General features: G+C 56.6%; 53 protein-coding genes. 9 read left to right on the top strand and 44 right to left on the bottom strand.

The genetic code is table 11. The annotated features are described in order from the left end of the window. Positions 1-173: 173 nt before the first annotated feature. From A4E19_11555 to A4E19_11535, 5 genes are all read left to right on the top strand, one after another. Entirely contained in the window at positions 174-1,025 is an 852-nt protein-coding gene (locus A4E19_11555) for a methane monooxygenase/ammonia monooxygenase subunit A (GenBank protein ID OQW38018.1), read from the top strand. After that, the gene (locus tag A4E19_11550; protein OQW38017.1) at positions 1,022-2,281 is read left to right on the top strand and encodes a methane monooxygenase/ammonia monooxygenase subunit B; all 1,260 of its coding nucleotides are present in this window, start codon (positions 1,022-1,024) and stop codon (positions 2,279-2,281) included. The genes A4E19_11555 and A4E19_11550 overlap by 4 nt, the downstream gene beginning before the upstream one ends. Positions 2,282-2,688: 407 nt before the next feature. Beyond that, positions 2,689-3,462 carry a hypothetical protein gene (locus A4E19_11545; GenBank protein ID OQW38065.1) on the top strand — a complete coding sequence of 258 codons (774 nt, stop codon included), beginning with the start codon at positions 2,689-2,691 and terminating at the stop codon, positions 3,460-3,462. Then, on the top strand, positions 3,452-3,637 hold the full coding sequence (locus A4E19_11540) for a hypothetical protein (GenBank protein ID OQW38016.1): 186 nt from the start codon (positions 3,452-3,454) through the stop codon (positions 3,635-3,637). The genes A4E19_11545 and A4E19_11540 overlap by 11 nt, the downstream gene beginning before the upstream one ends. Beyond that, positions 3,634-4,389: a sulfurase gene (locus tag A4E19_11535; GenBank protein OQW38015.1), complete on the top strand. Its 756-nt coding sequence runs from the start codon at positions 3,634-3,636 to the stop codon at positions 4,387-4,389. Before A4E19_11540 ends, A4E19_11535 begins: the two co-directional genes overlap by 4 nt. Before the next feature lie 114 nt (positions 4,390-4,503). Here the strand turns inward: A4E19_11535 and A4E19_11530 are convergent, their stop codons facing one another. The 13 genes from A4E19_11530 to A4E19_11470 all read right to left on the bottom strand — a co-directional run bounded on the left by A4E19_11530 (position 4,504) and on the right by A4E19_11470 (position 15,947). Next, a complete protein-coding gene (locus A4E19_11530; GenBank protein ID OQW38014.1) occupies positions 4,504-5,097 on the bottom strand; it encodes a cytochrome C in 594 nt (197 codons plus the stop codon). Positions 5,098-5,099: 2 nt separating this feature from the next. Continuing rightward, a complete protein-coding gene (locus tag A4E19_11525; GenBank protein ID OQW38013.1) occupies positions 5,100-5,828 on the bottom strand; it encodes a cytochrome C554 in 729 nt (242 codons plus the stop codon). Between the two features lie 179 nt (positions 5,829-6,007). After that, on the bottom strand, positions 6,008-7,036 hold the full coding sequence (locus tag A4E19_11520) for a hydroxylamine oxidation protein HaoB (protein OQW38012.1): 1,029 nt from the start codon (positions 7,034-7,036) through the stop codon (positions 6,008-6,010). Positions 7,037-7,038: 2 nt separating this feature from the next. Beyond that, positions 7,039-8,739: a hydroxylamine reductase gene (locus tag A4E19_11515; protein ID OQW38011.1), complete on the bottom strand. Its 1,701-nt coding sequence runs from the start codon at positions 8,737-8,739 to the stop codon at positions 7,039-7,041. Positions 8,740-8,974: 235 nt separating this feature from the next. Next, positions 8,975-10,264: a hypothetical protein gene (locus A4E19_11510; GenBank protein OQW38010.1), complete on the bottom strand. Its 1,290-nt coding sequence runs from the start codon at positions 10,262-10,264 to the stop codon at positions 8,975-8,977. Beyond that, positions 10,261-10,722, bottom strand: coding sequence for a cytochrome C biogenesis protein (locus A4E19_11505; protein OQW38009.1), 462 nt, complete (start codon positions 10,720-10,722; stop codon positions 10,261-10,263). The genes A4E19_11510 and A4E19_11505 overlap by 4 nt, the downstream gene beginning before the upstream one ends. After that, positions 10,719-11,246, bottom strand: a complete 528-nt coding sequence (locus tag A4E19_11500) for a thiol:disulfide interchange protein (GenBank protein OQW38008.1) — start codon at positions 11,244-11,246, stop codon at positions 10,719-10,721. The genes A4E19_11505 and A4E19_11500 overlap by 4 nt, the downstream gene beginning before the upstream one ends. Further along, entirely contained in the window at positions 11,243-13,234 is a 1,992-nt protein-coding gene (locus tag A4E19_11495; protein ID OQW38007.1) for a c-type cytochrome biogenesis protein CcmF, read from the bottom strand. The genes A4E19_11500 and A4E19_11495 overlap by 4 nt, the downstream gene beginning before the upstream one ends. Then, positions 13,231-13,713 carry a cytochrome c biogenesis protein CcmE gene (locus A4E19_11490; GenBank protein OQW38006.1) on the bottom strand — a complete coding sequence of 161 codons (483 nt, stop codon included), beginning with the start codon at positions 13,711-13,713 and terminating at the stop codon, positions 13,231-13,233. The genes A4E19_11495 and A4E19_11490 overlap by 4 nt, the downstream gene beginning before the upstream one ends. Beyond that, positions 13,697-13,882 carry a hypothetical protein gene (locus tag A4E19_11485; GenBank protein ID OQW38005.1) on the bottom strand — a complete coding sequence of 62 codons (186 nt, stop codon included), beginning with the start codon at positions 13,880-13,882 and terminating at the stop codon, positions 13,697-13,699. The genes A4E19_11490 and A4E19_11485 overlap by 17 nt, the downstream gene beginning before the upstream one ends. After that, positions 13,882-14,631: a heme ABC transporter permease gene (locus A4E19_11480; GenBank protein ID OQW38004.1), complete on the bottom strand. Its 750-nt coding sequence runs from the start codon at positions 14,629-14,631 to the stop codon at positions 13,882-13,884. Before A4E19_11480 ends, A4E19_11485 begins: the two co-directional genes overlap by 1 nt. A gap of 15 nt (positions 14,632-14,646) precedes the next feature. Next, positions 14,647-15,315 (bottom strand): heme ABC transporter permease, encoded by a 669-nt coding sequence (locus A4E19_11475; GenBank protein ID OQW38003.1) that lies wholly within the window; start codon positions 15,313-15,315, stop codon positions 14,647-14,649. Positions 15,316-15,326: 11 nt separating this feature from the next. Next, positions 15,327-15,947, bottom strand: a complete 621-nt coding sequence (locus A4E19_11470; protein OQW38002.1) for a heme ABC transporter ATP-binding protein CcmA — start codon at positions 15,945-15,947, stop codon at positions 15,327-15,329. A 211-nt stretch (positions 15,948-16,158) separates the two neighbouring features. On the opposite strand from A4E19_11470, the gene A4E19_11465 reads away from it, so the two are divergent. Continuing rightward, positions 16,159-16,710, top strand: a complete 552-nt coding sequence (locus tag A4E19_11465; GenBank protein OQW38001.1) for a hypothetical protein — start codon at positions 16,159-16,161, stop codon at positions 16,708-16,710. On the opposite strand, the gene A4E19_11460 is transcribed toward A4E19_11465, so the two are convergent. The 3 genes from A4E19_11460 to A4E19_11450 all read right to left on the bottom strand — a co-directional run bounded on the left by A4E19_11460 (position 16,711) and on the right by A4E19_11450 (position 18,809). After that, positions 16,711-17,931, bottom strand: a complete 1,221-nt coding sequence (locus A4E19_11460; GenBank protein ID OQW38064.1) for a sodium:dicarboxylate symporter — start codon at positions 17,929-17,931, stop codon at positions 16,711-16,713. 210 nt (positions 17,932-18,141) lie between these two features. Continuing rightward, positions 18,142-18,564: a hypothetical protein gene (locus A4E19_11455; protein ID OQW38000.1), complete on the bottom strand. Its 423-nt coding sequence runs from the start codon at positions 18,562-18,564 to the stop codon at positions 18,142-18,144. After that, complete coding sequence (locus tag A4E19_11450; protein OQW37999.1) at positions 18,561-18,809, bottom strand: hypothetical protein; 249 nt, start codon at positions 18,807-18,809, stop codon at positions 18,561-18,563. Before A4E19_11450 ends, A4E19_11455 begins: the two co-directional genes overlap by 4 nt. 216 nt (positions 18,810-19,025) lie before the next feature. Here A4E19_11450 and A4E19_11445 point away from each other — a divergent pair, with 216 nt between their 5' ends. Next, on the top strand, positions 19,026-20,342 hold the full coding sequence (locus tag A4E19_11445) for a nucleoside permease nupX (protein ID OQW38063.1): 1,317 nt from the start codon (positions 19,026-19,028) through the stop codon (positions 20,340-20,342). 114 nt (positions 20,343-20,456) lie between these two features. Here the strand turns inward: A4E19_11445 and A4E19_11440 are convergent, their stop codons facing one another. The 15 genes from A4E19_11440 to A4E19_11370 form a co-directional block, all read right to left on the bottom strand. Beyond that, complete coding sequence (locus tag A4E19_11440; protein ID OQW37998.1) at positions 20,457-20,891, bottom strand: hypothetical protein; 435 nt, start codon at positions 20,889-20,891, stop codon at positions 20,457-20,459. After that, complete coding sequence (locus A4E19_11435) at positions 20,888-21,121, bottom strand: hypothetical protein (protein ID OQW37997.1); 234 nt, start codon at positions 21,119-21,121, stop codon at positions 20,888-20,890. Before A4E19_11435 ends, A4E19_11440 begins: the two co-directional genes overlap by 4 nt. A 446-nt stretch (positions 21,122-21,567) precedes the next feature. Next, a complete protein-coding gene (locus tag A4E19_11430; GenBank protein ID OQW37996.1) occupies positions 21,568-22,116 on the bottom strand; it encodes a hypothetical protein in 549 nt (182 codons plus the stop codon). A gap of 84 nt (positions 22,117-22,200) precedes the next feature. Further along, positions 22,201-22,401: a hypothetical protein gene (locus A4E19_11425; protein OQW37995.1), complete on the bottom strand. Its 201-nt coding sequence runs from the start codon at positions 22,399-22,401 to the stop codon at positions 22,201-22,203. A gap of 217 nt (positions 22,402-22,618) precedes the next feature. Beyond that, complete coding sequence (locus tag A4E19_11420; GenBank protein ID OQW37994.1) at positions 22,619-22,909, bottom strand: hypothetical protein; 291 nt, start codon at positions 22,907-22,909, stop codon at positions 22,619-22,621. 1,395 nt (positions 22,910-24,304) lie between these two features. Continuing rightward, positions 24,305-24,910, bottom strand: a complete 606-nt coding sequence (locus tag A4E19_11415) for a hypothetical protein (GenBank protein ID OQW37993.1) — start codon at positions 24,908-24,910, stop codon at positions 24,305-24,307. A gap of 172 nt (positions 24,911-25,082) precedes the next feature. Then, a complete protein-coding gene (locus tag A4E19_11410) occupies positions 25,083-27,422 on the bottom strand; it encodes a DNA topoisomerase I (protein OQW37992.1) in 2,340 nt (779 codons plus the stop codon). Between the two features lie 239 nt (positions 27,423-27,661). Further along, positions 27,662-28,780 (bottom strand): DNA-binding protein, encoded by a 1,119-nt coding sequence (locus A4E19_11405; protein ID OQW37991.1) that lies wholly within the window; start codon positions 28,778-28,780, stop codon positions 27,662-27,664. Between the two features lie 101 nt (positions 28,781-28,881). After that, a complete protein-coding gene (locus A4E19_11400) occupies positions 28,882-30,390 on the bottom strand; it encodes a ribonuclease G (GenBank protein OQW37990.1) in 1,509 nt (502 codons plus the stop codon). A gap of 157 nt (positions 30,391-30,547) precedes the next feature. Next, positions 30,548-31,669 (bottom strand): hypothetical protein, encoded by a 1,122-nt coding sequence (locus A4E19_11395; protein ID OQW37989.1) that lies wholly within the window; start codon positions 31,667-31,669, stop codon positions 30,548-30,550. Next, on the bottom strand, positions 31,666-33,537 hold the full coding sequence (locus A4E19_11390) for a hypothetical protein (GenBank protein OQW37988.1): 1,872 nt from the start codon (positions 33,535-33,537) through the stop codon (positions 31,666-31,668). The genes A4E19_11395 and A4E19_11390 overlap by 4 nt, the downstream gene beginning before the upstream one ends. A 9-nt stretch (positions 33,538-33,546) precedes the next feature. Further along, positions 33,547-34,047, bottom strand: coding sequence for a hypothetical protein (locus A4E19_11385; protein ID OQW37987.1), 501 nt, complete (start codon positions 34,045-34,047; stop codon positions 33,547-33,549). After that, entirely contained in the window at positions 34,044-34,916 is an 873-nt protein-coding gene (locus A4E19_11380; GenBank protein ID OQW37986.1) for a rod shape-determining protein MreC, read from the bottom strand. Before A4E19_11380 ends, A4E19_11385 begins: the two co-directional genes overlap by 4 nt. Before the next feature lie 13 nt (positions 34,917-34,929). Then, on the bottom strand, positions 34,930-35,979 hold the full coding sequence (locus A4E19_11375) for a rod shape-determining protein (GenBank protein ID OQW37985.1): 1,050 nt from the start codon (positions 35,977-35,979) through the stop codon (positions 34,930-34,932). Positions 35,980-36,046: 67 nt separating this feature from the next. Continuing rightward, complete coding sequence (locus A4E19_11370) at positions 36,047-36,505, bottom strand: hypothetical protein (protein ID OQW37984.1); 459 nt, start codon at positions 36,503-36,505, stop codon at positions 36,047-36,049. Positions 36,506-36,760: 255 nt separating this feature from the next. Here A4E19_11370 and A4E19_11365 point away from each other — a divergent pair, with 255 nt between their 5' ends. Next, positions 36,761-37,459 carry a hypothetical protein gene (locus A4E19_11365; GenBank protein OQW37983.1) on the top strand — a complete coding sequence of 233 codons (699 nt, stop codon included), beginning with the start codon at positions 36,761-36,763 and terminating at the stop codon, positions 37,457-37,459. 840 nt (positions 37,460-38,299) lie between these two features. Beyond that, the gene (locus A4E19_11360; protein OQW37982.1) at positions 38,300-38,818 is read left to right on the top strand and encodes a hypothetical protein; all 519 of its coding nucleotides are present in this window, start codon (positions 38,300-38,302) and stop codon (positions 38,816-38,818) included. A gap of 158 nt (positions 38,819-38,976) precedes the next feature. Here A4E19_11360 and A4E19_11355 read toward each other — a convergent pair whose 3' ends face one another. The 13 genes from A4E19_11355 to A4E19_11295 form a co-directional block, all read right to left on the bottom strand. After that, the gene (locus tag A4E19_11355; protein OQW37981.1) at positions 38,977-39,996 is read right to left on the bottom strand and encodes a hypothetical protein; all 1,020 of its coding nucleotides are present in this window, start codon (positions 39,994-39,996) and stop codon (positions 38,977-38,979) included. Then, on the bottom strand, positions 39,996-41,213 hold the full coding sequence (locus tag A4E19_11350; protein ID OQW37980.1) for a hypothetical protein: 1,218 nt from the start codon (positions 41,211-41,213) through the stop codon (positions 39,996-39,998). Before A4E19_11350 ends, A4E19_11355 begins: the two co-directional genes overlap by 1 nt. Beyond that, positions 41,210-41,464: a hypothetical protein gene (locus A4E19_11345; protein ID OQW37979.1), complete on the bottom strand. Its 255-nt coding sequence runs from the start codon at positions 41,462-41,464 to the stop codon at positions 41,210-41,212. The genes A4E19_11350 and A4E19_11345 overlap by 4 nt, the downstream gene beginning before the upstream one ends. A gap of 48 nt (positions 41,465-41,512) precedes the next feature. Next, on the bottom strand, positions 41,513-42,535 hold the full coding sequence (locus A4E19_11340) for an aspartate-semialdehyde dehydrogenase (GenBank protein ID OQW37978.1): 1,023 nt from the start codon (positions 42,533-42,535) through the stop codon (positions 41,513-41,515). Between the two features lie 7 nt (positions 42,536-42,542). Beyond that, entirely contained in the window at positions 42,543-43,748 is a 1,206-nt protein-coding gene (locus A4E19_11335) for a hypothetical protein (GenBank protein ID OQW37977.1), read from the bottom strand. Positions 43,749-43,764: 16 nt separating this feature from the next. Then, entirely contained in the window at positions 43,765-44,838 is a 1,074-nt protein-coding gene (locus A4E19_11330) for a 3-isopropylmalate dehydrogenase (GenBank protein ID OQW37976.1), read from the bottom strand. Between the two features lie 35 nt (positions 44,839-44,873). Next, positions 44,874-45,200: a mannose-6-phosphate isomerase gene (locus tag A4E19_11325; protein OQW38062.1), complete on the bottom strand. Its 327-nt coding sequence runs from the start codon at positions 45,198-45,200 to the stop codon at positions 44,874-44,876. 99 nt (positions 45,201-45,299) lie between these two features. Then, entirely contained in the window at positions 45,300-46,847 is a 1,548-nt protein-coding gene (locus tag A4E19_11320) for a 2-isopropylmalate synthase (protein OQW37975.1), read from the bottom strand. Between the two features lie 493 nt (positions 46,848-47,340). Further along, positions 47,341-48,147 carry a hypothetical protein gene (locus tag A4E19_11315; GenBank protein OQW37974.1) on the bottom strand — a complete coding sequence of 269 codons (807 nt, stop codon included), beginning with the start codon at positions 48,145-48,147 and terminating at the stop codon, positions 47,341-47,343. Then, positions 48,144-48,794 (bottom strand): hypothetical protein, encoded by a 651-nt coding sequence (locus A4E19_11310; GenBank protein OQW37973.1) that lies wholly within the window; start codon positions 48,792-48,794, stop codon positions 48,144-48,146. Before A4E19_11310 ends, A4E19_11315 begins: the two co-directional genes overlap by 4 nt. A 143-nt stretch (positions 48,795-48,937) precedes the next feature. Beyond that, on the bottom strand, positions 48,938-49,951 hold the full coding sequence (locus A4E19_11305; GenBank protein OQW37972.1) for a ketol-acid reductoisomerase: 1,014 nt from the start codon (positions 49,949-49,951) through the stop codon (positions 48,938-48,940). A 66-nt stretch (positions 49,952-50,017) separates the two neighbouring features. Continuing rightward, positions 50,018-50,536, bottom strand: coding sequence for an acetolactate synthase small subunit (locus A4E19_11300; GenBank protein OQW37971.1), 519 nt, complete (start codon positions 50,534-50,536; stop codon positions 50,018-50,020). Between the two features lie 69 nt (positions 50,537-50,605). Beyond that, complete coding sequence (locus A4E19_11295; GenBank protein ID OQW37970.1) at positions 50,606-52,381, bottom strand: acetolactate synthase catalytic subunit; 1,776 nt, start codon at positions 52,379-52,381, stop codon at positions 50,606-50,608. Between the last annotated feature and the right edge of the window lie 202 nt (positions 52,382-52,583).

Here is a 52,583-nt window from a genome sequence, read left to right as displayed (position 1 = left end):
CTGGATCCGTTCCCCAGCCAGGTGAACCCCAACGCGAAGGCGGGATACTGAATAAAATTGATAGCCAACTATATGACCGAAGGTAAAACAGAGGCGGGAGGTCTAAATTTAGGTCCATAAGAAGCGGCGGGCCCGGCAGCCCGGACCCGCCGTCTCGGCTGGAATGACGGAGGATGTCAGTTACGTTTAGAACCGATGAGATTATTAAGGCTTCGAAGCTGCCGCCTGAAGGCGTGGCGATGTCCAGGCACATCGACTACATTTATTTCATTCCGATTTTGTTTGTCACCATCGTCGGAACCTTCCACATGCACTTCGACCTGCTGGCGGGGGACTGGGACTTCTGGTTGGATTGGAAGGATCGTCAATGGTGGCCGATCGTGACCCCGATCACGGCGATCACGTTCTGTGCGGCGCTCCAGTACTACAATTGGGTGAACTATCGGCAGCCATTTGGAGCGACGATCTGCATCCTGGCCCTTCTGGCCGGTAAATGGGTGACGATCGTTGCCGCCTGGTGGTGGTGGTCCAACTATCCCTACAACTTCGTGATGCCGGCCACGTTGCTTCCGAGCGCGATTGTCCTGGACATTACCTTGTTGTTGACCAGGAACTGGACGTTGACGGCGGTCATTGGGGCCTGGATGTTTGCAGCCTTGTTCTATCCGACCAACTGGGCCATCTTTGCCTATAGCCATACGCCGCTCGTCGTCGATGGCACCTTGCTGTCCTGGGCGGACTATATGGGTTTCTTGTACGTTCGTACCGGTACTCCTGAGTACATCCGGATGATCGAGGTGGGCTCGCTGCGGACCTTCGGCGGTCACAGCACCATGATCTCATCCTTCTTTGCCGCGTTCGCGTCGTCGTTGATGTACATCCTGTGGTGGCAGTTCGGGAAGTTCTTCTGCACGTCCTACTTCTACCTGACGGATGACAGACAGCGGACCACGAAAGTGTACGACGTGTTTGCCTATGCAACGCTGGCGAACCAGGACAAAGCAAAAATCGGGGGGAAAGCATGAACGCCAAACACACCTTTAAACTCTGGGTAATGGGCATCTGCGGGGCGGCGACGCTGGCACTTACGCCTGTTGTCGATATCACTCCCGCATTTGCACACGGTGAGCGTTCACAGGAACCGTTCCTGCGGATGCGTACCGTGAACTGGTATGACACCGAATGGGTCGGAAAATCGACCAAAGTCAATGACGTGACGGAACTGAAAGGTAAGTTTCACTTGTCCGAGGACTGGCCTCGTGCGGTCGTGAAACCCAACCGTACCTTCATCAACGTCGGTTCTCCAAGTTCCGTCTTTGTGCGTCTGAGCTCGAAGGTCAATGGAACACCGATGTTCGTCTCGGGGCCAATGGAAATCGGGCGTGACTACGAATACGTCGTCACATTGAAAGCTCGGCTCCCCGGCCACCACCATCTTCATCCGATGTTTGCCGTCAAGGATGCGGGTCCGATCGCAGGACCTGGCGGATGGATGGATATCACGGGTCGATATGAAGACTTCACCAATCCGATTAAGACGCTGACCGGTGAAACCTTCGATTCAGAGACCATGGGCACGGCAACGGGAATCATGTGGCACCTGTTCTGGGCCGCAGTGGCCATCTTCTGGGTCGGCTTCTTCATGATTCGGCCGATGTACCTGGTTCGTGCGCGGGTGTTGGCGGCCTATGGAGATGAGATTCTCCTTGACCCAATCGACCGGAAGGTTGGTACGGCGGTGCTGATCTTCACCTTGGTCGTCGTGACGGTCGGGTATCTGGCTGCAGATGCACGGCATCCGGTGACCGTGCCACTTCAGGCCGGTGAAACCAAGGTAAAACCGCTGCCGGTCAAGCCGAACCCGTTGATGGTTGAAGTGACTCATGCTGAGTACGATGTTCCGGGTCGTGCCTTGCGCATGACTCTTCATGCGACGAATAACGGCACGGAACCGGTCACCATCGGAGAATTCACTACGGCAGGTATCCGGTTTACCAACAAGGTTGGGGCTGCTAAGCTCGATCCTAATTATCCACCAGAGCTGGTCGCACAAGCCGGCTTGACAATGGATAACGAAGCTCCGATTCAACCTGGTCAGACCGTCGACATCAAGGTCGAGTCCAAGGACGTTCTCTGGGAAGTGCAGCGGTTAGTGGACATCCTCCACGACCCGGATCAGCGCTTCGCAGGGCTGTTGATGTCCTGGACCGACAAGGGTGAACGGCTCATCAACCCGATCTGGGCGCCGGTTCTCCCAGTCTTCACACGACTGGGCGCCTAGAGAGTCACGCGCAACTGACAAGACGCCGATCCGCCCCATCGCAAGATGGCCAGGCGGGTCGGCGTTTTTGTTTTCCCCCATTTAGCACCAGTCCCATGTGTCCCCTCTCCTCTCTTTCTCTTCTCCAGTGTCATCTTCAGAAGACACGTAGCGTGTCCGAGTCATCCGTCTGAAGCCTCATTTTATAGTGGATTGGCTGGAACAACCTCGCCACGTTGTCAAACCTTGCTCTGCCGTCAATGGTTCTGTATGATAGCACTGGCTTTTGGCGAGAGAGCCACTAAAACAAACCGCTTCTTCGTGGCTCGGCCACGGGCTTCCTCATGATACACTCCACTTGATCCATGGACGCCCCTTCAAGTTCCTCCGCTCCTTCGCAGTTATTCGACACCATCGGCCGGATTGCCATCCGACATTTCCCCACCGCCGACACCATTGACGCCCATCGACTGCGGGACTATGGAATTGCCGCCTTTACCTTCTTCAGCGTGGGGGTCAGCTGTTTAATGGAAATCGGCGCAAGCGTGGAACGCCAACAAATGCTCGGTACGTTTGCATGGATTTTTCTCGGTATTTTGCTGCTCGGTGAGAGTCGAGAAACCAAGGTTCAGGTCATCATTGCCGTGCTGTTTGCGACTATTGGGGAGCATTTCGCTTCGCTTTACATGGGGGGATACACATACCGGTTCGAGAATGTGCCCGCCTATGTTCCGCCAGGTCACGGGATGGTGTACTTGACCGCTGTGGCACTCGCACGATCGGCCTTGTTTGTTCGTTACCCCGTGAAAATCGCCCTCTTTGTGATCGGGGTATGGGGAACGTGGTCCCTCTGGGGCATCAGCGGCTATCCCGATCGTGGAGATTGGGTTGGAGCCTTGTTGTTTTCCGTATTTTTGGTCTGGCTGCTGATCGGGCGATCCCCCATGGTCTATCTGGCGGCTTTTTTTATTACGACCTGGCTGGAACTGATCGGCACCGCGGTCGGCGCTTGGAAGTGGGCCGCCATTGATCCTTTACTGGGATGGCCGCAAGGCAATCCCCCAAGTGGAGTCGGTGCCTGGTACTGCCTCGTTGATGCGGTTGCGATAGGAGGAGCAGGGCCTGCACTCCATTGGCTCCGGCGTGTCTCTCAATGGTACACCTCTACGGCGCTCCACAAACGAACTCGCCGTGTCAAATGATACGAACGTCTTCACAAAGAAACCGCATGGACCGCCGCATAAAACTCGGACCATTCTTCACTCTCTTCTGGTCTCGGCCGGTCAACCATTGATTCCGACCATGGCACCTATGCATCACATGAAGCGTTATGTTGTCGAGCTTTCATCGCTTCATAAGCCCTCACGTCGTGAGTGAGCGGATCGACGCTCTATTCGGAGGTCAGCGTGGCAGGAGACAAACGGATACGAGTCATATCGCTACAGGTCGGCCTGCCTAAAACTGTCGGGATTGTCGAAGGAGCTGACCCACATGATCAGAGATGGACGACCGGCTTCTTTAAGCATCCGACGACCGCATCCCTATGGCTTGGACGTCTCAACCTCGATGGAGACGGGCAAGCGGATTTAGACAATCATGGTGGACCTGATAAAGCGGTGAATGTCTACCCAGGTGAACACTACCCTTATTGGACTCAAACCATAGGACTGACGAATCTTCAAGCAGGTGGGTTCGGAGAAAATTTTACAACCGAAGGCGCATTGGAGAGTGACATCTGTATCGGCGACGTGTTTGAAATCGGGGAATCTCGTGTGCAAGTCTCACAGCCCAGACAACCCTGTTGGAAGCTGGCACGCCGTTGGGGGGTAAAGGATTTGGCTCTTCGTGTTCAGGAAACGGGTCGTACTGGTTGGTATTTCAGAGTGCTCCGTGAAGGACATGTTCGGGCAGGGAGCGACTTGGTGTTAGTGGACCGACCGTATCCCCGGTGGACGGTGTCCGCAGCAAACCAGGTCATGCATCATCGGTTGAATGACAGGCAGGCGGCGAGAGAGCTTGCTAATTGTGTGCCTCTCTCATCACGATGGCGCACGAAGCTTGAACGACGGGCGATCACAGGAATACACGAGCAGACGGCTTCTCGACTCGACGGACCACTTCCCAAATAGACCGCCTCCCGCTTGTCACCATTCCCAATCTCCATAAAACAACATCAGGACCGCATTCTTTTCAATGAATACGGTCCTGATGCGATGACCTAGCCGCACTTATGCCTGAGCCTGCTAGTCTTTCTCGTCTTCGTCGTCGTCAGCTTTCTTTTTTACTTCCTTTATTACAGGCTTCCCTTGGGCAATGCTGGCATTGAGATCATGCTCAGGTACCTTTTTATGCACGAGATTTTGATGACAGTCAATGCACGTCGCCCCCTCGCTTTGCATCTTGGCATGTGCCGCTTTGGCTGAAGCCCCCGGCGGCTTCGTATTCTTGTGGCAGGCTCGACAGGTCAGACTATCCCATTCTTTGAGCTTCATGCGAGCACGGTAGGCCGCTTCCGGCCGGTGTTCGTTGAACTTCTCAACCGTTGAATAGTCCGTGGTGAATTCCTTGATGAGGAACGGCACCCCATCGACCACGTGCGTATAGATCGCCTTATGGAAATTTGAGAGCCCTTGAGGTACATGGCAGTCCTTACACCCTGGATCCATGCCAAGAGCCCCCCAATGTGAGGACTTCTTCAACTCCTCATAGGGGTATATTTCCGAGTGACAACTGATGCAAAATTCCGTCCTTGAAATGGCGGCTTCACCGCCGAAAACGACGGTGATCAACCCTATTCCAAGAACGGCTCCAGCAGCTAACGTTCCAAGCTTTGGCATTGTTATTCATCCCCAGCCTTGTCTGACTTCACCGGCGGCTTGGCATTCTTCTGGAATTCTTCATGGAACTTGGGCATTGGCGGCCCGGTAAATGTGCCGGCCAGCTTGAAGTGTTCATGCATCGCCTTGTCGTTCCGAACGGATTTTTCAAAGTCAAACTCGTACTTCTTGTCTACCTTCGGAGTGAATGGGGTGTATGGTTTCTTCACACCTTTCCACGGCGATCCCTCATAATTGAGATGGCACGCGTTACACTTTTCCTGGAATTCAAAATCTTGCCCCGCTTCAACCAGGTTGGCTCGCTCCATCGTCTTCTGGGACTTCTCATAAGCTTCACCGGCTTTTCTATGGATCTTTCGGTAATCACTCCCGGCACCATGGCAAGACTCGCAACCGACACCAGTTAGGAATTTCTCCGGCTCTTCGATGACGTACCCGCCTTCCTTACCGAACCCATCGACATGGCATCCAACGCAATCTTTATCTTTTGTATAGTCCTTCTTAGGGTCCAGCTTGGCCTTGACCATCGCCTCGTCCTTCTTCTTGCCTCTGCTGGGCTTGAGCGACTCCATTGCCTTACCATGGAGAGTCTTTTCCCATGACTCACCTTCACCTTTATGACAGTTGAAGCATTTCTTTCGTCCCTCGAATGTCCCTTCCGCCCAAGCCGTCCCTGCCACGGCCAGAAATACGGCAGCAGCGGCGAATGTGTAAACTATGCGGTGATTCACGGCATCTCCTTTCCGGTAAGTATATAAATAACACCTGTAATCTTTGTCATGAATATATTCTACTAGAAAATCGTACTGGTAACATGTCCTCTAATCCCAATCAGCGGAGTCAGTTTACCATGAGCGAATTCCAGACTGCCACCCTCATATTTTAGTGATTGTTCGATTCAGGACAGGTCTCAATCAGCCGGTATCTTGTAGACCCAATAGCCACCGTGCTTGTGTACCAATTGCAACGCCTGAAAGTCGATGGGTGTTGAGTTCATATTCGGCAGCATATGAGCCAATAGAGTTTTTCCGTCTTTACCTTCATTCAAAAAATAAGCACGCACGACCTTTTCCGAAATGGATTGCAACGTATAGGTATTGTATCCATTCTCCTTCATCCACGCCTTGACCTGTCCGGCAAGCCCATGGACGTTACCGGTTAATGGGAAGTCTTTAAATGCAATGTCCATTCGATCAGGCCGCATCAACCCAAGTTTGTAGAGATCCGCGGGGTGGACCACGATATAGGCGTCTCGCGAGCCTACCAGTTCGCGAAGCATGGCAACCCCTTTATTCGCATCCGAAGACAATGCATCGACAAACCGTTGGAATTTGAGATCTTCGTCCGAGGAGCGGGCTGTTCCCCAAAATTGACGTTCATACTCCTCGATAACACTCGCACGATCTTTCCAATAAGAGGGGGCAATGAGCGGCTTCCCCAGATGAGACGTAAACAAGGTATCCCGGTCTGATAAAAGACCGAGTTGTCGAGAGGTGTCCCACCAGGCTAGGATCACCGCCTCTTTCGGTACATGTTTCGTAATATCTGTCGCAATCGTGGTAAGTTCCGACAGATCATTCCCCATCGATCCCACCGGTTCTGAAACGAGATTTTCCCAGTTTAAAAGGACAGACGTACCGTCTTTTTTACCGGCTCGATAAGCAATGGCAATCGGCTTATCTACTGACTGAACTCGCACTTCGTATTTACTGATTTGTAACTCCGGCCAGTCCTGCAGTCCGAGGCTCCCAAACTTATTCACGCTACCTTCATCAACCAAGTGATAGCTGTAGGGAGCAGGGGCCGGCTTAAACCAAAGGTAGGCAAACCATCCGAGCAAAAAAAGACCTCCCGTCACCAGGAGGAATCCCAGTGACGGGAGGATCTTCAGCCCGGACGGACGTGACACCGAGTCACTCAGTGACGACGTCCCGTTCACTGCTACTTCTTGTGCCGCCGCCAACCGGCGAGAGCCAGGGTCCCGGCCAGCATCATGCCGCCGCCGATCCCGCCGAGCGACAACTTGCCGCTGTCGCTGTCCAGATCCAGCCCACTATGCTTCATCTGGCCCTCGAGCTTGGCCACCCGCGCTTGCAGATCCAACTTTTCTTTCAGCCGGGTGTCATCGTCCATGATTTCCACATAAGCCCGGTTCATCGCCGCCCAACCCACCGTATAGGTGTAGCCCCAATATTGGTGGGCCAAGCTGACATGCAATTGCACCAGGTGATCTTCGGCCATTTCAAACAATTTCAACTCATTGGCCGCCGGGTTATTCCCCTTCGACCAATAGATCTGGAAAAACTTTTCAAATCCATCGGTTTCAGGAGCCGGAGGGGCCGGGCGGTTGGTCTTCTGCCCGGTCAACAACCCGCTCTTATACTGTTCCTCGACGACATGATGGGCTTCGTCATACTTGTCCAAACCCGAGAAGGTCCCGTTATCCATGAACTCCATCCAGGCTCGGGCATAGGTTTCCGAGTGACAATTGGTACAGGTCTTCACCCAGGCATCGTTCCGCTTCTCGGCCCAGTCGGTCTTGATGTTCTCACGAATGCCGGGCACGAAGGGATAGTTGGCCCACCGCACCTTCCGCACGACGTTGTGCGCGATCTTGCCTTGATACTCCATGTGGCAGTATTGGCAGGTCGGGGCGGTTTCCGCACCCTTGGCCATGGCTTCCTTGATGGGAATGTTGAAGTTCCAGTGATCTTTGTCGCGCTGATACTTCAGCCCGTGCTTGGAGAGATTGTACGCTTCCCAGTTGTTGTGGTCCGCTCCGCTATGGCACTGGGCGCAGACTTCGGGCTTGCGGGATTCCGCCACGGAGAATTCATGCCGCGCGTGGCACGTATCGCACTTGTTCTGATTGATGTGACAGCCCGTGCAGCCGTCGGCGATCTCCCGCTGCGGCATGCCGGCATAGACTTCCACTTCGACGTTGGCGCGGTAGTCCAAGGCATGGGACGGCCGGCCCTTGGGCCACTGATCCTTCGGCCAGGTAATGGAGTCGCGCTCGGATTCCCGCTCCGCAAATTCCTGCAAGTGACAGGTGCCGCAGGTATCCGCGGTGGCGAGCTTGATGTCCTTCCGGTGATCGGCCTTGTTCTTGGTATTGATATCGAAGTGGCAATCGATACAGCCCACTTCTTTCAGCTTCTCGCCCTTGCCCAACTTGCCCATCGACCGGAGATTCTCTTCGATGGCTTCCAGTTTGGCCTTTTTGTAGAAGGTGTCGTCCTTCGGGGTCAGTTTGCGGATCTTGTCCAGGTTGGCATGGGTGCTCTTTTTCCACGCGGCCACCCAGCCCGGCGATTCATCTGTGTGACACTTCACGCACTGCTCCCGGCTGGCGACTTCCTTCACCGCCTGCGGGGGCTTATAAAAGGTGTGGGGGTCGAAATACTTGCTGAAGGAAACGGGCTGCCAATAGTCCCCGTACTTCCCCTTCCCTTGCCCATTCTGGTTGGGGTCCATGTACCGCTTGACGAGCGCTTCGTACAGTTCCTTCGGCGAGGCGGATCGATCGATCTTCAGGGCCTCGTAGGTTTCCTTCGGCACGGTGGGGAAATTCGCCTGGGCCTGGGCGGCGGCGAACACGCCACAGACCACCAGGGCATACTTCACCATGTTCTTTACCATCACAGTTTGACTCCTTCCGTTGATGGACGGTGCGCATTGGCTTTCATAAAAGGTTCGTTCGACTCACTTCTGTTTTTATACTGATTCATTTGAGCAAGTTCTCTAAAAAGAATGGCGGCGAAATATAGCTTAGCCCTATGCGAGTGTCAAGCAATTTTACATGGATCTTGACCATTGGAACCTCGCGCAATTATTCGGAGAACAAAAGAATTCCATTGCAAGAATTTCATCACATCTAGGGTCGTTCCCGATCGATGACGACAGTGATATTTTCCGTCCCTGGTTTAATCGGCTGACTCATGCCTTCCAAGTCCCCGCTTTCAGGCATCGCCTTTCCGGATTTTGACAGGCGTGCAACGATAACCACCGTGTCGATGTCCGACAATTTCCTCGACGGCATAGGGCTGGTTGAATCATCGAGTCGAAACGTGAAGGGCAAATCTTTTTTCGATGCCCGCACGATGGACACCGGCATCGGAGGACCGGCGACGTCCTTTGCAAATACGAACAAGGTATCCGGGAGCGATGCTTTGTTGGCCAGACTCGGCCCCAACACCACTTTGCCCGTGATCGCCCGAGACTGTCCGGGTCGGGCCGTCGGTTTGGCCGGCTTGGCTTCTTCCATCGGCGGATTCGCGACCAACATATTCATGCTGGGACCGCCGCCTAGGCGCCGTTTGGCTTCAGCGATACTGGCCTTGAGTTGATCGGAGGACTCCTGATCGTCGGCAGGAAGATAGGTGTGAGCTTCTTCCCATTCCTTAGCCGCGCGCGCGAAATCTTTTCGGTTGTAAGCGATCGTGCCTGACAGCATCAGCGCTTTCACATTATGCGGATCGAGCTTGAGGGCTTTTTGAATCAAGGTCTCCGGTCTTCCTTCCAGCTTGCGCCCTTGGTGCACACCCAGCGCGTCCGCATAGTCGGCCAGCAAACTCGCGTTATTCGGATCAAGCTTCGTGGCCCTCTCGAAAATCGGCACCGCATCCGCATACCGCTCCATCGCCATATAGGACCTGGCCAAGAGCCCCCACCCGACTGGATCATTGGGATTCTGCTCGAGCTTCTTGCGCAACTGCTCGATCAAGGTGTTCAAACTGTCCGCCACCTGAACATCATCGCCGGATCCACCTGGGGAAGCAGCCGATACCGCGGGATGCGTCATCGCGGCAGGATTTCCCAACGTCCAATAGAGCACGCCGCTGGAAGCCGGAATAATCAACGCCAGGGAGAGCGCCACGACTCGGAGATTCACGAATCCTTCCGGAGCAGCCGGATGGACGTCGGCTGCACCCGTCTCGTCCAACACACGACGTTCCAGCTCAGTTCGCGCCGTTTGGTACTGCTCATCCGTCAACAATCCATCGGCTCGATCTTGCTCCAGCTCGGAAAATTGTTGCCGATACACCGGCAGCGTTTTGTCTCGTTCGTTTGCCGTCTGCACGGGACGTTTCAATAACGGTCGCAGCAACAATCCAAGGATGGACAGGGTCATGGCGGACACAATCACCCAAAATGTCACGGTCATGATCGCTTGCCTCCTTCCGCCAATAATTGTTCAACTCGTCGATGTTCTTCTTCCGTCACCGGTGCGGCGACCACCTTGTTCGCTCGCCGCCGCAACGTGATCACCAGCACCGTGGCTCCGATGGTCAAGAGGACGAACGGACCGATCCACAGCAATGTGGTGGTGGCCTTGAGCGGCGGCCGATACAGCACGAAATCTCCGTAACGCGCCGTAAGGAATTCGATGATCTCGGCGTCGCTCATATCCTTCGCGATCATGTCCCGAACTTCCCGGCGCAGGTCTTCCGCCAACGGGGCGTTGGAATCGGCCAATGTTTGATTCTGGCAGACCAGACATCGCAGCTCGACGGCGAGATGCTTGAGCCGTGCCTCGACAGCCGGGTCATCGGCCAGCGGCCTGGCTTCTCCGCCCCACGCTTGTCCGGACAGCAGCAGCATGCTGAGGATCAACCAGTTCATTGTGATTCAAGTTCCTTCACAAGGGGAATAATCTTCTTGGCGACCGTGTCGGGATCCAGCGGCCCGATCTGTTTATAACGGATCAAGCCCTGCTTATCGATGACGTAGGTTTCCGGAACCCCATAGACTCCGTAGTTGATACCGACCCTGCCGGCGTCATCGACTCCGACCACCGGGTAGGGATTGCCCCACCGGCTCAACCAGTTCATCGCCTCGTCCCGTTGGTCTTTATAGTCCATCCCGTAGATCGGCACTTCCCCGGATTTGGCCAGCTCCATGAGTACCGGATGTTCCGTCTTACACCCGCTACACCACGAGGCCCAAAAATTCAGCAACCACACTTTTCCCTTGAGATCGGCCGGCGAAAACAGCTTGGTCTGATCGTAGAGCTGCGGCTGGGAAAAGTCAGGCGCGGCTTTCCCGACGAGTGGAGAGGGAATTTCCCGAGGATTGAGTCTGAGCCCGATCCCGAGAAAAACCACGACCACGATAAAAATGGACAGCGGCAGGAGGAACCGGTTCATGCCACTTTTCGCCTAGCCGCTCTGGTCGACGCAGGCACGGCCGGCTCTTGCCGACGCCATGCGATTCGATACCGGCGATCGCTGATGGCGAGCGCGCCACCCATCGCCATGATAAAGCATCCACCCCAAATCCAATCCACGAACGGCTTATGATAGAGCCGCACACTCCACGCTCCATCATCGAGCGGTTCTCCGAGCGACACATAGAGATCGCGCAACAATCCGGGATCGATTGCCGCTTCCGTCATGACCTGATTCTGAACGGCATACCGTCGCTTCTCCGGGTAGAGGACCGTCGTTTCTCGACCGTCGCGACTCACCGAGAAGGTTCCACGGGCCGCGGTATAATTGGGGCCAACGACATCCTGCGCCCCGTCGAATCGGAACGTATAGTCGCCGATCGTCGCCGTCTCGCCCACGTTCATCCGCACGTCTTTCTCGGTCTCGAATCCCTTCACCATCGTGACGCCGACGATGAAGACCGCCACCCCGACGTGCGCCACGAGCATCCCCCAGTACGACCGAGAGATCCCGGCCAGTTGAGGGCCCAGTCCGCTGCCGGCGGTATGAGCCAGCCGTTCACGCAACGTCACCACCGCCGTTGTCACGATCCAGATGGCCAACAGCAACCCGAGGCTGAGCAGCGGAGTCCACTGACCCATGATAAACGGGAGCGCAACCGCCGTGGCCACGCTCACTCCGAACGCCCACTTCAGCCGCTTGGCAAGATCGGGCAAGTCGGCTTTCTTCCATTTCGCAAGCGGTCCGATTCCCATCAGGAAGAGGGCCGGTGCCATCAAGGGAACGAAGACCGAATCAAAATACGGAGGTCCTACCGAAATTTTCCCGAGATCCAACGCATCCAGAAACAAGGGGTATAACGTACCCAGCAATACCGACCCCATCGCCGCAACCAGCAACACGTTGTTCGCCAGCAACAGGCCTTCTCGCGACACCATGGCGAAACTGCCGCCCAAGCCGACACGCGGCGCCCGCCAGGCGTACAAGGCCAGCGACCCACCGATGACGATGGCTAAGAAAGCCAGGATGAACAGACCGCGCTTAGGATCCGTGGCGAATGCATGCACGGAGGTCAAGACACCGGAGCGGACGAGGAATGTCCCTAAAAGGCTCAACGAAAAGGCCATGATGGCGAGCAGGACGGTCCATACCTTGAAGCCCCCTCGCTTGTCGGTCACGGCCAGTGAATGCACCAACGCCGTGCCGGCCAGCCAGGGCATGAATGACGCATTCTCGACCGGATCCCAGAACCACCATCCGCCCCACCCCAATTCGTAGTAAGCCCACCCGCTTCCCATGGCGATGCCGACCGTCAAAAAACACCAGGCGACGGTGGTCCATGGCCGGGACCAGCGGGCCCAGGCCGCATCGAGGTTGCCTCCCAACAGGGCGGCGATCGCGAAGGCGAAGGCCACCGAGAATCCGACATAACCCATATAGAGCATCGGAGGATGGATGACCATCCCGGGGTCTTGCAACAGGGGATTGAGGTCGCGCCCGTCAGGAGCGGCGGGAATCAGCCGCTCAAACGGATTCGAGACCGTCAACATGAACAGAAGAAAGCCGACGCTGACAAGGCCCATCACGCCGAGAATGCGGGAACGCGTGGCTTCCGGAAGATGAGCGGAAAAGAGAGTCACGGCAAACATCCAGATGGTCAGGATGAAGGTCCACAACAAGAGTGATCCTTCATGTGCCCCCCAAATCGCGGCCAAGCGATAATGCAGCGGCAGCTGGGAGTTCGACGTCGCGGCCACATACAGCACGGAGAAATCTTTGTCGGCAAAGGCATAGCCGAGGCAGCAAAACGCCGTGAGCACCAAGAAGAACTGCCCTCGCGCCGCCGGTTTCGCCACAGCCATCAACGCCGAGTTCCCGACGGCGGCACCGTAGATGGGGAGAATGCCCTGCACCACGGCGACGCACAGTGCAAGAATCAACGCGAAATGACCGATCTCTGGAATCATAGTGAATCTTTCCTACCTTCAGGAACCACGAGTGACTTACTTTGTTGCGCCCCGGATGCCTTCGCCTTCGCCAGCGCTTCGGCCGCCTCGGGCGGCATATAGTTTTCATCGTGCTTGGCCAACACTTCGCTGGCGACAAACGTGCCGTCGCCGTTGAGTTTGCCTTGCGCCACGGCGCCTTTGCCTTCCTTGAAAAGATCCGGCAGAATCCCTTTATAGGTCACCGGGACCCTCTTTGCGGTATCGGTCACGATGAACCGAACCGTCAACCCATCGTTCTCGCGAACAAGACTCCCGTCTTCCACCATCCCGCCGATCCGGAAGCTCCGCCCTTGCGGCACTTCACCGTTCACCACTTGCGTGGGCGTGAAAAAGAAGACGAGATTGCTTTGGAAGGCATTCAAGATCAACACCGTCGCCACACCTAAGACAACCAACCCCAGACCGATAAAGGCAAAACGCTTATGTCGCGGTTTCATCCATGCCTCCTAACAACGCAGCCCGCTGTTCAGCGCGTGTCGCAGCCCGTCGGCGCCACAAAGCCAACACTTCCCACACCATGCACAACGCCGTGGCCGCAAACGAGGTCCAGACATAGAGCCCATACCCTCCCATCGCAAAGAATTCGGACGCGCTTCCCCACTGCATCAGCGAGCCTCCGCCGCTTCCTGAATCGCAGTCGATTTTCCCTCCCACAGGGGCAGGGATTCCCGCTCCACCATGATACAGCGGACGCGCGCAAGGATGACGGCGATGCTGTAGAGCCAGAACGCCAGCGTCATGATGAGCATGGCGGTCAACATCGTGGCGGCCATCTTCGAGCCCGTGGCCATGCTGACCGACGCCCCTTGATGCAACGTATTCCACCACTGCACGGAAAAATAGATGATCGGCACGTTCACGACCCCGACCAACGCGAATACAGCACTTGATCGGTCCGCGCGGCGTACCTCATCCATCGACGTGCGTAACAACATGACGCCCGCATACTGAAATAGCAGAATCAGTTCAGAAGTCAGCCTGGCATCCCACACCCACCAGGCTCCCCATGTCGGCTTCCCCCACATCGCCCCGGTTAGCAACGCCAAGAAGGTAAACATGGCCCCGGTAGGAGCGATTGCCTGCGCCATCATGAAGGACAGGCGCGCGTTGAGTCCCATTCCGACGCCGGCCCACACGGCCATGACGACATAGAGGAACATCGACATCCACGCGGCCGGGACATGGACGAAGATGATGCGATACGCGTCACCCTGCTGAAAATCGGTCGGCGCGACGAAAAATCCCAGATAGAGTCCTACCCCCATCAAGAGAACCGCCACGGCCGAAAACCAGGGAATGAGTCGGCCGGCCAGAGGATAAAAGGCTTGAGGCGCTGAATATTTCGACCAATTCACGTTCTTGAAATCCTGTTATTCTAGCGCGATACGCAACGCCGCTGCCGTGGCCCAGGGCGCCAAAAAGAGCGAGAGTACGAGACAAGCCCCGAGCAGCGACAAATTAGCTTCGCCACCGATTCCAGCCATACTGCTGGTCACGGCACCGGCCCCGAAGATCAATACTGGAACGTAGAGTGGAAGCACCAGGAGGGCAACCAGTAGACCACTCCCGCGCACGCCAAGTACTAATGCGGCGCCGATCGCACCAATCATACTCAACGTTGGCGTCCCAAGCAAGAGCGACAGCACGAGAATTCCCAGCGATTCGCCGCTCAACCCGAATTGAAGGCCGAGCAGAGGCGAGAGCAGCACCACAGGGAGTCCGGAGATCACCCAATGGGCCAACACCTTCCCGACCACCAACACCGCCAAGGGCTGAGGAATCAGCACCATTTGTTCGAGGGCACCGTCCAGATAGTCCCCGGTAAAGACACGACTCAGCGACAGCAGACAGGCCAAGAGAGCGGCCACCCACAACACACCCGGTCCGATAGTCCGTAACACCGCCGGTTCCGGTCCGACACCTAACGGAAAGAGACTGACCACGATGACCAGAAAAAACACCGACATCGCCGCGTCCGAACGGCGTCGCATGGCGAGTAACAAATCCCGCCGGATGATTTCTCCGACGGCTTCCGACATACTGGAGCCGCTCATCCAGCGAGCCTCAAGCGTTGGATCATCTCCGTGGGAAGCGCGATGTCCTGGTGGGTGACCAAGACCGCCAGTCCTCCACGTTGCAAATGCGCGAGAAGCCGCTGAGTGACCACGCCCGTGGACGCCGCGTCGAGGGACGTGAACGGTTCATCCAAGAGCCACAAGGGTCGCGAGGAGAGCCAGAGCCTTGCTAAAGCGACCCGGCGCTTTTGGCCTTGCGAGAGCACCTTGGACGGCAACTGATGAATGGGGCGCTTGAGCCCGATCGCCTCCAACGCCTCACTTGCGCCATTACCGGAACAGGATTCTCCGGACAAAGCCATCGCGCTCATCAGATTTTCAAGCGGCGTGAGATCATCCTTGATTCCGTTGAGATGCCCGATATAGGTCAGTTGCCCCGAATAGAGCTCTTTGAGTCGATGAATGTCTTGCCCTTCCCACAACACCGATCCCTTCTCGGGAGCCAACAAACTGGTGAAGATCCGGAGCAGACTGGTTTTTCCGCTCCCGTTCTCACCCACCACCGCCAACAGGGTTCCCCGCTCAACCTTCACGGTGAGGTCTGAAAACAACCGGCGTTCACCGCGACGGCAACTCAGTGCAACAGCTTGCAACATAAGGGACTCCTCACACAGGGACGGACGAGAGTAAGGGAACGAGGCGTCGAAAAACAAGGGGAGAAAAGGGGAATGGCACCCACAATACAGTCGGCGATACGGCCAACTTGCTCTGGAGGTGATTCTACTGCTATTTAGTTTAAAACCGACCATGTGAATTCCTCGCCGCTGGACAGAGCGGCGACATACCTACGTCTGAAGGAGATGAATCATGAGTGAACTGGTTTGCATCGCGTTTAAGGATTCCAGCACGGCCGATCGGGTGCTGAACGAACTGCGGGCGATGGAAAAGGACTATGTGCTCGATCTGGAAGACGCGGTCATCGTCGTCCGCGATATGGACGGCAAGGTCCACTTGAAGCAGTGTGTCGACGTGTTCGGCGGGGCGACGGCGCATGGCGTCTCGCTGGGGATATTGTGGGGCGGGCTGATGGGCCTCCTCTTCATGAATCCCTTGGCAGGCCTGTTGGGCAGTATCGCCGGAGGGGCGGGAGGTGGCGCCGTGACCACCGCCGCCAATGAATATGGGCTCCTGAACGATTACGGGATCCCTGATCAATTCATCAAGGATTTGGGCAGCACGATCACGCGCGGCACCTCCGCGATTTTCTTGCTGATCCGGAGCGCTGACCAAGACAAACTGTTGGCCGGTTTCTCACGATACGAGGGAACCATCCTCAAAACGTCCTTGAGCAAAGATCAGGAGGAAAAGCTGCGGGCCGCCCTCACCCATGAGCACGAACAAAAGATAGCCAAGGGATGATCAGGGAGCGTGTGTTTGCTTCCCATCCAGGAGGCAACTGACGTTCATATCGCCCATGACGTTGATGGCCGTGCGACAGCGATCGAGAAACCAATCCACGGTGAGTAAGACAGGAATGTATTGCACGGGCAACCCGACGGCGGTAAAGACCATGGTCATCGTCACGAGGCCAGCTTCGGGAATCCCGGCCGCGCCGACCGAGGCAATAATGCTCGTCAGCACGACCATAACCTGCTGCTGAACCGTGAGATCCATCCCGATCATTTGGGCGATGAACAAGGCCGCCATCGCCTCATAGAGCGCGGTGCCGTCGTTGTTGAAATTCGCGCCGACCAGCGCCCCCATGCTCGCGGATTGCTCGCGCAATCCCACACGTTCCTTGAGCACCGCGTACGTCACCGGCATCGTGGCGGTCGAGCTGGCCGTGGAGAACGCCATCACCAGTGCGTCCCGTCCGCCGCGAATCAGATCCACCGGGCGCACCCATGAACCAAACCGGATGCGGACGAGGTAATACGCCGCCTGGATTGCGAGCGCGAGCAGCACACTCAGCACAAAGACCCCGAGCGCCTTGAACGGTGCGAAACCCTCCGTGCCCACGATGCTCGCGACAATGCCGAAAACAGCAAACGGCACCACCGCGATGATCCAGTGCAACATCGTGATCAATGCCTCCAGAAACAACTCGACAAAATGCCCCACCGTGCCGAGCGGCCGTTCTCGCTCATTGCGGAGCGCCATGCCGAACGCGACGGCGATGAAGATGACGCCGATCACTTTCCCATCGTCACCCAGCGGTCCCAACAGACTCTTCGGCACATTCTCAAGAAAGAGTGCGAGCGGATTGACCGCCTTGGTGGTTTCCTCATGCGGAGACGGCGGCGTGAGACCTGCGCCCTGACCTGGTTGAATGACATTGGCGATCGTCAGGCCAACTATGATCGCGACCAATGTGTTCAGCAATAATAATCGCGGCAGCCGCGCCGCGAGCGGCCCGCCGAGCTGCGTCGTCATGAACGTATGGACAATCGCCGCGAGGATCAGCGCCGGCGCGAGCGCACCGAGGAGACGTAAGACCAGCTTTCCCGGTACCGCGAGTATAGCCGCCTCGCTGTCCCACATAAGTCCGACCATGACGCCAAGCACCAAGGCCATCACGATGCGGGCATAGAGCGGGATTGCCTGCCACCGCGCAATCAGGCCTGTACTTGGCTCAGCGATCGTCGTTTGCTCGGAAGCATTGTTATTCACGGGCTATCACTCGAACCTTCCATGTTTCCCTTGCAGCTCACGCCGACCGCCAATGTATAGATGTTAGATGTTACGAGGGTGTAGCTGGTGCCGATTCCATTTCATGCGGGTGAACAATACGTGACGGCTACACAGGCTCCTGAAACTGCCGACCGATGCACATCAATACTCAATTCGCGATCAGCGAGGCGCGCCAAGAACCCGTAGGCCGCTGGCGCGTGCGGCCGTGGCCAGTGAGACATCGTGCGTCGCCATAACGAGGTCCGTACCATTCCGGTCTTTCCAGAGTAGAGCAGACGCCAAATGAATGGCATCCAAAGTACCCAACGCGGTCGGCAAGGGTTGTGCCGCCCTTGACAGCACCGATCTTGTCATCTCGATGACTTCGACAGCCTCCAGCAATCGGAACACCGCCTCTCGTCTGATGGCTATGGCAGTATCTTCCAATCCTTCGACCAGTCGCAACCGATCCAAGGTCCGCAAACACTCGACCTCGACCAGTGCAGAGGCGACACCTCGCGTGATGGAGCGCCACTCTTTCAGCGCATTGGATTGACCAAGGATGACCCGAAGCACCGTCGAGGAGTCGAGGTAGGCGATCACTGCTCGCTCTGCCGCTCTTCTAACAGGAACGCGACAATATCACGATGAAGTCGCAGTGGCGGCGGGAGTGGAACTTTCTGCAGGGAAGGAGTCCCGGGCGCTGGCTTTCGCACGAGCAAAGAAGAACCCTCTTCTTCATAGGGAACGATGCGGGCGATTGGAGTCGTCCGATCCAAGACAATCACCGAACGACCCGACCGCACTTTGCGCAGGTGTTCACTGAGCCTGCTTTTCAAGTCCGCCACCCGTACACCACTCATGGTCACATGATAGTCAGAACTAGTCACAAAGGCAAGTCACACGGTGGATTCTTGCAATGAGACAGGTGGAAGCACACTGAGCTTCACCAAGTTGTGCAATCTATATTGCTGGACCAGCGTACGCCCCTATTTTATTTCTTGACGGCAGCCGACCCTCGGCGTAGCCTCCCGCCGGGCTTTCATCGGAAGGAGGACATGACGGTGGAGGAATGGCCGTATCGCCTGCTGGCCTGTGTCGGTTTCGTGACGATCGCATTACTGGCCTGGGCAACGGGAAAACGCAATCGGCCGAATTGGACGACCATTGGGGGCAGCGCCGTCTTGGCCTGGGGACTCGGGATCGTGTCCTTTTGGTTTCCGGGCTCCCGCTGGCTCTGGAGCATGATCAACGATCTCGTGGTCGCCGTGCTCACCGCCTCGCAAAAGGGCACGGTGTTTCTGCTTGGGCCTCTCGCACTTGGTCCCGGCCAGACGTTGCCGGATGGGACAGTCTCGATCGGGTTTATCTTGGCGGCGCAAGCGCTGCCGGCGGTCGTGTTCTTTGCCGCCTTGATGGCGGGTCTCTACTATGTAGGCGTCATGCAAGCGATCGTGGGTCTGTTTGCCAGGCTTTTTTACCGGACCATGGGCTTATCGGGGGCCGAGTCTCTGTCCGGCGCGGCGAATATCTTCGTCGGCATCGAGGCGGGCTTGATCGTTCGTCCCTACCTCACGGCCATGACGCGGTCGGAACTGCTCTTGGTGCTGACGTGCATGATGGCGACCGTGGCGAGCACGGTCATGGGCATCTACGTGTCGGCTCTGCAACATACAGTGCCTCAGATCGCCGGGCATTTGATTTCCGCGTCGGTGATTTCTATTCCTTGCGCGGTACTCATCAGTAAGCTCACGTGGCCCGAAGATGGACAGCCTGTGACGCTGGGCGGCGTGCCTGCTGTGCCCACCGAGCGGAACCTATCCCCTTCATCCGACGGTGAAGCAATTCCGCCGCCCTCCAACCTCATTGTCGCCCTGATCGATGGGGCGGGGCAGGGCATGAAAATGGCCGTTGGCATCGCTTCGTTGCTGATCGTATTTCTTGGAGTGGAAGCGTTGGTCGATTTGACGCTGGCACAGCTTCCTGCGATCGGTGGAGTGCCGCTCTCCGTCACACGGGTCCTCGCCTGGCTGACCTGGCCGTTCGCCGTTCTTCTCGGTCTCCGTCCTGAGGAATGGCAGCTCGGCGCGGACTTACTGGGGTCGCGGTTTATCGAGACGGAAGTGGCGGCCTATTTCAAGTTGGCCGCCGCGCAATCCGCATCTTCGCCGCCGCTCTCCCCACGGTCCCTCACGGCCATGACCTACGCCCTCTGCGGATTCGTGCATGTGGCGAGTATGGGCATCTTTGTCGGCGGCATCTCCGCCTTGGTGCCGCATCGGGCAAAAGACATCTCGCTCTTGGGGCTGCGCGCGTTGTGGACCGCTTATTTGACGACGTTGCTGACCGGTTGTATCGCCGGAGTGCTCGCAGCTTCCTAAAAAGTGTGGCGACTCACTAATTCCTCTCCCCATTCCAATGCACGAACGAGGAGCAACAGCCAGCCGTTTACGAGCTTGAACAATGCGCGAGGCCAGTCTACTGAGAATGCGTTGTCATGAGGCGACCACGTCGAAGTCTTTCAATTTGATGATCTGACCGACTCGGTGAGCCGATCGGCAATATCGTTCGTCAGCGGTAACCAACATCGCGCCGGATTCGTTTAGCGCCACGGCGTGATACAGCGTATCGAAGACATGCTGCCCCAGCGAGGCTGAGAGACCGCAAGCCTTTTGATACACCTCCACGTCCACCAGGATGGGCAATTCGAGGGCATACAAGAGCGACACAGCTTGGCGTGCCCGCCGGGAATCCAAGCGTGTAATGACTGCAGCCGCCTCAGCCAACCAGTGCGGTGGTTGAAGGACACGGATGTGAGACTCGTTGATCGCCCGAAGAATTTGGAGAGCCTGGAAGGAGTGGGACTCGTCAGCGCGATCGGCAAAGACCCATTTGATGATCACGCTCGCATCAAGCACGACCGTTGTCACGGTCTTCCGCGTCTCCGAGCGGTTCGAATGGCCTTATCCGTGACGCTCCGCGTCCGTTTTCGCAATGCTAACAACTGTTCGACAGCTTTCGCTCGACGATGACTCCGCCGTCGCTCCTCTACAGCCTGACGCATAAGGTCGGTCAACACCGCGCTCTTATTCTGCCGTCGAAACGCCTTATCGAACGCCTCCTTCACATCGGCCGGAACACTAAAGTTTACGGTGGCCATCGCGACACCCTCATTGTTGAAATATTCAACAACAGCATGGCAACCATCCGCCAGGCTGTCAAGTCAGGCAACACATCCGGCTTCGTTTCGAACATATATTTCCTCTCACCAGCCACTACACTGACAACCATTAGGTGATCGTCACCATTTGGCGCTCACGAACAGAACCATGCCTCTTTGCTCATCTTTCGCTCAATGTTGCAGACAACGCGCGGACGACACAACCGAGGGTCGGTTCATTTCGGCGATAGCGGGCTCAGAGGAAACTGATGGCCCTTTCTCCTACAAAGGACGCAACCACATCACCAAGGCAGCATACGCAAAGGACAAGGCGTTATGCAGCTTGCCCCTTAGTCTGACTCCTGCTGCAACAGGGGCGCACGGCAGCCTCAGGTCACAGAAAAGACTCCGGTACACCTTGTTTTATCTGAGAGGCTAAGGTCTCATTAGTCTTCGTCAAAGATGCCAAGTCCCTTAGCTTGGAGACACGATGTGAGATGCCCTGGCGTAAGGATGCGAACGTCTAAAACGATTTTCCTACCTGTACCATAATGATTTTCCGGAGTGGTTTCCTCGTTTACAAGTATCACGGCTACGTCGCCGGGTCTCAGGGCTTTCCATCGGCCTATGTCTGCAGAGATATAAAGAGTAACCACGTTTAGCGGTCGGACCGAGGACGTAACAAATGTGATGGTGGTCGGATTCATACCAGCTAGGAAAAGAGATCCTGCTCGATTGACAGTTTTCAATCTCATAAGCTTAAGGTGAATAGTGCCCTTGACGACATCAACGCTAAGCACCTCCCCTAGAACTGTTTCTGTCGGTAAAGACGTTCCTGGATTGTTTTCAGATGGTAAATCCGCGGGGGGGAGGACTGTCGGTGGGTTCAAAAAATCTTCCATGAATTGGCAATCGGATGAAATAGCCATTTTTAGATCGGGAGTAAATATAGCGAGAATGAGTTGGAGAAAAACAAGCGGAGGAGAAATCTTCACGGCACCCGCTCCATTACTAGAGCCTGGAATGTTTGAGGTCTGTCACGGAATAGATTCCACAATCACTTTGTTGCAAGAAACACCTCAAGCCGCACGGCGAACCTTAACGGTCAGACGAACCCTCGCGCCAAGTCGAGCTAGCATGTCGATAAGCGCATCAGTACTGAAGAGATCAATACGCCCACGGAGGAGATCGCTGACTCGAGGCTGCGTCACGCCTAGCGTCTTGGCGGCAGCCTTCTGTTTGAGGCCGCGAGCCGCGATGAGCTTCTGGATTTGAATCATGAATCCTTATGCCGCGTGGGCTGCTGCTTTTTCCAATAATTCGTGAATGAGTGTCTGGTAAGGCTTTCCACGTTTAGCAGCCATTTTTCGCAACTGACTCAAGAGCCGTGGCGAGAGGCGGATGGCGATCAGCTGTTTCGCCATTCCGCTGGACGGTCTTCCCACCCGGCGCGCGCGTCGAAGTTCTTCGGCCGTCGACTCCGGGATATCCGAGAAATCAATCTGTGAGTCGGGTATAGGCTTCGCGTTCCCGCCGGCTCGCCGGCCGCGCGCTGATGATCCGGAATGTTTCTTTTTCATGTCCCACCCCCCGTACGGTATACACCACGAGCAAGAGTCGATCACTTACCGATTGACCAAGTCGCTTGAATCGACGCTCTTGGGCTGAATGGGCAGGATCGTCCCAGTCGAGCCCGTTAACATCGCCAAAGACAGTTGCCGCTTCTTCAAACGACACGCCATGTTTCTCAAAATTGGCGATCGCCTTCGCAACATCCCATGTAAACACCCAGACGTATATACAGTAATGGATGTCTTAATACAATCCACCTTCTATCAGGACCCCCATGAGTACCCCGCTTTCGTCGTACTCCACACGATCACGGCGGCGCTGAGGCACATGAGCGAGGCGAGGATAAACGGGGCGCGGGGGAATTTCGCGGGAAATGCTGAGCGCTGAGAGAGGATCCTGATCGAAGAGCCGCGCTGATAAGTCAAGCTCAAGTTGACAGGTTTCACGAGCGCCAATAGAATCAGCTCAACCCTCATCGCCCGCGCAAAAGAACAGGAGAAACCATGCGGCACGTCCCGGCTCACTACGATGGGGAAAAAGTGGTTCTCGATGAACCAGTGTCGTTTCTGCAAATACGCCGGTTGAAGTCGTCATCCCGGATTCCCAAGAGGAGCTGATGGCGCTCAAGACCGACGTCTCTCTTGCCTCATTACCCAGCCTCACCCAAATTTGGAATAATCCGCGCGATGCCGAATACGACAAGTTATGACCGAGGTGATGTCGCTCTGGCCATCTTGCCGTTCTCGGATCTTACGGGATTTAAGCAACGGCCGGCTGTTGTCGTCAGTGCCCCCTCATCCATCAGTTGACCTCTTGCTCCTTCCGCTGAATCCCAACTTGATCAGCTACAACCCGGCGAATTTGCCCTAGCTGATTGAAAAACCGCTGGGCTCCTGTTTCCAAGCGCCGTCAAGCGAGAACTACTTACGCTCGACAAGACCCGCATCAACCGTCGCTTGGTCATCTCACGGCTGCTGATCGAGAAAGACTCGATGGAGCCTTGCGGCACTGGCTCGGGCTATAATAGTTCTCTGCCCCAATTTGATCTATAGGGGTCGAAACCCCCACCTGCTTCAACGTAATCAGGTCCGCGGCCTCGTTGATTCCGCAACGGCCGACTTGCCGGACGCAGCGGCGAAGGCGGCATCGGTCCCCCCAAAGGCGCAGAAAATGGAGTCAGCATGAGTAGTGACTCTACGAGATCGACTTCTCGAACCAGTCTCGCAGGATCAATTGTTTTGTCAGAAACACGGTCATTCCAATTTGGACCATTGTTCTCACGCCAAGAACCATGAGATGTCCAAGCTTATGTAAGAGCAGCCGCATCATCGAAGACCTCACAGCACTATCAACGAGCAACTTCCGGACCACCAGCTTGCCGAGCGAACAGACCGGCGCTCTTCGATCAGCACCCGGTGATCGTGAAGATTTCTTGGGGGATTAGGGGATGGATTGAGGCGAAGGTAGTCAAACCGCTGGATCGCACCCGGCCGGCAGCAGGCTATGCTGTATCTGTTTCTTCAACTGGTGAATCAGAACGAATACAAGGGTATCACCGCCGGGTGAGTCGAAGAGGTCAATGGGCGGGAGGTATGTCTTCTGCCACGGCATTCAAAACAGCTTCGCGGAGATTCCGGCAAACGGCAGCAGGTAATTGAGCCCGCTATTCGGCGATTCGCTGCCGGCGTTGGAAATGTGGCTGAAGCGGACTCCGGCATTCACCATCCATCGTGCCGTCAGGTCATAGGTCGCGCCCGTCCCGCCCCAGACCAGAAAGTTGAAATCCGATCCTTGTTCGGGAAGGCGGCCGTCGAAATTCGTCCAGAGGGGGCCGCCGCCGCCTTCGAGATAAGGCTTCAAACGACCGAACGAGGTGAGCGTATAGACCGCCTTCGGTGTGACACCCACGCCATAGGCGCCGGTCGGTTCCGTGATCCCTAAGAAGGCGGCTTCAACACCCAAGGCGACCGCACCACGCCACCACCCATCGCCAATGGGATCGGTCAAGCCGATCTGCCACGTGGGATGCACGGCCACGCCGTTCAGCTTCGATGACTGCCCCTCCATCACTCGAACCGGCACCATGCCGCCGACCACGACGCCGACGGTCTGTTTCCCGACCCACGTAGAGGGTGGTTCCTCCGCGGAAACTGGCGTTGACCACACCAATCCTGCACCGAGGAGGATCGCAGCACAGACCCGGCTCATGTGCTTCATGAGTCGGACAGTCCCTTTGACAGACGTGATGGCTCAATGGAACCGGAAGGCATGTAGCAGTATACACATGTCACCGGGAAGACGCGCGACGTGATGCGAGACAGGGATCACGCGAAGCTGGAGAGAACGATCGAGAAACCGTGAAGACGTGAACGGAAAGAACCGCGAATCGTTATCCCGCCTCGCGGTAGCCGCAATCTTGGTTGCGGCATTGGACGCTGCGGCCGTCTTGCTTACTGATTTTTTCGACGAGGAACGGGGCCTGGCACGTGGGACAGACCTTCGGCACGGGACGATCCCATAAGGCATATTCACATTTGGGATAGTTGCTGCAGGCAAAAAATGAGCGTCCCTTCTTCGTCCGTTTCTGCACGAGATCGCCGCCGCAATCAGGCTGCGGACATTTGACGCCCAGCGCCAGCGGCTTCGTCGTCTTGCACTGAGGATAGGCGGAACAGGCGATGAATTTGCCGAACCGCCCCGTCTTCACCACCATCGGGCTTCCGCATTTATCGCAGACTTGATCGGTGGTGAGTTCCTGCTTGGGCACAATCTTGATGGTGCCGTCCGGCAGCCGCTCGAAGTTTTGGGTGTTCTTGCAGGGCGGATCATCCTTGTACGCCGGACAGGCCAGAAACTTCCCATTCCGGCCCCACTTGATCTCCATCATCCGGCCGCATTTCTCGCACGGGATATCGGTCGGCGGTTCGACAATGTCCTTGGGACCCGGAATGGTCTTCGCCCGTTCCATTTCCCGCGTGAAGGGTGTGTAAAAGTCGCGTACCGCCGTAACCCACTGCTTATTCCCCTCTTCGACTTGGTCGAGCTGTTCTTCGAGTTGCGAGGTGAAATCGACGTTGATGAGCGCAGGGAAGCCCTTCAGTAAAAACTCGTTGACGGTTTTCCCGGTTTCCGTCGGCACCAAGCGCCCCTCGGTCTTTTCGACATACTTCCGGTCTTGGATCGTGGAGATGATGGCCGCGTAGGTGGACGGTCGCCCGATGCCTTTTTCCTCCAGTTCTTTGATCAAGAGCGCTTCGTTATACCGTGGCGGCGGCTGCGTGAAGTGTTGTTTTGACAACATTCCCGGGACCGTCTGCCCTTCCTGCTCGACCAGTCGCAGCCGTTCTCCTTCGGACAGGGTCGGAAGCTGACGTTCTTCGTCCTCCGCCTCCTGGTCGGCCTTCGGCTTCTGCGAGGGCGATTCTTTGTCGAATCCTTCCAGATACACGATCGTATGGCCCGGAAACTTCACGACCGTTCCGGTCGAACGGAAGAGATACCGATTCTTGGTCTCGACGGGGGCCGAATCGATGCGGGTGACGTCCAAAATGGCCGGCACCATCTGCGACGCGATGAACCGATTCCAGATCAGCTTGTAGAGATTGTACTGATCATGGTCCAAGTACTGGCGAATGGACTCCGGGTCCCGGCTCGCTGACGTCGGCCTGATCGCCTCGTGCGCTTCCTGCGCGGCCTTCGCGGTCTTGTACACGTTCGGCGTGGCGGGAAGATAATCGGCCCCGAATCGAGCATGGATCACCTCGCGCGCGTCGGCCATCGCTTCGTTGGAGATGCGGGGCGAGTCGGTTCTCATATAGGTGATCAGACCCGTCGCTCCTTCGGCGCCGATTTCGATCCCTTCATACAACTGCTGCGCGAGTGTCATGGTTTTTTTCGGCGAGAAGTGCAGCTTGCGCGACGCTTCCTGTTGCAACCGGCTCGTGATGAACGGCGCGACGGGATTCCGTTTCTTTTCCCGCCGCTCGATCGATTGGACGACGAAGGTCTTCCCTTGAATCTCGCCGACGATGCGGCCGGCTTGCTCGGCGTTCTCGATCGAGGCCTCTTCATCGTTGATGCTGTGGAGCTTCGCCTCGAATGACGGGGGATTGGCGCCAGCCAGCAGCGCGGTGATCGACCAATACTCCTCGGCTCGGAACGCATCCCGCTCCGCCTCCCGCTCGCAAATCAGCCGCATGGCCACCGACTGCACCCGCCCCATGCTGAGCCCGCGTCGAACCTTGTTCCAGAGCAGCTGACTGCCTTGATATCCGACGATGCGATCCAGCACGCGGCGGGCCTGCTGGGCGTTGACGAGCTTCATGTCGATCTCGCCCGGCGATTGGAGCGCGCGCTTGATCGCTGATTCGGTGATTTCGTTGAAGAGGACCCGAAAAATCTTTCCGTCTTTCTTTTTCTTCTTCGATTTGCCGAGCAACTCCTGCTCGATGTGCCAGGCGATCGCTTCTCCTTCACGATCGGGGTCCGGCGCCAGAAACACCTTGTCGGCTTCCTCCGCCTTCTTCTTGATCTCGGCCAGGACCTTCGACTTGCCCTTGATGGTGACGTACTGCGGTTCAAAGTCATTCTCGAGATCCACGCCCAGTTTGCTGGTCGGAAGATCCTTGACATGCCCCACCGACGCCATGACGGTATAGCCGCGACCCAGATATTTCGTAATCGTCTTCGCCTTCGTCGGCGACTCAACGATAATCAGATTTTTTGCCATGACAACCCCTGCTACCTCTCCAGAATTGTATCATCCGTACCAAATATCGGAGTTTCGTGCAACTAGAATGGCAGTCAGCAACAATCGGCAAGCGGTTAGGAACATAGGTGGTCATGAGAATGTCCGCCGGCAGCCGGGCCGGCGTTCATTCTGTTGTCGGGCGTGAAGAGGTGTCTCACGTTGATGAACCTCAATTCTCAATGGCTCAACGGGAGCGTCGGTTCGAGACCTTGTTGATGCTACAGACGGATATACTGCTGACCCGGCAATTGACGGATCCGACCATCCAATTCCAATGACAGCAATACCGCCGATACCTCCGCCGCGCTCAATCCCGTGCTCTCGATGATCGTGTCGATGGATCGCGCCTCGTAGGACAACGTGTCATACACCAACGCGTCCTCCTTCCTTAACGGCGCCTGCGCCGGCATCACTGCGCCGTCGAGACGCAACATCGCTCGCTGGCGCGCATCGACTTGCGGAAGAATTTCCTCGAGAATATCGTGGGCGCCCTCGATGAGTTTCGCCCCTTCTTTGATCAGGCGATTCGACCCCCGGCAAGCCTCTTCCTTGATCGAGCCGGGGACGGCGAAGACTTCTCGGCCTTGCTCGAGCGCCAACTTGGCCGTAATCAGGGAGCCGCTGTCGGTCGCCGCTTCACCGACCAGCACACCCAACGAGAGCCCGCTGATGATTCGGTTCCTGCGCGGGAAATGATGGCTTTGAGGCGCGGCTCCGATCGGCAGTTCCGAAACGACGGCGCCATGCGACTCGATGTTGCGACGGAGTAGCTGATGTTCCGAAGGGTACGTTCGGTCGATGCCGCAACCCAGGACCGCGATCGTACGGCCCTTCCCCGACAACGCGCCTCGGTGCGCCGCCGCATCGATCCCCCGGGCCAGACCGCTCACGATCGTCACCCCACATCCCGCCAGATCTTTCGCAATTTCCTCCGTGATGAGTTTTCCGGATGACGTCGCATGTCGTCCCCCCACAACGGCCACCGCCACCTCATCCTGCGGCAACAAATTTCCGCTCACATACAATAACGGCGGCGGATCGGAAATGGCTTTGAGTCGAGCCGGATAGGACCGGTCAAATAGGGTGACGGTTTGAATCTTGAGCCGCTCGACAAGCTTCACCTGCCGATCGATCTGCCGTCGGATATTCTCCGCCGGTCCACCTCGCACGGATTCAGCCAGTCCCGGACTGCATCCGGCGCCGACCAAGTCGTCTATCGTCGCACCGAGCACCACCTCGGGAGTTCCGAACGTATGGATCAACTTGATCAGAGTACGGTCGCCGACGCCGTCAATCGCCTGGAGCGAGAGCCAGGAGGTCAAGGATGCTTTATCCATGGTCGGTCTCGATCATCGGCAAAGAAATTCGCGACGACCGCGGGAGGATCTTGCAGGTAGAAGAACTCCCAGACAATGGTCGGAACTGTGGCGGCACTCGACTAGAGCACGACCAGATCGTACTGCTCCAGATGCAACTGACTGTCCGGTGTGACGATAATTTTGGCCGAGCAGGTCCGCTCCAATGCTTCTACTCCGTAACGTTCTTCGTCTTGCAGCAATTCCGCCACCGTCGGATGGGCTCCTACGATGATCCGTTGCTGATCGGCCGACGGTTCAATCCGTCGGATCTCGCGGAAAATCTCGTACGCGACGGTCGTGGGAGACTTCGTATACCCACGGCCCTCGCAGTAGCGGCACGGCTCCGACAGCGACCGCAACAGATCTTCTCGCACCCGCTCGCGGGAGATTTCGATCAGCCCGAGATCCGAAATCCTGGAGATCCTCGTTCTCGCCTTGTCCGATGCCATGGCGTCCACCAACGCATGATAGACCTTGTCCCGATTTTTCTCCCGCTCCATATCGATGAAATCGACGATGATGATGCCGCCGATTCCCCGCAACTTCAGCTGATAGGCCACCTCTTTGGCCGCTTCGAGATTGTTGCGCAAGATGGTTTCTTCCTGATCCCGCTTCCCTACGAACCGTCCCGTGTTCACGTCGATGACCGTCATCGCTTCGGTATGGTCGATCACGAGATAGCCGCCCGACTTGAGCCAGACCTTTCGGCTCAAGGCACGGGCGATTTCCTGCTCCACCCCCAGATGATCGAACAGTGGCTCGTCCTTGTCGTAAAAATGTATGCGTGAGGTCTGCTCAGGAGAAAAGCGTTGGACGAAGTCCCGAATGGCTTCGTACTCGTCCCGTGAATCGATCCACAACCGATCGACCTTCTTGCCGAACAGGTCCCTGACGACACGGAAGCTCAAGCTCAAATCGGAATGCAGCAACGCGGGAGCGGCCAATTGCTCACGCTTCGTCAAAATGTCCTGCCAGAGGACGTGCAGAAAATCGACGTCGGACTTCAATTCATCTTCCTTGACGCCTTCGCTCACCGTCCGCACGATGTAGCCGAAGCCCGAACGCCTGACCCGACGCATGATGTCTTTAAGTCTGGCCCGCTCCTCATCCCGCGGAATGCGCCGAGAGACCCCGATATGATCGACGTTCGGCATAAAGACCAGATATCGCCCCGGAAGCGACACGTACGTCGTCACACGCGACCCCTTGGTACCGATCGGCCCCTTGGAGATTTGGACCATCAGCTCCTGGCCTTCGCTCAACAGCTGTTCGATCGGTTTGGCGCTCTGGCGCTTCGGCCGGAGCATCTCCGAGTCTTTTTCGTCCTCTTCGGCCTCGACCAGCATGTCTCCCGGCTCCGCGTCCACCAACAAATCGGAGACATGCATGAACGCCGCTTTTTCCAGGCCGATATCCACAAAGGCGGCTTGCATCCCGGGCAACACCTTGGCCACCTTGCCCTTATAGATGTTTCCGACAAAATCCTTGTGCTTCGCGCGGTCCCCGAACAAATCGGTGACGACTCCGCCGTCAAGCACGGCCACGCGGGTTTCTTCCCGCGCGACGGTGATCGCAATCTCACTTCCCATGGTGACTCCTTTGGTCTACAGGCCGTAGGAACCGAATGAGTGCGATGGACGCAGGCCCAGCCCCAGATCCTTCACGCACTTCACACACCGGCTTCTCCGGCATTTCCCATCTATTCCGAGCCGCGGAATCCGAGTCTTCCGCCTGTTCGGTCATCGCTCAATAAAATAGACTCAACCGTTTCCGTTTGACGTTCAACAACAAACCCAAGGCGGCCATGGTCATGATCGTGGCGCTTCCGCCATAGCTGACCAGCGGCAAGGGAATGCCGACGATCGGAAACATCCCCGCCGTCATCCCGATATTGACCACGACGCAGAAACACAACATCGCCACGATTCCCACGGCGAGCAGCGCTCCAAGCTGATCCTTCGCCTTGGAGGCGATTTCCAGCGAGAGCCAAATCAACGTCACGAACAACGTCAAGAGCACCAACACGCCGAGAAATCCCCATTCTTCCGCAAAGACGGCGAACACAAAATCAGTATGGCCTTCCGGCAAGAACTTCAGCTGACTTTGGGTACCGCCGTAGAGACCCTTCCCCAGCAACTCGCCGGACCCGATCGCGATTCTGGATTGCAGGGCATGGTAGCCTTTTCCCCCCGGATCATAGTCGGGGTCGACGAACGCCATAATGCGCTGACGCTGGTAATCATGCAAGGACCCCCACACCCCCTCCCATGCAAATGGAAACAGCATGATCGAGAAGAGCAACATAAATCCCAAGGCTTGTGAGCGCACACCCACCACGAGAAGCATCGCGGCATACACCGCGACAAAACTAAGCCCACTTCCCAAATCGGGCTGCTTCAGGATGAGGAGGAGGCCGGGCAGCATCAAGAGTCCGGGAACGATGACGCGCTGGAGCCATCCCACGCGAGGAGCCTTCGAGTAGTAGTGGGCCAACACCAACACGAGGATGAGTTTGGCGAATTCAGACGGCTGAAAGCTGAGCGGCCCCAACGCGATCCACCGCTGGGCGCCCTTGCTCGTCCGACCTTCGAACAATACAAACACCAGCATCAGCAAGATAAAGGCATAGGCCGGATAAGCAAATCGGGCGATATGATGGTAGTCCGACGCCCACATGACGAGAAACGCCGCCGCGCCGAAGCCGATCCATATCAACTGCTTGAGATAATACGGTGCCATCCCACCCTGCTGCCCATGCGTGACGCTATAAATGGACAACACTCCGATTCCCAGGATGGTGAGGATCAAGGCGACATAGCGGATGTCGAAACTGTCGAGGCCGCGATGCTCGGTCAATCGATCAATCATGAGTCCTTCGAGGAAGCCTCCGCCCCGTTCACGCCGGACAGATCGGAGGTGACGGCCGGCACCTGGGGAGCGAGCTTTATGTACGTTTCGATGAGTTCTTTCGCGAGCGGAGCCGCGGCGGACCCGCCGTGCCCCATATGCTCGGCGAGGACGGCCACGGCGATCTTCGGCGATTCCACCGGCGCAAAGGCGACAAACCATGCATGGTCTCGGAACTTTTTGGGAATATTCTCCTCCGGTCCGGTCCGGAGCGCCGCGACCTGCGCCGTACCCGTCTTCCCACCGATCGCCACCATGGCGGATTTCGCCTTCGTCGCCGTTCCTTTCGTGACGACGTCGGCCAACGCGTCCTTGATGATACGGAATGTTTCCGGTTTCGCATCGATTTTTCCGCGCGGAACGGCCGGCAATTCTTGAAGGTTTCCCGAGGTTCGATCCATGACGGCCTGCACCAATCGGGGACGGTAGCTGACTCCGTTGTTCGCGACCGTGCCGACGAGACTCGCCATTTGCAATGGCGTCACGGTCACATAACCCTGTCCGATGGCGGCGGAAATGGTCTCGCCGGGCAACCACTGTTCGTTCTTGGCCTTTTGCTTCCATGCGGTGGACGGCATGATACCGGATCGCTCCGACGGTAATTCCACCCCGGTGGCCTTCCCAAGACCGAACTCCTTCCCATATTCGGCCATCACATCGATCCCCATCCGCTGACCGATCGTGTAGAAGTACACGTCACAGGAATGGACCAACGCATTGTGCAAATCGACGTACCCATGCCCCGTCGCTTTCCAGTCGTGATACAGCCGCTTGCCGAACTGGTATCCCCCATTGCAGAACACGGTGCTGGAAGATGACATGGTTTTAGTCTCCAATGCCGCGACGGCCATTGGAATCTTAAAGGTGGACCCGGGGGGATATTGCCCCTGTGAGGCCCGGTTGTTCAACGGACGCCCTTCATCCTGCACGATTTCGACCCATTGTTTGGCGGTCAGTTCGCGCGAGAGCAGGTTCGGGTCGAAGCCGGGACGGCTGGCCATCGCCAAAATATCACCGTTGTTCGGATCGAGCGCGACGATGGCGCCTTGTTCTTGGCCTAACAGATCCTCGGCAACCTTTTGGAGCCGCACATCAATGGTGAGGTAGAGATCGTTCCCTGCTTGCGGCCTCTCGGTGACCGAGGCTCGTTTCTCGTGGCCGAGCGCATCGACTTCCACGCTTTTCTGCCCGGCCATCCCTCGCATGTGCCGATCGTAGGACTTTTCCACTCCGTATTGACCGACGATGCTGCCTTGGTGAAGATCGATGAATTCCGGTTTTTCCAGCTGATCCGCTGAAATTTCTCCGACATAGCCCAGCAGATGGGCTGCCGTCATGCCGCCGGGGTAGTTGCGTTGCGACTCGACCTGAATCATGACACCGGGCATGTCGAGACGATGTGATTCGACCAGCGTGGCATCACGCAGGGTCATACGGTCCTTGATCTTACGCGGAAGGAGCTTGCTCCCTTTGGCGGTCATTTTTTTTCGAACGATCGCCGGGTCCAGGCCGAGCAGGTCGGTCAACTGCCGAATCAGAACTTCGCGATCCTTCACGTCTTCCAGGGTGACGTACAGGCTGAAGCTGGGCACGTTATTCGCCAAGAGGACACCGTGCCGGTCATAGATCAACCCACGTGCCGGTTCGAGCAACACCAATCGGGTCCGATTGTTTTCCGACAAGTCTCGATAGTACGGCCCTTCGTGAATCTGCAGATGCCAGAGACGAAGGCCGAGCAACGCCACCACGAGCAAAAGTCCTACCCGGAGGATGAAGAGGCGTCGATGCAGGTCGCCGAATTCTGATTCCGGATAATGTCCCGTTGCCATACTGCACGCCTACATTCGAGACTCGGACATCAACTGCTCGATATTCAATCGACTCCACATCACCCAGTAGATCACTCCTCCGATGACGGCATCCAGGCAGGCTTGCGGCAGCACCACGGTCCAGACAGCCCACCATACGTCTTGTTGCGCGCTCAGTTTCAGAATCAGGGGAGTGATCAAGCCCAGCAGGCACGAGACGATCAGTAACCCGAGAACAAGGACGATGGGACTCAGGTAGACCACCTGCCGGCCCAGGATGCCGGCCAGATACCCCACGGACCCCTTGATGATCACCCCGGAAAGCAGGTCTTGGGCTGAGAACAAACTCATCGCCCATCCGAGTGCAAGGCCAACCAAAAGTCCGTCCAGCTCCCCTGCCACCAGACCGATCAAACAGACCGCCACGAAGCCGAGATCCGGCTTCACGCCCCACAGACTGACATACGGCAGGAGGACGGACTGCGCCGGCACGAGACCGACGATCACGGAAAAATAGATGAGCGCTTTCATGGCTTGGGCTTCGGAATGCTCAGCCGCTCCCCTTCGGTCGGAAGAAAGGACGATCGAATGACCAACACTTCTTCCACCCGAGTCGGATCGACCTCCGGAGAAAGTTCCGCGGATTGGAACAACGCTTCTTCCTCCTTGTCGATTCTGGTGATCGTGCCGATCGGTATCCCGCGTGGGAACCCACCGACCAATCCCGATGTGACGACATGATCGCCGGGCCGTGCGTTGGACAACAACGGAATGTATTTGAGCCGGGCCTGTCCCTCTGTCGTCCCTTCCACGATTCCTTCATCCCTCGTGCGTTGAATGAGCCCGGCGATCGCATTGTTGGGATCCGTCACGAGCAGGACGACGGCGGTGGAGGCCGTGGTCTTGACGATGCGCCCGACCACGCCCGCCGGCGTAATCACTCCCTGGTCCGACTGAAGCCCATCGGACGTTCCCTTGTTCAGAATGATCGTTTTATACCAATTGCCGGTATCACGCCCGATCACTTGGGCGGCTACGGATGTGGGAAGGGCTTGTTTCTTGAATTCCAGCAGGGCCGAGAGCCGTTCCGTCGCCGCGGAGGCTTCTCGCAGTTGCCCGTTTTGTTCCTTGAGCAGATCCAGCTCTCTCCTCAATTGTTGATTGTCTTCCTCCACTCCTTGGAGCGCCACGTATCGTCCCCAGACATTCGAGATCCGATCATGAATGCCGGCCACGGCTTGGAAAGGCCAACTGATGATCCATCCGAAGGGACCGCCCACCTGCTGAAAGACATTTTGAAGCGGGCCTGGGAGAAGCAGGAAGCCGATCACGAAAATGACGGCCAGGACGAGGGCGACACGCCGAGCGCTGTACGGTGCGCGTAAATTGACCATCCGCATGAGGGATGGGACCTTACCGGAGGTTGTTCGCCTGAGACATGACCGATACCTTTCGGAGGAGATCCAGCTCATCGAGAATCTTGCCGACCCCCAACACCACGGAGGTCAACGGATCGTCCACCGTAATGATCGGTAAGTTCGTTTCTTCCCGGAATCGCGTGTCCATCCCCTTCAGGAGGGACCCTCCCCCAGTCAACACGATCCCGCGGTCGATGATGTCCCCGGCCAGCTCCGGCGGGGTGTTTTCCAGAGCAATCTTGATCGCGTTCACGATCGTTCCAATGGGCTCCTGCAACGCTTCACGAACTTCGGCATCGTCGATGACCAGCGTACGGGGAATGCCCGAGATCAAATCACGCCCCTTGATCATCATGGTCTTCCGTTCTTCGAACGGATAGGCGGATCCGATTTCAAACTTGATCCGCTCCGCCATATGTTCACCGATGAGCAGATTGTACTTTTTCTTGATGTAATTCATGATCGCTTCGTCCATCCGATCGCCGGCGACCTTGACGGACTCGCTGTACACGATCCCGCCCAGCGAGATGACGGCGATGTCCGTCGTGCCGCCTCCCACATCGACGACCATGTTGCCCGAGGGCTCCGTAATGGGCAACCCCGAGCCGATCGCCGCGGCGACGGGCTCTTCGATCAGATAGACCTCGCGCGCGCCCGCCAGTTCCGCCGAATCACGTACGGCACGTTGTTCCACCTGCGTGATGCGGGAGGGCACCCCGATGATGATGCGAGGCCGCACGAATGCGCTGCGATTGTGCGCCTTCCGGATGAAATGTTTCAGCATCTGCTCGGCCATCTCGAAATCGGCGATCACCCCTTCCTTCATCGGCCGAACCGCGATGATATTGCCGGGTGTGCGGCCGAGCATCTTCTTCGCGTCGGCTCCCACTGCCAGCACTTTCTCGCTTTTCTTTTCAACCGCGACGACCGAGGGCTCGTTCAGAACGATCCCCTTGCCGTGGACATACACGAGCGTGGTGGCGGTGCCTAAGTCAATGGCCAGGTCATCGGAAAACCAACCGAATACATCTCCCGGAAACCCCACGGCGTCTCTCCCTTCATATTGGCCGGACGATCCTGCGCCAGGCCTGTGTGCTTCATGTGCGACTTATTTAATCCGGGACTGCAAGTTGACCGGCATCCAACACATGCGTCCTTGCCACTTCATCACCGAGCCGACGACCCTGCTCATTCCCAATGATCAGAAAACTCTCAAACGCGAGTATGGCCAACGACACGAGCCATCCAATGTACGGGACCGCATAGGCGATCTGTGCGCCACCCAACGGAAGATTTCGAATGATCGATTCTCGGAAGCCCGCCGGATCCCGCCCATCCGATCGCATGGTTTGGAGACCAACCAACCGTTTGCCGATACTTTTTCCACCTGCGAACCCATCGGCAATCAAGATGTAGGTCAAGCCGGAAAGAAAGCCGACCGGAGGAGCGATTTCCCCTGCAGCGACGACAATGAACAGATCAATTAATTTCGCGATGAATCGATTGAGGACATGGGCCTTCGGATAGATTCTTGTTTCCAGCGCCGTCGAAGATCGCCCCTCCCCTATCAAGGGAACTCCTTCTAATTAGTGGCAAAGTATAACAAAATTCGTCAACTTGCACAAACAAAGAGCAATCTTCTTCGCGGAGTTGGCCGACGATGGCCATCCCGCCTGCTCTCATGACTCCTCCAAAGAAACGCGGTGGCTCTACACAGTCTCGGACATCACGTCCTCATTTCCTCGCCTCCCACTGATCGGAGCTGGTCTTGCCTTCCGTCCTGCCCATAAGTACACTGTTGGCTTCACAAAGGGAAGAGGATTCAGATGATTAAGACCATGCGCAACGCCGCACACAACTATCCGTGGTTGCTTAAATCCATCATGGGCATTCTCGCCATAGCCTTCGTCATTACGATGGGTTGGTGGGGCTTCGGGGAACAGACCGGCGGACCCGTGGCCAAGGTTGGAGAGCAATCCGTCTCGCTCGATGAATTCAAGCGCACCTACGAAAACATGCACCGCATCTATAAGGAAAACGTCAAGACGGAGTTCAAAGATGAAGAGTTCAAGGACTTCGTCATTGGACAGCTCGTCGACAGCCGTGTATGGATTATTGCAGCCGAAGAAATGGGTGTGCGGGTCTCGGATGCCGATTTACGCGAACTGATCATGCAAACTCCGGTGTTCCAGAAAAACGGAGCCTTCGACCCGGAACTCTATCGCCGCATTCTCGCCGCCAATCATCTCACTCCGGCTGCGTTTGAGGCGATTCAACACCAGGAAGTCCTGGCCAATAAAGCGCGAATGATCGTTCGGGATTCCGTTGCGCTCACCCCCGAAGAGATCGCTGAAGGGCAGTCTCTCATGACCAGACCACAAGACTCCGACCCAGCTAAGGCGGCAGAAGCTAAGCAGCGGGTGCTGGATGATATGCTGTTGCAGAAACAGCAACGAGCCTTGGTCGCCTTTCAACAGTCCATGAAAGCCAAGCTGCCCATCACCATCCGTCGGGAGCTGCTGTAATTGTACTCCCACAGTGCCTCTTCTTCGCTGGAGAACTGAGGGGAAACTCCTTAGATCTTATGTTTTTCTTCTCCTGCACCATCAAGGTGCTTTGACATTCTGACGGCTTCAACAATACCAAGAATCGAACATGCAGGTCCGAAGACTGTCGAGCACGGTCGCATCAAGGTCAACGACGAGAAGAATAACAAGCGTCATCTTTGCGGACGGGCGCGAGTTGGTGAGCACCAGTGTCTTGGCAGTGAGTCGTGATCTTTATCTGAGCGACGCGAGAACGACGCTGGCAGACTTTTCAGCATCCTGCTACAGAATCAGCATCGCGTCGCCGTAGTTGTAGAAGCGATGCCGCTCTTTGTCCGCTTCTTCGTAGGCCCTGCGAATCGGCAATTCCGGCCAAGCCGAGACCAGGATAAGTAGCGTAGTCCGCGGAAGGTGAACAGCACTTCAACGCTCTTCAACTGGCCCTCTGGAGTCGCCTGCAGCTCTCCATTTTGATACGGCTATGCTACACTGCACCTATGACTCCATCTTACACAGCATCGCAAACAGTTCCCAACTTGCGGTTGTTACCTGCTTACTTGGGCACGTCTTCTATTGAGGAAGCTATACGTACGGCCCGTGGTCGGCGCGTCCTTTGGCTTGAAATTCTGGTCAATGACCAGCTGGACCTTACGCCTTGGAGCTCGGAACCCGCCGTGCATGCGGCATACCTGACAGCATGCCGATGGTATACGCACTATCGACGACTCATCACATTCGTCTTGAACCGTGCACCTCTCCCGACCACCTCTGGACCGATTGACGCTCGGGATTACCGGACCTTTGCTGAGGCACTCTACTTTGTCCACTCTCACCCTTGACCAACTGGTTACCCTGTTAACGCGCTATGTCACCGAGTCTGGGGAAACGCTTGATCTTCTTCTCATCGGTGCACTGGCATTACCGGCCTATGGGATTGCCGGTCGCGCCACTCGCGATGTGGATGCTGAAGTAGCAGGCTCGATTGGTAGCTTATTGGATTTTCTGACCAACGCACAGGTACCGGCGGATCTGACGCAAAACTTTTCAGGCTGGTCGATCGTGGCAATGCCTCCAGGCTACCGAGACCGGGCTACGGTGCTGGTTCAGCAATCAAATCTCCGCATTCGTATCCTCACACCGATTGATTTCGTTCTCGCGAAACTACGCCGGGGCACCGATGTGGATTTAGAAGACGCCTTACTTGTCGCCCGACAGCACCGGATCAGCGCTGCGGACATTCGTACTAACGCCCACTCAGCTCTCGCAGCCTCACCCCAGGATACAGCCCTCTTCCTATTCCGCAAAACCGTCGATCTGTTCTGCCAGAATCTACCTTAAATCACTGAAAAACTAATTCCTATCCTTAAAGCAAGTGGGGGACCTTCTGAGCAATAACCTGTCACATTGCAACGAATGTTTGCCCAACTCAGCCTTATGACCACTGATGCGACGTCGCTCATGAAGAGAACCGACATCTTATCGCGCGCTATTGAGATTCAAAGAATCAGCATCGCGTCGCCGTAGCTGTAGAAGCGATAGCGCTCTTTGACCGCTTCTTCGTAAGCTCTGCGAATCGGCTCGATTCCCGCAAAGGCTGAGACCAGCATCAATAACGTGGTCCTCGGTAGGTGAAAGTTCGTCATGAGGGCGTCGACAACCTTGAACTTGAATCCCGGTGTGATGAAGAGCCGGCTTTCGCCCGACATTGGAACGATTTCCCCCTTTTCATTCGCAACCGTTTCAAGAGTGCGGACGACTGTAGTGCCAACGGCCACTACTCGACCGCCGGCCTGTTTGGTTTCCTGAATTGCCTTCGCAGTCTCTTCGCTGATGATGCACGTTTCTGTTCCCATCTGGTGATCCTCGATCTGCTCGGTCGTCACCGGCTTAAACGTGCCAGGGCCGACATGGAGCGTGACTGCGGCAACGGGAACCCCTGTATCACGCAACCGTCCCAATAGTTCTTCCGTGAAATGGAGCCCGGCAGTCGGAGCGGCGATCGCTCCGGCGTGTTTCGCAAAGACCGTCTGGTACCAACGATGATCGTCCTGAGTCGAGGCACGTTTGATATATGGAGGAAGCGGCATCACCCCTCGTGCATCAAATAATCGTGTGACCGTCCGCGAGCTATCCACCACCACTTCAGTCCCCGTGGCATCACGCTTCACGATGGTGGCACGGGATTGTTGGTCGAATTCGATAACCTGGCCTATATGGAAGGTGCCTTTGACCATGACCTCCCACCGACCCTCACCGAGGTCTTTCACAAACAACACATCGGCGGGGGTTCCGGTCGGTTTTTTGATTCCTGACACTCGCGCGGCCAAAACCTTCGTGTCATTCACGACCAGCAGATCGCCCGGATGCAGCAGGCACGGCAGATCAGAGACGCGGCGATGCACAAGCCGGTCAGCATGGCGATCAAGGAGCAGCAACCGAGCGCAATCACGAGGGCTTACCGGCTCCGACGCGACCAGGGATGGATCGAAGGGAAAGTCGAACTCGGAGAGTTGCATCAGGAAGGAGGAGGGGCCGAAGGAGGGGGAGGAGCCTGAGTCAATGAGGCATCCCGGAGCTCCGTCCCAGGATAGTAATAGCCCAGGATGCTCGAAAACGAATACCCCAATTCAGCCAACTCTTTCGCGCCCCACTGGCAAAGACCGACTGCGTGACCGGCTCCGTAACCAGAGAAGACGATATCCTCCCCGATCGACTCAACGGTAAATTGCGTGCTGGGCACCACAGTATATCCCACGGCCTTGCGTAAATCTTCGCCACGGACCATCAATTCCCCGGTCGAGTGCATGATCCGTAATGTCGCCACTCGTCCGGCTCGGCTATAGGCATGCGGCATGATCGCCGAGATTGTTCCCACCGTGAATCCTTGTTGCCGCAAGTTCTTTTCCAGCACATCCGTTTTCACGGATGCTTTCCACTGATAGTACGGAGATTCGAGGTCGAAGGGGCATTCGACCCCCTTCAAATACGGAAGATCCTTCGACCACACTGTCATGGCGTCTTCCGTAACCCCGGCTGCCGTTGAAGAGAACGCCGCATAAATCGGCGCCCCTTGGTAGGTCACGACCAATCCTCTCGTGGATTCCACCGCCTCGACGACCCGCGTGTCGATGCCGTGACGGCCGCGATAGACCTGGTCTTGAATCCCCGCCACCACATCATAGCTTCGTGCGGAGCTCAGCATGTGCTGATACAGCGCGTAGGTCCGGGCGGCGACGGCCTGCACCTTCAGCATCTCCGGATGCCAGGCCGAATTCACTTCCGCTGGCACCACGCCTTTCACATATTCTTCCAAGTCGACATGATTGACGAGGAGTCGGCCTTTTCCGCGCCGAACGAGCTGGATCACTCCACTGACTTGCAGTCCGCCCTTATCCTCGCTTGCATGCAGCGCCGTTCTCTTACCGTTCTCGCTCAGCCAAAGTTTGAGATCGTGATTTCCGGCCCGTAGCGTCAATTGGTCGGTCACCACCGCTTTGCCGTTGAGGATCAGCGCATGACCACGTACCTTGATCCGCAGAGACGGGTGATAGGACCATGCCTGATCGTGTTCGTCCGTCACCCAAATGGTCTGATCGCTTCGAACTTCCAACTGCTGGACATCGGAAGCCAACAACACGCGAATCGATCGCGCCGCGTGAGCCTCCGGCGCCATGACCGAGCCAAGGCAGATTCCGAATCCCGCTGCGCCGGCCCAGAGCCGTGCGGCTATCATCGGCGAAAGAGCCATCCTACGAGATAGAATAGCAGACTCAGCAGGATGCTGAGGACAATACTTGTCGCGATGGGGAAATAGAAACTGAAGTTGTCACGTTTGATGGAGATATCGCCCGGAAGCTTGCCGAGCCAACTGAAGGCGCTTCCTAACCCCGGAATCCGGTCCACGACGACCAGCAGCACCCCAAGCACGACAATGCCGAGCCCGATCCCGATCAAAACCTTGCCGAATGTGGTCCATTCCGGCATCGATGTACATCTCACTCCACCGCGTATCTGACGACGCAATACACGGCGCTAGCCGTTCACGAGGCATTCCGCGATCTGAATGGCGTTCAGCGCGGCTCCTTTGCGAAGATTGTCGGACACCACCCAAAGGTTCAGACCGTGTGCGATCGATTCATCTTCCCGTACACGGCCGATGTAGACTTCGTCTTTTCCGGTCGCATCGAGCGGCATCGGGTACAGTTTCTTCACCGGATCGTCGTACACGATCACGCCGGGCATGGCGGCGAGCGCCGCACGCGCGTCATTCGCCTTCATCGGACGCTCCAATTCCACGTTGATGGCCTCGGAGTGACAGCGCAACACGGGCACACGCACCGTCGTCGCCGTCACCCGAAGCGCTGGCGCGTTGAGAATCTTACGGGTCTCTTTCGCGATCTTCACTTCCTCCGAACAGTCCCCTCCCTCGTTGAACGACCCGATGTGCGGCAAGAGATTGAAGGCGATTTGGTAGGGATAGACCTTGGAAGTGACGTCGCGAAACGCGAGCAAGTCTTTCGTTTGATCCATCAATTCGTCCATGGCCGCCGCACCGGTCCCCGAGACCGATTGAAAGGTCGTCACCACCACCCGCTTGACCCCCACCGCATCGTGAAGCGGTTTAAGGGCCATGACCAACGGTGTCGTCGTGCAGTTGGGAATGGAGACGATTCCCCGAGGCATGGTGCGTAACGCCGCGGCGTTCACCTCCGGCACCACCAAGGGAACCTGCTCATCCATGCGAAACACGGCACTATCGTCGATCACCGCAATCCCGGCGGCTCCCAGTCGCTGACCATAATCTTTGCTGATGGCATCCGTCGCAGAAATGAACGCCAGGTCAACTCCCTCGAACGATGCGGATTCGGTCAGTTCTTCAACCGTCCACTCCTTTCCCTGACATACCATCATTTCACCGGCCGACCGCTTGGACGCGAAGAGCCGGAGGCTCGTCAACGGAAATTTCCGCTCCTCCAAGATCTCAAGCGTTTCCTTCCCCACCGCACCGGTGGCGCCAAGAATGGCCACCGTATACCCTGGTTTCTTCTTGATCATGAAGCCTCTACTCCACTGCCAACACGCGAATACGATGATTGAAGGTGTCGGCCACCAGCAACGTCCCGTCGCGATCCGCAACGATGCCGAATGGATAACACAAACCGGCTTTCTGGGCGACGCCGCCGTCGCCGGAATAGCAGGGGACCCCTTGCCCTGCCAGGCAGAATGCCCTACCCGATTCCCAATCCCACTGTCGGACGAGGTGATTGTCTGAATCGGTCAGAAACAGACGCCCTTCATGATCGACTGCGATCCCCGTCGGCCGTGAAAGGCTGGCTGACGGTGTCTCCGACGGCGATTCGTACCGATAGGCTCCTCCATCGCCGGCCACCGTGGTCATCAAACCCGATGTGAGGTCGACGCATCGGACTCTGCCGTTAAAGGTATCCGCGACATACAATCGGTTGCCCGCCAGCGCCAATCCGCTGGGGCCCGCGAGGGACGTGTCAATCGCATGCTTCCCATCTCCGTCGTACGTCGCATGCCCGGTTCCAGCCATTGTCCGAATCACACCGGTCTTGAGATCGACCACCCGTACACGATGATTGCTTTGATCGGCGATATAAAGCCGGCCCCTGTCGTCCACCGCCAGCGCCGCCGGTTCATTGAGTGCAGCCTGGTCAGCTGGCCCCCCATCGCCTGAGAATCGTGCTTGACCTGTTCCAGCCACGGTCATGATGATACCGGTTATCGCATTTACCATCCGCACGCGATGGTTCATCGTATCCGCAATATAGACATTCCCCGCCCGATCCACGGCAACTGCCGTAGGAAAATTCAGTTGCGCGCCTATTGCAAGCCCACCATCGCCGCCGTACCGCTTGATAGAGATGTCCGCTTGATTCGTCCAATACCGGACGGTGCCGCTCAGATCGGCTTGCTGGGTGAACTTTATTGAACTGATTTCGCCCGCGCCATCGGCCAAGGGGTCTTCATCCATGGACTGGCTGGATGTGTCCCGTGCGGATGAACGCATGCACTCCTCGCCGGACGTGCCGGCTACCGTTGAGATGACCCCGGTCGCTCGATCGACTTTGCGAACGACATGATTTTCCGAGTCGGCCACATAGACATGGCCATGGACATCGATCGCCACGCCCTTCGGCTCGTTCAAACGAGCCTCTCTTGAAGATCCTCCGTCTCCCGAACAACCACATTCGCCGTTGCCGGCGAGCGTGCTGATCATCCATGTGGAAAGAATGGCGGTCATGATCTAGAACTGGTGACTAGTTCAAGTTGCGGACAATGGCCTCGCCCATCTCCACGGTGCCGACGATCTTCGCTCCTGGGCTCTGAATATCTTTGGTCCGATAGCCCAGGTCGAGCGTTTTCACGATGGCCTGTTCGATCGCGTCCGCTTCTTTATCGAGTTGAAAGGCATACGACAACATCATGGCGGCCGATGAGATTGTGGCGATGGGATTGGCAATATTCTTTCCGGCAATGTCCGGCGCGCTTCCGTGAATCGGCTCAAAGAGACCGACCTTGGCCCCGATACTCGCCGAAGGCAACATTCCGATCGAACCGGTCAGCATCGCGGCTTCATCGCTCAAAATGTCTCCGAACATGTTGTTACAGAGCAGCACGTCGAATTGTCGCGGATTCCGCACCAATTGCATTGCCGCGTTATCCACGTACATATGTCCCAGTTCGACATCGGGATAAGACGCGTGGACGTCGATGACCACCTTGCGCCACAGCTCGGACGACTCCAAGACATTCGCTTTGTCGACAGAAGTGACCTTCTTACGCCGCTTCCGCGCCGCCTCGAATGCTACCTTGGCGATCCGCCGGACTTCTTCCGTGGAATAGACTTCCGTATTGACCCCGCGCTCGTCGCCGTTCGGCAGCTTTTCGATTCCCTTCGGCTTGCCGAAATAAATGCCGCCGGTGAGCTCACGGATCACGAGGATATCGATTCCCTCGACAACTTCGCGCTTCAACGTGGAGGCATCCACCAAATTCGAATAGAGCTTGGCCGGCCTCAAGTTGGCATAGAGCCCCAAGGCTTCCCGGATGCCGAGCAATGCGCGCTCCGGTCGCAGGCTATACTCCAATCCCTCCCATCGAGGTCCTCCGACGGCTCCCAGCAGGACGGCATCGCTTTGTTTGGCAAGCGCCAATGTGTCCTTCGGCAGCGGTACCCCGAACTTGTCGAGCGCCTGCCCGCCGATGTCGGCTGCCGCAAACTCGAACGAGTGCCCGTACTTCTCGGCAATGACCTTCAGGACCTTCACGGCTTCGGGAACGATTTCGCGCCCGACTCCGTCACCGGCCAGCACGGCAATCTTGGCCTTCACGGTTGCTCCTTTCGATGACTCATTCGGCTCAAGGCCTATTCCAGGATCCTTTCGTCCTCAAGCCGCCAGGCCGGATCGACGAGGCACAGAAACTCGATATCGGTCTCTCCGGTATTTTCGACGAACTGTTGTCCTCCCGGGGGCACATAGACAGTCGTTCCGGCTTCGATCGTGGTGACGTGGTCGTCGATCGTGAAGCGGCCCCGTCCTGCGATGAAGTAATAGACCTCCGACGAGGCCAGCACATGGCGCTTCGAGCGTTGGCCGAACGGTAATGTCCCGTGGGCAAGACTATAATTCAGTTTGAGCTGATGCTTGGCAGGGTGAAAAATCTCCCGCAAATGAGTATCGTCCTCGGCCATGAACTCGGGCCTATCCGCCAGCGTCACTTTGAACACCGATAAGCCCCCTTAGTCCAAACCGCATCACGAAAAGATAAAACTGTACCGTGGACTTCCGCGTCAAATCAAGTTCACCTTCTGTTCCCCTTGGGCCTGTTTCGTCGCCAGGTAGGCCAGCTTATTCAGGGCGCTGATATAGGCTCGAGCAGAGGCCGTGATGATATCGGTGTCGGCGCCGTGACCTGTGACCGTCCGACCATCTTCTTGCACCCGCACTGACACTTCGCCCTGTGCGTCGGTCCCACCGGTGATGGCCTTCACGACATACATCAGCAACTTGCTCTTCGTCTGTGTCATGGCCGCAATAGTACGGTACACGGCATCCACAGGCCCATCGCCGGTCCCGGTTTGAACGACGGAGGTGCCGTCGATTTCCAGTTCGACCGTGGCGGCTGGAACCTGATCCGTTCCGCTCGACACCCGAAGCGTCTTTAAGGCGATGCGCTCGGCCATTTTCGACAACTCTTCGGAGACAATGACTTCGAGATCCTCCTCAAAGATCTCTTTCTTTTGATCGGCAAGTTTTTTAAACCGCTCGAAGGCGTGGTTGACTTCCACTTCGCCGAGCTTGTACCCCAACTCCTCCAAACGCTGCCGAAAGGCATGACGCCCGGACAACTTGCCCATCACCATCTGGCTTTCAACCAATCCAATCGATTCCGGGCGCATGATTTCATAGGTCGTCTTCTCTTTGAGCAAGCCATCCTGATGAATGCCTGACGTGTGGGCAAAGGCGTTCGCCCCCACGATCGCCTTATTGGGCTGCACCACCATCCCCGTGATCTTGCTGACCAGGCGGCTGGTCTTCGCAATCTCTTCGGTCCGGATCCTGGTATCAGCCTGGTAGAAATCCTTCCTTGTCCGAAGACCCATGACAATTTCTTCCAAAGACGTGTTGCCCGCTCGCTCCCCGATGCCATTGATCGTACATTCCACCTGGCCCGCTCCATTCATGATCGCCGCCAAGCTGTTCGCCACCGCGACACCCAGATCGTTGTGGCAATGGACGGAAATTACGGCTTGTTTGGCATTGGGAACCTTGTTGCAAATCCCCTCGATCAGGGCGCCGAATTCTTGTGGGACGGCGTACCCGACCGTATCCGGGATATTCACGGTGCCGGCTCCGGCGGCGATGACCGCCTCAATGACCTCGTAGAGGAACGAGGGATCCGATCGGCTGGCATCCATGGGAGAAAATTCAACATCATCGACATACCCTCGCGCCCGCCGGACCATTTCCACGGCACGCTGCTTGGCCTGTTCCCTCGTCATCCGAAATTGATGCTTCAAATGAATATCCGACGTGGAGAGGAACGTATGGATGCGGACTTTCGGGGCCCCTTTCAAGGCCTCCCATGCCCGATCGATATCTTCGGGGCGGGCCCGCGCCAAACTACAGATCGTCGGTCCTTCGACTTCCTGTGCGATCCGCCGCACCGCCTCGAAATCTCCAGGCGAACTATAAGCAAATCCCGCTTCAATGATATCGACGCCGAGCCGGGCCAGTTGTTTGGCCACCATGACTTTTTCTTCTACGTTCATACTGGCGCCGGGCGATTGCTCACCGTCTCTCAAGGTCGTATCGAAAATTCTGATCATGCGTGCCATGCTCAACCTCCGATACAAGCTGCTCAAAAGTCCTACTTTCTCACCCGCCCATCCAGCGCACCGAGATACGCCTACTCCCTCTCAGGGCCGCAAGGAGCGGGACGATTGAGGCGTACCTTCGATACGTCGCTGGAAGGCACGCGAATGAGAACGAGCGGGAAGGCTTTTTCAGCAGCTTGTAAAAAACAAAAGCCCTCATCCCGTCGTATCCAGGGACGAAGGCTTCACGCACTCCGTGGTACCACCCTGATTTAGCCCGATGACCGGCGGGTCATCAAACCCTTCATTCTGCCTCTTACGGAGGCAAGACGGAATCTCCTACTTCACGTTCGGAGATTCGGCTCGGAGGCGAGTTCGGCGACGTCTAGGCTGGTTTGCACCACCCACCAGCTCTCTTCAGCATCTGCACCGCCCTAATTTCTAGACGACTCGCGTACTACTCCTCGTCTTCGCCGCTCACAACCCTACCGTTCCTCCCATTGTCGTCCGCCGGTTATGAGTTCGATTCGATCGGCGGAGGTTCTACCTTTCCGATACCCTTTTTCCCGGCGGCCGGAGCAATCAGTGAAAAAACTTTTTCGACCGGACCCATCAACGCATAGCCGGCGAAGATGACAAATAACATAACCGCCGGCCAGGCTGCCACCAGCATCAGCGTCAGAATACCCCAGACCAGGTAGGTAATCTGCCGGTGCCCTTTGAATTTCAGTTCCTTGAAACTACGATATTTGATCGTGCTGACCATCAAAAAGGAGAGTGCCAGCGTCATGAGCAGGACCACGATCGGCCTGACGTCCCCTCCCATCTTGAGAAGGTAATGATCGAAGACCACGAGGGACGCCACCACCCCGGCGGCGGCCGGAATAGCCAAACCGGTAAAGTACTTGCCGTCTGACAGCGCAACGGTCGAGTTGAATCGCGCTAACCGCACGGCTCCCATGGCCACATAGGCGAACATGACGGCCACCCCGAACGTCCCTTGTCCGCTCAACGCCCACGAATAGATCAACAGGCCCGGTGCGACGCCGAATGACACAACATCTGACAGCGAGTCATACTCCAGCCCGAACTGGCTCGTACTGTTGGTCAATCTGGCCGACTTCCCGTCCAGAACGTCGAAAATCATCGCGACGAGAATCGCGATGGCCGCTTCCACATAGTTGGCGTTGAAGACGGACAGGATCGCAAAGACGCCGCAAAACAAATTCCCTGTGGTGAACAGGTTCGGAATGAGATGCATGGCGGCTTTCCGCCGTTTCCCGTCTTTCCCAAACGAATTTTTGAAGCCTGCCGTCTTCATGGCAACTCTCCAATGATGGTGGCACCGCCGTTCACACGATCGCCCACCGCCACGCGAATCTTCGTGCCGATCGGCAGAAAGGTATCCATACGCGACCCAAAACGAATCAACCCATACCGTTCGCCTCGGATCGCCCGGTCCCGCGGCGAGATCCAACACACGATGCGCCGGGCGATCAAGCCCGCCACTTGCACACACAACACCTTGATACCGTCGCCTGTCTTGATCATCACGGCGTTCTGTTCGTTCCGCAACGTCGCTTCCGGCTTGCTGGCGACCAGGAACAGACCCGGTTGGTACTGCACATCCTCGACCACTCCGTCACAAGGCATCCGATTGATGTGGACATCGAAAACATTCAAAAAAATCGTAAGCCGCACACTGCGCTCTTTCAAGTAGCGTGGCTCGAACTCTTCTTCGATGGCGATGACTTTCCCATCGCCGGGAGCCACCACCAGATTGGGACCCTGCGGTATGACTCTGGCTGGATTGCGAAAGAACCAGGCAGAGAACACCGTCGCGACGGCACCGACACATGCGACGACCGGCCAGCCCAGCGATGCAGTCAATAGTGTAATGCCGGCGGGCACCGCGATGAAGGGAATTCCTTCTTTGGCAAAGGGGATACCGACTGCACGATCCGCCACAGAATTTGCCTCACTCTACGAGAGGTGTTCGAACGAGCTATCCAGCACAGTTGCAGCAGTGAGCCGACGACGCACATGCCATAGCGCTTCGCAGAACCGTTGCACGATACAAAAACGACACCGACAGTCTGTTTCAACCATCCCTAGTTCTTGGTTTTATCAACCAACTGATCTTTCTTAAGCCACGGCATCATCCCCCGAAGCTTCGCTCCGACGGCTTCGATGGGATGGGCTTCTCCTTTGGCAAGGAGCGCATTGTACACCGGTCGATTGGCTTGATTCTCCAAGACCCATTCTTTGGCAAACCGTCCTGTCTGGATTTCTTCGAGAATCCTTTTCATCTCCTGCTTCGTCTGTTCAGTCACCACGCGAGGACCTCTGGTCACATCCCCGTATTTCGCCGTCGTGCTGATCGAGTAGCGCATGTTGGCGATCCCGCCTTGATAAATCAAATCGACGATGAGCTTCACCTCATGCAAACACTCGAAGTAGGCCATCTCCGGCGAGTACCCGGCTTCGACCAGCGTCTCGTACCCGGCTTGGATCAACGACGTCAAGCCGCCGCAGAGCACGGCCTGTTCACCGAAGAGATCGGTCTCGGTTTCCTCGCGAAAATTCGTTTCGATGACACCGGCGCGTCCACCGCCGATCGCACTTGCGTAGGCCAATCCTACCTGCCTCGTGGTCCCGCTGGGATCCTGATGGATCGCCAGGAGGCACGGCACCCCGCTGCCCTTCATGTACTCGGAACGGACGAGATGTCCTGGGCCCTTGGGAGCAACCATGAAGACGTTGACGGAGGCCGGCGGCACAATCTGCCCGAAGTGAATATTGAAACCATGTCCGAACGCCAAATAGGATCCTGCCTTAAGATTGGGCGCCACCTCCTGCCGATAGATAGCGGCTTGGGCTTCATCGGGCGCCAAAATCATCACGACATCGGACGTCTTCACGGCATCCGCGACGGGCATGACCTTGAGTCCGCTCTGTTCGGCTTTTTTCCACGAGGCACCCTCACGCAACCCAATCACGACCGACACACCGCTTTCTTTCAGGTTGAGCGCATGGGCATGGCCCTGGCTGCCGTAGCCGATCACGGCCACGGTCTTGTTTCGGATCTGCTGAATATCGGCATCCTTATCATAGTAAATTTTCATGACGCCCCTTTCTCTCATCTTACCAGCATAGAGCTATCTAGCAAAACTGACGCACGAAGCAGAATATCAGTCGCGGGCCACCTTCTTCGCTTGAATCGCAGCCGGACGGACCGGTTCCCGGGCGACGGCCACGCGTCCGGTGCGGACCAACTCTTTGATCCCGAGCGGCTGAAGCAAGTTGATGATCGCTTCAATCTTCTTGGGGTCACCCGAGACCTCGATAGTGTACGTGCTCGGTGTCGAATCGATCACGTTTGCTCGAAAGATATCCACGATTCTGAGCGCCTCGGCCCGATCCGCATCCTTCGTGTGCACCTTGATGATCGCCGTCTCTCGTGAAACAAACTCCGTTTCGTTCAAATCCACGACTTTGATGACGTCGATGAGTTTATTCAACTGCTTCACGATCTGCTCGATGATCCGCTCGTCACCCGACGTCACAATCGTCATCTGCGACATGGACGGATCGAGCGTCGGGGCGACCGACAAGCTCTCGATGTTGAATCCACGGCCGCTGAAGAGCCCTGCGACTCGTGACAAGACCCCGAATTTATTTTCAACGGTGACTGAAATGATGTGTTCCATCTTTTCTAATCTCGTGTGCTGAGTACTGAGGACCGAGTACACGATTCACTCGGCGCTCAACACTTTCTCTTATGCGGTGAGCACCGTATCTTTATCTTCCGGCGTCACCTTTGCCGCACCGGATTGCTTCTTCTTCAACTCCGGCGGATCCTCCAGGATCATCTCATGGTTGCAGCCGCCGGCCGGGATCATCGGATAACAATTTTCATAGGGATAGGTCGGCACGTCCACGATGACGGGCTTATCCGTTGCCAAAGCTTCTTTCAGGACGGCATCCAAGTCGCCGATCGTCTTCACCCGCAATCCAACTGCTCCGTAGGCATCGGCCAGTTTGACGAAATCCGGCGTGGTATCGAGGTAGCTCGACGCATAGCGCCCTTCGTAGAAGAGATCCTGCCATTGCCGCACCATGCCGTGGAACCCATTGTTCAGCACAATGATCTTCACCGGCAGTTTGTTCACGACAGCGGTCGCCATTTCCTGCATGTTCATCTGCACACTGCCGTCTCCCGCAATACACAGGACCAGTCGGTCCCGGAATGCGGCTTGCGCCCCCATTGCGGCGGGAAATCCGAACCCCATCGTGCCAAGCCCGCCCGAGGTGAGCCAGCGGTTGGGCTTGGCCAACTTGAAATACTGGGCGGCCCACATTTGGTGTTGTCCGACATCCGTCGAGACGATGGGATCTCGATCCTTGGTCAGTTCATACAGCCGCTTGACCACCTGCTGCGGCTTGATCGGCCCGTCATTTTCCTGGTGATAGGTCAACGGATGGGCCTGTTGCCATTCCCGGATCTGATCCCACCAGGGTTTGCGAAGATCTTTCTGTTCCCCGTTGACCGTCGCGCGCAAGATCTGATTCAGCTCACGCAGCACCGTCTTACAGTCGCCCACGATCGGAATGTCGACATGAATGTTCTTCCGAATGGAAGTCGGATCGATATCGACGTGAATCACTTTCGCATAGGGACAAAACTCCGACACTTTTCCTGTCACCCGGTCGTCAAACCGTGCACCGACGGCGATCACCAAATCCGAATAATGCATGGCCATGTTGGCCTGATAGGTCCCGTGCATCCCGAGCATCCCCATGGACAAGGGATGTTCTCCCGGAAACGCGCCAAGCCCCATCAACGTCATGTCCACCGGGATCTGGGTCATCTCGGCCAATTCGAGCAACTCCGGGGAGGCTCCCGAGAAGATCACCCCGCCGCCGACATAAAGGATCGGCTTCTTGGCTTTCATGATCGCTTCGGCCGCCTGCTTGATCTGCCATTTATTTCCGTCGTAAGTCGGGTTGTACCCTCGGATCGAGACGGAATTCGGATAGGTGAATTCAGCTTTGGCCATGGAGACATCTTTGGGAATGTCGACCAAAACCGGCCCAGGGCGACCGGTCGTTGCGATATAAAACGCCTCTTTGATCGTTGCCGCCAAATCGTTCACGTCTTTGACGAGAAAATTATACTTCGTGCAGGGTCGGCTCAACCCCACGTTATCGGCTTCCTGAAAGGCATCGTTCCCGATCAAACTGGTCGGTACTTGGCCGCTGAAACAGACCACTGGAACAGAATCCATGTAGGCATCGGCCAAGGCCGTAATGACGTTGGTCATACCGGGGCCGGAGGTGACCAAACACACGCCGGCTTTTCCCGTCGCCTTCGCATAGCCTTCCGCCATATGGCCGGCACCCTGTTCATGCCGGGTCAAGATCACTTCAATATCTTTCTGTTGGTGGAGCGTATCGAAGATCTTCAAGACGACCCCGCCGGGAAGCGCGAAGATGGTCTTCACTCCTTCCCGCTTCAGGCATTCGATGAAGATTTCAGCACCGGTGAGCTTCATGGCACCCTCCCTCCGACCGCACGCATACGATTGACAGTCAACCGTGAGCCGTTACAACGGCACCCCTCACGAAACACGCATCATCGTGCAGAAATGTGTTTGAAATCAAGGGGAAAGATTCAAGATCGTATCATTCTCACAAGGGACCGTCAATAGAAGGGTCTCAGGAGGTGATGTAATCTTCTCTGTGTAAAAGACGAAG

The organism is Nitrospira sp. SG-bin1 (genome assembly GCA_002083365.1).
GTDB lineage: Bacteria > Nitrospirota > Nitrospiria > Nitrospirales > Nitrospiraceae > Nitrospira_D.
This window is presented reverse-complemented; position numbering and strand designations above follow the sequence as displayed.

Coding starts and splice junctions, on each gene's coding strand:
- A4E19_11295 (OQW37970.1), bottom strand. CDS start 52,381: ATGAAGCTCACCGGTGCTGAAATCTTCATCGAATGCCTGAAGCGGGAA.
- A4E19_11305 (OQW37972.1), bottom strand. CDS start 49,951: ATGAAAATTTACTATGATAAGGATGCCGATATTCAGCAGATCCGAAAC.
- A4E19_11415 (OQW37993.1), bottom strand. CDS start 24,910: ATGAAGCACATGAGCCGGGTCTGTGCTGCGATCCTCCTCGGTGCAGGA.
- A4E19_11335 (OQW37977.1), bottom strand. CDS start 43,748: ATGACCGCCATTCTTTCCACATGGATGATCAGCACGCTCGCCGGCAAC.
- A4E19_11510 (OQW38010.1), bottom strand. CDS start 10,264: ATGACCGTGACATTTTGGGTGATTGTGTCCGCCATGACCCTGTCCATC.
- A4E19_11530 (OQW38014.1), bottom strand. CDS start 5,097: ATGCCAAAGCTTGGAACGTTAGCTGCTGGAGCCGTTCTTGGAATAGGG.
- A4E19_11410 (OQW37992.1), bottom strand. CDS start 27,422: ATGGCAAAAAATCTGATTATCGTTGAGTCGCCGACGAAGGCGAAGACG.
- A4E19_11500 (OQW38008.1), bottom strand. CDS start 11,246: ATGAACCGGTTCCTCCTGCCGCTGTCCATTTTTATCGTGGTCGTGGTT.
- A4E19_11435 (OQW37997.1), bottom strand. CDS start 21,121: ATGGCCACCGTAAACTTTAGTGTTCCGGCCGATGTGAAGGAGGCGTTC.
- A4E19_11425 (OQW37995.1), bottom strand. CDS start 22,401: ATGATTCAAATCCAGAAGCTCATCGCGGCTCGCGGCCTCAAACAGAAG.
- A4E19_11495 (OQW38007.1), bottom strand. CDS start 13,234: ATGATTCCAGAGATCGGTCATTTCGCGTTGATTCTTGCACTGTGCGTC.
- A4E19_11315 (OQW37974.1), bottom strand. CDS start 48,147: ATGAAGACGGCAGGCTTCAAAAATTCGTTTGGGAAAGACGGGAAACGG.
- A4E19_11475 (OQW38003.1), bottom strand. CDS start 15,315: ATGTCGGAAGCCGTCGGAGAAATCATCCGGCGGGATTTGTTACTCGCC.
- A4E19_11550 (OQW38017.1), top strand. CDS start 1,022: ATGAACGCCAAACACACCTTTAAACTCTGGGTAATGGGCATCTGCGGG.
- A4E19_11380 (OQW37986.1), bottom strand. CDS start 34,916: ATGCGGATGGTCAATTTACGCGCACCGTACAGCGCTCGGCGTGTCGCC.
- A4E19_11325 (OQW38062.1), bottom strand. CDS start 45,200: ATGGCCGAGGACGATACTCATTTGCGGGAGATTTTTCACCCTGCCAAG.
- A4E19_11345 (OQW37979.1), bottom strand. CDS start 41,464: ATGCCGGAATGGACCACATTCGGCAAGGTTTTGATCGGGATCGGGCTC.
- A4E19_11400 (OQW37990.1), bottom strand. CDS start 30,390: ATGGGAAGTGAGATTGCGATCACCGTCGCGCGGGAAGAAACCCGCGTG.
- A4E19_11485 (OQW38005.1), bottom strand. CDS start 13,882: ATGCAGTGGGGAAGCGCGTCCGAATTCTTTGCGATGGGAGGGTATGGG.
- A4E19_11555 (OQW38018.1), top strand. CDS start 174: ATGTCAGTTACGTTTAGAACCGATGAGATTATTAAGGCTTCGAAGCTG.
- A4E19_11390 (OQW37988.1), bottom strand. CDS start 33,537: ATGGCAACGGGACATTATCCGGAATCAGAATTCGGCGACCTGCATCGA.
- A4E19_11465 (OQW38001.1), top strand. CDS start 16,159: ATGAGTGAACTGGTTTGCATCGCGTTTAAGGATTCCAGCACGGCCGAT.
- A4E19_11320 (OQW37975.1), bottom strand. CDS start 46,847: ATGGCACGCATGATCAGAATTTTCGATACGACCTTGAGAGACGGTGAG.
- A4E19_11515 (OQW38011.1), bottom strand. CDS start 8,739: ATGGTAAAGAACATGGTGAAGTATGCCCTGGTGGTCTGTGGCGTGTTC.
- A4E19_11470 (OQW38002.1), bottom strand. CDS start 15,947: ATGTTGCAAGCTGTTGCACTGAGTTGCCGTCGCGGTGAACGCCGGTTG.
- A4E19_11340 (OQW37978.1), bottom strand. CDS start 42,535: ATGATCAAGAAGAAACCAGGGTATACGGTGGCCATTCTTGGCGCCACC.
- A4E19_11350 (OQW37980.1), bottom strand. CDS start 41,213: ATGATAGCCGCACGGCTCTGGGCCGGCGCAGCGGGATTCGGAATCTGC.
- A4E19_11365 (OQW37983.1), top strand. CDS start 36,761: ATGATTAAGACCATGCGCAACGCCGCACACAACTATCCGTGGTTGCTT.
- A4E19_11355 (OQW37981.1), bottom strand. CDS start 39,996: ATGCAACTCTCCGAGTTCGACTTTCCCTTCGATCCATCCCTGGTCGCG.
- A4E19_11490 (OQW38006.1), bottom strand. CDS start 13,713: ATGAAACCGCGACATAAGCGTTTTGCCTTTATCGGTCTGGGGTTGGTT.
- A4E19_11505 (OQW38009.1), bottom strand. CDS start 10,722: ATGAACTGGTTGATCCTCAGCATGCTGCTGCTGTCCGGACAAGCGTGG.
- A4E19_11405 (OQW37991.1), bottom strand. CDS start 28,780: ATGGATAAAGCATCCTTGACCTCCTGGCTCTCGCTCCAGGCGATTGAC.
- A4E19_11300 (OQW37971.1), bottom strand. CDS start 50,536: ATGGAACACATCATTTCAGTCACCGTTGAAAATAAATTCGGGGTCTTG.
- A4E19_11395 (OQW37989.1), bottom strand. CDS start 31,669: ATGATTGATCGATTGACCGAGCATCGCGGCCTCGACAGTTTCGACATC.
- A4E19_11385 (OQW37987.1), bottom strand. CDS start 34,047: ATGAAAGCGCTCATCTATTTTTCCGTGATCGTCGGTCTCGTGCCGGCG.